This is a genomic window from Burkholderia sp. MSh2, from assembly GCF_000731655.1.
Classification (GTDB): Bacteria; Pseudomonadota; Gammaproteobacteria; order Burkholderiales; family Burkholderiaceae; genus Burkholderia; species Burkholderia paludis.
Genome location: NZ_JPGM01000040.1, coordinates 1 through 57671 on the forward strand (window position 1 = coordinate 1; position 57671 = coordinate 57671).

The following is a 57671-nucleotide window of genomic DNA, read 5'->3' on the forward strand; positions in this document are numbered from 1 at the left end:
ACCTCGACCTCGACCGCGATCAACTCGCTGTCGACGGGCCTGAGTGCGACGAACAGCAACGTCAACTCGCTGTCGACCTCGACCTCGACCGGAATCGGCTCGCTGTCCACCGGCCTGAGCACGACGAACAGCAACGTGGCTTCGCTGTCGACCGGCGTGACCAACATCAACAACACGTTGAACTCGCTGTCGACGACGATCAACAACAATACGACGCGTTCGGCGAACAACAACGGCATCGCCGCCGACATGAACGGCACCGGCAGCGACGTGCCGAAGGTCACCGCCGGCTCGAACTCGGTGGCGATCGGCGCGAACTCCACGGACGGCGGCCGCCAGAACGTGGTGTCGGTCGGCAGCGACACGCAGCAGCGTCAGATCATCAACGTCGCGCCGGGTACGCAAGGCACGGATGCGGTGAACGTGAACCAGCTGACGCAGGTGCAGACGACGCTGTCCACGGCACTGTCGGGCCAGCAGGCGCAGATCAACTCGCTGGGTTCGCAACTGCAGCAGACCAACCAGATGGCGATCGAAGGTATCGCGGCCGTCGGCGCGATGGCATCGATCCCGCAGATGGATCGCGACGCCAACTTCGGGATGGGTGTCGGTACGTCGACCTTCCTCGGCCAGAAGGCGATGGCGGTCAACATGCAGGCGCGCATCACGGAGAACCTGAAGGCGTCGATCAACGGCGGCTTCAGCGGTGGTCAGAAGGTGATCGGCGCCGGCATGCTGTACCAGTGGAAGTAATGCGTCGCGCCGCCAGGCCGTCCGGTTCGCCGGACAGCCCGGCGGCCCCGACGGCAGGACGAGCCCGCCGCGCCGTGCGTGGCGGGCTTCAGTCAACCCAAGTATTGAGGATGTAACCGTGAACAAACTCGCTATTGCGCTCGCGCTTTCCGCAACGGCGCTCGCCGCCTGCTCGAGCGCATCCGGCCCGACCTTCAGCGCATCCGAATTGCAGCCGCGCGACGGCGTGCGCACCTTCCAGGTGGACTGCCACGGCCTGCTGTCCGGCCCGCAGACCTGCATGAAAGCCGCCCGCAAGATTTGCGGCGACCAGCCCGTGCGCACCCTCGATTCGGCCCGCGCGCTGCGCGACAAGTCCGATCCCGCGACGCTCGTGTTCCAGTGCGGCGCCGCGCCGGAAACGCCGGCACCGGCCGCCGAGCCGGCGGCCGCCACCGTCGAGCACGTGAACCTCTCGGGCGACGCGCTGTTCGCGACCGACCGCTCGACGCTCGCCCCGACCGCGCGCGAATCGCTCGACCGGCTGCTGAGCGAGCACGCGGATCACACGTATTCGCTGGTCACGATCACCGGCTTTACGGATTCGGTCGGCAGCGACGACTACAACCTCGCGCTGTCGCAGCGCCGCGCCGAATCGGTCGCCGCCTACCTGAAGACGCACGGCCTGAAGGCGGACTCGATCACGGTCTCGGGCCGCGGCAAGGCCGACCCGGTCGCGACCAACGAGACCCCCGAAGGCCGCGCCAGCAACCGCCGCGTCGAAATCACGCTGCAGCACTGAACGGGCGGCCGCCGCGCCCGCGGCGGCCCGATCCGGCCGGCCTCGCCGGCACCGCGCCGGCATGCCGCCGGCGCGCCGGACGCCGCGCTCCAGGCGCACGGCCGGCGTGATCCGGCCGCTATGTCAAAGTTCGTCACGTCCCGCCAAAACCGGCGGTTTCCGTGCCACAATCGCCGCAGACAGTCGTCGGGGCAGCCCGCCCGAATCGCGTGCCGTGCCAGGCGCGCCCGACGACGCGCCGGATTCCGGCTGCCGCCTTCGCGAACCACGTTGCCCGATTCGCCTGTCGCGGCGCACCGGCGCGAATGCAACCCTGACAATCCACGGCGCGCCCTTCCCGGGCAGGCGCTCGACGCCAGGCCCGGACGCAGGACACCGCAGAGGAAACCAACCGGTGACGGACATCAATCAAGCCGCCTCGGGCGGCACCCGCAGGCAACGGCCGGCCGTCGGCATCTCGCTGTTCGCGCGGGACGGCCAGGCCATCTGGGAAAACGGCATCCACCAGAACATCGCGTTCCTCGCGATGATGCTCAAGCGCTCGGATCGCGTCGGCCCGGTCTATTTCCTGAATGGCGGCGACGCCAGCGCACTGCCGGCCGGCCTCGAACTCGACGGCCTCGACGTCCCGCTCGTGAAACCCTCGGACGTCACGCACGAGCTCGACGTCGTGATCGAAATGGGCGCGCAGTTGCCGGTCGAATGGCTCCGGCACATGAAGGCGCTCGGCAAGAAGATCACCACGTTCTTCTGCGGGCACGTGTATGCCGGCCTGTGCGAAACCCCGATCTTCGGCAAGCCGTCGGGGCACATCTTCAACGGCGCGCCGTTCGACGAAGTGTGGCTGCTGCCGCAATACGACAGAACCGCCGCGCCGATGCTGCAGACCATCCTGCGCGCGCCGGTGCACCTGATGCCGCACATCTGGTCGCCGTACTTCCTCGAGCGCCGCATTGCCACGCTCGCCGCCGAAGGCGTGACGTTCGGCTATCGGCCCGGCCAGCGCCCGTGGCGTCTGGCGATGCTCGAACCGAACATCTCGGTCGCGAAGTCCTGCCATTACCCGATGCTCGCGTGCGACGCGTTCTACCGCGAACGGCCGGACGCGGTGCAGCACATGTTCGTCGTCAACTCGCTGCACATGAAGGAGCATCCGACCTTCGTGCACTTCGCGAACAGCCTCGATCTGGTGCGCCATCACAAGGCGACCTTCGAGCCGCGCCTCGACCTGCCGGGCTTCATGTCCCGCCACGCGGACGCGGTCGTGTCGCACCATTGGGAAAACGGGCAGAACTACCTGTATTACGACGTGCTGTACGGCGGCTATCCGCTGATCCACAACTCGACGCTGATCGGCGACGCCGGCTATTACTACCCGGATTTCGATGCCGCCGCCGGCGGCCGCGCGCTGCTCGACGCGTGGCTGCATCACGACGAACGCCTCGACGACTACCGCGCGAAAGCCGGCCGGCTGCTGCAGTCGGCCTCGATCGACAACCCCGCGAACCTCGACGCGTTCGTCGCGCGTCTGGTCGCCTGAACCGGAGAATACGCATGTCGGACTCCAATGCCCGTCAAGCGCCCGGCGAGGGCAAGCGTCTCGTCGTCGGCGTGTCGCTGTTCGTGCGCGGCGCCGGCCAGTCGCTGTGGGAAAACGGCATCTTCCAGAACTGCCTGCTGCTGATCCTGCTGCTGCGCCAGTCGCCGCTCGTCGCGGAAGCCGTGATGGTGAACGGCGGCGAACAGGTCGCCGATCCGCAGATGATGCTCGGCGAATGGGACGTGCCGCTGCTGTCGATGGACGAAGCGCTGCAGCGCTGCGACGTGCTGATCGAGATGAGCGCACAGTTCGGCGCGGACTACCTGCGCGCGTTCCGCGAACGCGGCGGCAAGGTCGTCACGATGCGGGTCGGCAACGACTACGTGATCGACATCGAACGCGCGATGTTCAACAAGCCGTCGGGCTTCCTGTTCTCGGGCGCACCGTACGACGCCGTGTGGACGATTCCCGAATTCGAGCGCTCGTGCCTGCACTACTACCAGACGGGCCTGCGCGCGCCGGTCACGATCGTCCCGCACATCTGGCATCCGATGCTGTTCGACAAGGCGCGCGCGACGCTCGGCGCCGGCCTGTCGTACGGCTACCAGCCCGGCAAGCCGCGTTGGCGCGTGACGATGTTCGAGCCGAACATCTGCATGGTGAAGACGAGCGTCATCCCGATGCTGGTCACGGAAGAAGCCTACCGCGCCCAGCCGTCGTTCCTGGAATTCGTGCGCGTGTGCAACACGATCCACATCAAGGATCACACGACATTCGTCCACTTCGCGAAAAGCCTCGACATCGTCGAACACGGCATCACGACGTTCGAAAGCCGCTACGCGGTGTACGAGTTCATGGCCGCGTACGGCGATGCGGTGGTGTCGCACACGTGGGAGAACGCGCAGAACTACCTGTACTACGAACTGCTGTACGGCGACTATCCGCTGATCCACAACTCGCCGTTTCTCGGCAAGGCCGGGTATTTCTATCCGGACTTCGACTGCCAGGCCGGCGGCCGCGCGCTGCTGAAGGCGTTCGCCGAGCACGACGCCAACCTGGAAGCGTACCGCGATCATTCGAGGCACGTGCTCAGCTCGGTCAGCATCTACAACCCCGCGAACGTCGCGGCCTATACGGACGCGATCGCCGCCCTCTACCGCGACGCATGACGCGCCGCCCTTTTCCGGACTACGACATGAACGCACGCACGACCTTCAACCGCGCCAGATGGCTGATCGGCTGCGCCGTCGCTTCGATCGCGATCGGCGCGCATGCGCAATCCGACGGCGAATCGGCCGACGCGCTGCTGCGCGACTCGGATGCGGTGTTCAAGCAGCTCGACGCCGGCCAGTACAACGCGGTGTGGCTCGATGCCGCCACGTTCGTGAAGGCGCGCATCAAGCAGGATCAGTTCGCGTCGGACATGCAGCGTGCGCGCCAGACGGTCGGCACGGTGCGTCATCGCGGCTGGGCGCAGATCACCCGCATCCGCTATACGAATGCCTCGGCGACGCCCGACGGGCTGTACGCGAACGTCGACTACGCCACCACGCTCACGACCGGCTCGATCATGTTCGAGAAGCTGAGCTTCCGCCTCGAGGACGACGGCCACTGGCGCCTGACCGGCTATGTCCCGCGCCAGTCGCAGAACTACACGCCCTGAGCCGCGCAACGCCCGCACCACGGAGCCGTCATGAAACTGAATGTCGCGATTACGATGAACGTGCAGCGCGACGCGACGCAGTCGATCTGGTACAACGGCGCGAACCAGCACTGCGTGTACCTGTACATGCTGCTGAAGCAGTCGCCGCTGATCGGCGAGGTCTGGCTCGCGCACGACGACGGCATCACCACGTATCCGCAGGCGCTGATGATGGACGCGTTCGGCGATGCGCTGCGCCCGCTGTCGGCCGTCGTCCACCAGACCGACCTGCTGATCGAGATGAACGCGTTCATCGATCCGTCGCACACGGATGCCGTGCGCCGGCGCGGCGGCAAATGCGTGTCGTACCGCTTCGGCAACGACTACGTGATCGCCGTCGAGACGATCAACTTCGAGAAGAACGACTGGCGGCCGAACCCGCACCGCGTGCAGTTCGACGAGATCTGGACCAACCCGCAGCACATGCACACGTGCGCGGCCTATTTCCAGGCCGTCTACCGCGCGCCGGTGATCGAGCTGCCGCACATCTGGTCGCCGTACTTCATCGAGCGCAGCCTCGACGCCGACCCGGAACTGAAGGCGCGCTTCGGCTACCGCAACCACGGCCCCGCGAAACGCATCGCGTTCTTCGAGCCGAACCTGAACGTCGTGAAAAGCGCGGTCGTGCCGATGCTCGCCGCGAACGCGTGCTATGTCGAGCACCCGGAGCTCGTCGAGCACGTGTACATGACCAACACGTTCGACAAGAAGGAAAACGTCGCCTTCAAGCATCTCGCGCTCGGGCTCGAGATGGTGCGCGACGGCAAGGCGACCGCCGACGTGCGCGCGCCGTTCGTCGTATGGGCCGCGCATCATACCGACATCGTCGTGTCGCACCACTGGGAAAACGGCCTCAACTACCTGCTGTACGACGCGCTGTACGGCAACTATCCGCTCGTGCACAACTCGCCGTTCCTGCGCGACGTCGGCTACTACTACCCTGACTTCGAGATCTTCGAGGCGGCGCGCGCGATCGCGACCGCCGCGCAGACGCACGACGCGCGGCTCGACGACTACGCGGCGGCAGCCCGCCGCGCGCTGCACCAGGTCGACACGCTCGCCGAACACAACGTCCGCGCGTATTCCGCGCAGATCCAGCGGCTGTTCGCCGACCGCGTGCCCGGCTGACCGTATTCGTCCACGCCACCGCCCATGAATCAGACCGTCCGCAATTTCGTCGTGATCGATTCGATTCACGGCCCGTTCGTCATCAACCGGCACTGCACGTATCAGGCCGAGACGCTGTTCAGGACCGGCCGGCCGCACATCCAGGACGAGCTCGACATGCTCCTGAACGTGATCGACCAGTTGCCGGACCATGCGATCGCGGTGGACGGCGGCGCGAACGCGGGGCTCGTGTGCGTGCCGATCGCGCACCGGCTGCGCGCGCGCGGCGGCCGCGTGTACGCGTTCGAGCCGCAGCGCACGCTGTTCCATGCGCTCGGCGGCACCGTCGCGCTCAACCAGCTCGACAACGTCCATCTGCTGAACATGGGGCTCGCGGGCGCCAACGGCACGATGAAAGTGCCCGACATCGATTACGGACAGGACCGGGACTTCGGCCAGGTCTCGCTCGTCGCCCCGAACGCGGAAGGCGGCACGCCGACGCCCGTCGTCCGGCTCGATTCGCTCGGCCTGCCGCGGCTGGATTTCCTGAAGCTCGACATCGAAGGGATGGAGATCGACGCGCTGCGCGGCGCGCGCCGGCTGATCGAGACGCACCTGCCGTGGTGCTGGATCGAATACTGGAAAGTCGGCGAGGCGCCGATCGTCGACGCGTTCGCCGGCCTCGACTACACGTTCTACCGGATCGACCGGCTGAACATGCTGTGCGTGCCGAACCCGCACTGGGACCGGCAACGCCTGTTCATCTCGGGCGAACCGATCGTCGTCGCGCAGCCGGGCGCAAGCGGCGACAGCGGCGCCGGCCCGGCCACTGCGCGCACCGACGCCGACGATGCGCCGGAGACGCACTGGAACCGCGCGCTCGATCACGAATCGCGCTGCGAATGGGGCCAGGCGATCGACCGCTGGCAGCGCGCACGCGGCCGCGGGCTCGACGACGATGCGATCGCGCTGCAGCTCGCGTCCTGCTACGGCTTCGCGGGCGTGCCCGACGCCGGGCTCGCGGCGCTCGAGCGCTTCGGCGCGCCGGACGCACTGCCCGACGCGACGCGCGGGCGCGTCGAACTCTCGCGCGCGGCGCTGCTGCTGCGCGCCGGCCGGCGCGCCGAGGCCGCACGCGCCACCATCGCCAGCGAAAACGTGCTGACGGCCGCGCAGTTCGGACTCCCGACGGAGCGGCTCTACCACGGCCAGCCGCTGGCGGGCAAGCGGTTGCTGGTGCTCAGCTACGGCGGCGTCGGCGACCAGCTTCAGTACGCCCGCTACCTGCCCGCGCTCCGCGCACTCGGGTGCACGAGCGTGACCGTCGTCGTGCCCGATGCGCTGACGGGCCTGCTGCGCCATACGTTCCCGCACATCGACTTCATCGGCGCGCACGGCGCGTGGGTCGACACGTCGCAGATCGTGCACGACTACTGGTGTTCGTTCCTGGTGCTCGCCGCGCAGTTCGGCTACGCGGCAGCGCCCGAAGGCCCCGCGGCCCCGTACCTGTCGTGCCCGCCCGCGCCCGCGGCCGCGTGGCGCGAGCGCGTGTCGCATGACGGCCATCGGCCCGGCACGCGCCGCATCGGCCTCAACTGGCGCGGGCGCGACGAGAGCGACGCACGCTTCCATCGGGCCGCCAGCCTGCGCGACCTCGCGCCGCTGACGCGGCTGCACGGCCACGCCGCGTACTGCATCAACCGCGACCTGTCGGCGCAGTCGGAACAATCGGACCTGCCGGTGACGTTCCCGCATCACGCGATCGGCGATTTCAGCGACCTGGCGGCGCTGATGCTCGCGATGGACGCCGTGGTGACCACCTGCACCGCGCACATCCACCTCGCCGGCGCGCTCGGCGTGCCGGCCGTGCTGCTGCTCAGCCCGAAAGCCGATGCGCGCTGGGAAACCGGCTCGCGCACCGCGCTCTATCCGGGCATCCGGATCGTGCGCGCCGCGCACGTCGGACGATGGGACGATGCGGTCGACCGCGCGATGGCGTTCGTGCTCGGGGGATTCGGGAAGGATTGACCGGCTTGCCGCACGGCGGGGCCGCCGCGCGCCGACGACGTCGCTGCTTGCGCGGGCACGCCAGCACGCCACCGCATCGGCGGCAAGTTCACCCGCCGGGGGCCGGTTTGCGCCGGCCCTAGGCCAGCGCCCGATCGCCGCTTTGCGCGGCGAACGCGCGGCCGTGCCGCCGCCCGATCCGCGCAAGCACCGCGCAGCAACGCGCCGCGAGCCGGCCGATGCTGCCGGACGGCCTGACCAGGCTGTCGGAAACCCCGCGGGCGATCGCGGAATCGTCGCCGCACGCGCCCGCGATGACGCCCGCATAGTAGTGCCGCGCCGCCAGCTCGCGGCCGACGGCGTCGAGCGGCTTCATCCGCTGGATGCGCCGGGCAACGGCTTTCAGGCCGTCGAGGTAAGGCGCGACGTCGAGCGGCACGTCGGTCGCTTCGGCGCCGAGCTGCCACAGCATGTCGGCCAGCTCGGCGATCGCGACGAGGTCGCGCCCGCCGGCCGCCCGCGTGCCCGTTCCGCCTCCCGCCTTCATCCGTGCCATGCCACGCCCCTTTGCGATTCGCTCCGGCCATACGCCGGCCACGCCCGACACCGGCGCGCATCGTACGCGCCGTCCCGCCTGTTCCCGCGCCATCACGCGGCGGCGGGCGACCGCCATGAAAAACGGATGCCCTGCGCCCACATGACGCCGGCATCCATGATGATCTGCCGGTCCATCTCGCTCTCCACGCCTTCGGCGACGACGTGCCGCGCACCTTCATGCGCGAACGCGATCAGCCTGCGGAACTGGTAACGCCCGATCGCGTTGCGCTTGATCATCGACAGGATCGACCGGTCGAGCTTCACGATGTCGGGATTGCCGACCACCAGATTGTTCAGCGCGCTGAAGCCGACGCCGAAATCGTCGATCGCGATGCGGCTCCCGGCCTGCCGGAGGCGGTTCACGAACGAACGCCCCGCGACGGGATTCAGCGGCCCCGTCTCCGTGATCTCGACCACCAGCCGCGCGGCCACTGACGGCTCGAGTTCGAGCCGCCTGAAGATCGCCAGCCACGCGTCGTCGACAACCGCGCTCGCCGCCGCGACGTTGCACCCGAATACGGCGGTCGGATCGGCACGCAGCCGGTCGATCGTCCGGCTGACCACCAGCCGGTCGAACCAGCGCATCAACCCGAGCACCTCCAGGCGCGGCAGGAAGGCCGCCGGCGGGAGCACGTCCCGCTCGCCCCACCGCAACCGCGCCAGGCACTCCTGGTACAGCACGCCGCCCGACAGGTCGGACCGGCACACCGGCTCCTGCGCGAACCCGAGCCGGCTTGCCACGAAACTGCGTACCGACTCGAGGTCGGGATGATTGTCGGGGGCACCGAACACGAGATCGATTTCGTCGCGATTTGCTTCCCGATTCGCCTCCTGGCGAGCTTCGACCGCATTCATCCGGCGCTCCGGCAAATGGCGAGCCGCCGATGACGGCTCGACCTCAAGAAACACGCGGCGCGCGCCAACGCTGACGCGCCCCGCCGCCTACCCGGCCCATCCTGTTGTGTCGATCTTTTCCGGGAGCGTACTTTTCGCTTCGGCGCGCCGTCAAATTCGATATTTTCAACGATATTCGGTTACTGTGAATACACCATGTACACGCGATACCGACTGTGCGACAGGTTACACAACGCAGATTACGGAAACCCGACTCTCGAATCGTTTATCGATGCAGCTTTATCCAAATCAATTTTCCCGCGGTTTTCAGGTCTCGCCAATCAGGGATTTTTTCAATTAGTCAGATAAATAGCGAGCCGCGAAACCTTGCCGTCAGCCGGCGCGGAACCGGCCGGGATGCCCGGATTATCGGGCTGTCGCCCGCCGAAGACCCGCTGCCGCACGCCATTCGATCATTACAGCATTCAATTTTTTCGTTTCAAACGAATTATTTAACTTCAAAACCGAATCAGGCCATTCCGAATCGAAAATTCGAATTTCAAATATCAGACGATTTCGGATTGAAACATATTTAACAATCTTAAAGACTTGTTAACCTATAAAATTATTTTCGACGGACTTCCCTCGGAGCCGTCAATTTCGTGCCTTCAAAAACCGTCGAACCGATCGGGTTCGGCGGTTTCTTTTTTAACGGCATTATTTCGTCAGACATTAGGGCGGGACAATCCCGATGGCGCGAGGCGGCGCAACGGGCCGCGCCCCGGAAAAATCGGGCCTTATGCGGCGGTCGCGCCGACCAGGTTCGCGAGCAGCACATCGTACTCGGCGACGAGCGCGGGATTCGCCGACGTATAACGGCCCAGGATCTCGCGCTGGCGCCGCGTGTACGCCTCCCAGTCGTCATCGTGCGCATGCAGCGCGCGCAGCAGCGCATCGGCGCCCTGCTGCACGTCGTTGTCCGGATAGTAGTAGCCGAGATCGGGCGCGAGGCTCGCGTTGTGCACCAGCGGATAACCCTGCCAGCACACGTCGAAATAGAAGTAGTTAAGCGGGTTCGACCATTGATGCGACACGACGACGTCGGTCAGGTCGGCCAGGAACAGCGGCGTCTCGAAGCGCCCGACGAAGCTCGCCTTGCCCGCCCGCACGATGTCCAGGTAGTTCATCAGCATCACGAACTCGGGGCTGTCGTGCGCGAGGCGATCGGCGTTGGTCACGTGCGCGAAGCAGATCGCGTCGGGATCGCGCCGGTACGCTTCGTCGATGATCAGCATCGGATACACGCAGAACTTCACGACGTCGTGGTTCGGCTCCATCACCGTGATCCGCTTGCCGGGCTCGCTGCGCGGCCGGTATTCGCCACGGTCGGGCAGCGACTGCGCGCGCGCGCTCAGGAACATCGGATCCCACACGAACGGCACGACGCGCCCCGGGCAGCGGCGCAGCGACTGCAGGAACGGCAGCGACGACGGCGCAATCTGCGGAATCGCCCACACCTCGTCGTAGCCGCGGTTGATGAACAGCGACTCCCACATCCGGCGGCCGAACAGGATCGACTCCATCACGTTGACGTACTCGACCCCGCAGCAGTAGCTGACGAGCTTCACGCCGCGCGATTTCAGGTAGGCCGTCTGCGCCGCGTCGATCTGCCCGCCGAGCTCGATCACCACGTCGAGCGCATCCTTCATGTCGGCGAACGCGCGCGTGTCGTACGTGCCGCGATCCCACGGCAGCGCATCGGTGAGCGGCACGTCGGTGGTGTTGATCAGCGTCACGCGGTAGCCGTGCGGCGACGCCATCAGCAGCTTCGCGAGAAACAGCGCGTTCTGCTTGATGCCGTTGATCCACATGCTTTCGTCGGGAGCACGCAGTCCGATCGTGATACCGATGCGCAGGCCGTTCAGGGCAGGAGACGTCATCGTCGGCGGGATGGAAGGTTGGATGGGGGTGGAATGAACGCAGTGTAGCGCGCGAGGCGCCGTCCGCGTCAAGCGCCGGCGCACGCCGGCGGCAACCCGCCATTCTAGCGGAGCGCCGCCCGCACACTGTCAGGGATGGTCAGCCCCCGGCCGGCACGCACGAAACCGCGAGGTGCCTGTGCGATACTCCGGCGACAAGTCGCCGCCGCCGCCGGGTTGCCGGGTGCGGCCGGTAATCGGGACGGACAGGAAACGACCTCGCAGCGACGCTGCTGGAAAAAAGGCTGACAAAATGGAACGCGACGCCGCGCAAGTCTTCCGGGCAATCCATCACGCGCCGCGGCCGCTCGCGCGCCGAAGCGCCCCCGGCTGCGGCACTGCGCCGGCCCGCCGCCGCCTGCCGCCCGGCCCGCGGAGCGCGCGATGATCGTCCTCAGCCACTTCGGTCAGCACGCCCCCGCCAGCCTCGAGAATCACCGGCGCTATGCGCAGGCGCACGGGTATCGCCACGACGTCGTCGACGCGTCCGCGATGCCGCAGGCGCTGCCGTTGCGGCCGCTGCATCGCTACGAGTCGCTGCTCCATGTGCTGCGCGGCGCGCAGCCCGACGAACTCGTGCTGCTGCTCAGCGAGGACGCCGCGATCATCGAACCCGTCGCGCTCGACCGCCTGATGAGCGGGCGCGACATGCTGTTCGTCGACGCACTCGCGCCCCCGCTGCCGCAAGTCGACGTGCAGGTCTGGCGCAACACGGCGGCCGTGCGGGAGATCGTGATGCAGCTCGTGCAGCGCTGCAAGCTCGGCACCGAACCGCGGCTGACGTCGGAGGCCGCGCTGTTCGCGGATCTCGACACGCACTCCTACATGACGACGATCGACGGGCTGTATCCGGTCATGCCGACCAGCCCCGGCCTCGATCCGATGTGGAGCCGCGAACCGACGTTCGCGATCAGCATCGACGACACGCCGCGCGAACCCGAACGGAAAGGCGCAACGCCCCGCTTCCGCGATACGCTCGTCGCATACGTCAATCGCTGCCGCGCCGCCGGCCGGCCGATGTTCTCGTTCGATCACGACGCCGCCCGCACGCCGGACGAAGCCGCCGAGCGCAGCACCTTCAATCCCGGCCGCCCGATTGCGCTGATGACGCTCTACACGCCGAACATCGGCAGCTACGCCCGCGTCGCCGAACGGAATTTCCGGCGCTACTGCGACACGCACGGCTACACGCTCTACGTGCATCGCGACATTCCCGCCGAAATCGGCATGAACGCGACCGGCAACTGGTTCAAGCCGTGGCTGCTGCATGCGTACCTGCAGCACCATGAATGGGTCGTGTGGCTCGACGCCGACGTGCTGATCGCGGACCAGCAGCGCGCGCTGGAGCCGCTGTTGGAAGGGCGCGACTGGCTGCTCGCGCACGACATCGGCCAGTGGGCGTTCAACTCGGGCGTGATGGCGTTCCGGCGCACCGAACGCAACAATGCGATGCTGCGCGACATGATGACGGCGATCGCCGCGCTGCACGACCGATCGAGCGTCTATGCGAGCGACGGCGACCAGCTGCATTTCATCCGCGCGATGGAACGCGACGGGCAGTTGCAGGGCGAAGGCGTGTCCGACCTCGTCAGCTTCAACACGCCCTGGCTGTTTCGCCGTCCGGACAGCTACATCGTGCATTACTACGGGATGTGGTCGGCGATGCGCGCGCTGATGATGGCGCACGACGACGGGCAACTGCCCTGAGGCCAGCGCCGCGACCGCGGCAGCGCCGGCACATGCGGGCCGGAAGCGACCGGCCCGCATGCGGCGCCGAGTTCAGACCGGCGTCGTGGTCGGCGCCACCGCGGCCGGGTCGGTGATGCCGGGCCGGCCGGTTTCGACGTGCCCCGCGATGCGGCGCGTCCAGCCCGCGTTCCCCGCCACCGAGAACTGCAGGTCGTACCAGCTGCTGCTGCACGACAGATCCCAGTGCGCTTCGACGCGCTGCCCCGCCGGAATCGTCAACGTGCGCGGCGCGCCGCCGTACGCGACGTCGGTGGCCGTGACCGTCAGCGCGCCGCTGCCGGCATTCGCGAACGTCACGTATACGTCGCCGTTGGCGGCGTCGTAGCACGCGCTGATCTCCGGCTTCGCGCCCGCATCCGCGGCCGCCGATCCCGCGAAACGCCGGAAATAGCCGTTCGGCCCCCACACGCTCACCCGGTAGTTGCCGCTCGCATCGAGCGCCCACGTATCGGTCAGCTGCTTGCCCGCCTCGACCGTATAGCGGCGCGGCATCGCGGTCGCGTCGCCCGTGTAGGCCCAGAAGTGCGCGCCCTGCGTGCCGGTGTTCGCGAACGTCAGCGCGTAGCCGTTCGCCTGGAGCTGGCCGGTCACGTGCAATTCGTACGGCAGCGCACGCGCCGGCCGCGTGCCGGGCTCCTGCGCCGTCACGACCTGCTGCGCGGTGCTGGCCGGCGCGGTCTGCGACGATGCGCGCGAGCACTGCAGGTCCGCCTGCGCGACGTACGCCTGCGTGCTCGGCAGGGCCGGCAGCGTGGCGTCCGATTTCGAGAAGTCGAGCGCCGACGTCAGGTCGCCGCAGATCGCGCGGCGCCACGGCGAGATGTTGGTCTCCATCACGCCGAAGCGCTTCTCGATGAATTGCAGCACCGACGTGTGATCGAACACCTGCGAGCACACGAAGCCGCCCTTCGACCACGGCGACACGACGAACATCGGGACACGCGGGCCGAGACCGTACGGCAGGTTGTCGGCCGTATAGGTGCCGGCCTGCGTCGAGGTGACGACGTTGTGCCGCTCGAGCGAAATGTCCACGGTGCTCATGCCGGAGCCCGGCAGCGTCGGCGCCGACGGCGGTACGACGTGGTCGAAGAAGCCGTCGTTCTCGTCGTACATGACGAGCAGGACGGTCTTGCTCCAGACGTCCGGATTCGACGTCAGCGCATCGAGGATCGTCGACAGGTAGTACGCGCCGTAGAGCGGCGTGAACTTCGGATGCTCGGAATACGCGGCGGGCGGCAGCAGCCACGACACCTGCGGCAGCGCGTTCGCCTGCACGTCGGCCTTCAGCTGCGTGATCGGGCGCGTGCTCATCCCGCGCGTCTGCAGCGACGAGCCGGCCGGCGCATTCACGAAATTGTTGAAGCACGCGAGCATGTTCGTGCCGTAGTTGCCGGTGAAGTTGTCGAACCCGGTGCCCTGCTGGTAGATCTGCCACGAGATGCCCGCTTTCTCGAGGCGCTCCGGATACGTCGTCCAGCTGAAGGGCGGCAGCTGGATCTTGTCGAACTGGTTGTCGATGTAGTCGGTGTTGTCGAGCAGCGGGCCGCCGCCGGTGCCGAGCGGATCGACCATGCCCGTCATCAGGTACATGCGGTTCGGGTGCGTGTTGCCCGGGATCGAGCAGAAGTAGTTGTCGCACACGGTGAACGCATCCGCGAGCGCGTAATGGAACGGGATGTCGTCGCGGATGTGGTAGCCCATCGTCATGTTGGACTTCTGCACCGCCCATTGGTCCGCGCGGCCGTTGTCGATCGCGCCGTGCGTCGTCGCCCACGTATGCGGCAGGCCGCCGATGCACTGCGCGTTGACGCCCGGATTGGTCGTGTCGTAGCGGAACGGCGCGATCACGCTCGTCTTGTCTTCCTGCCGCGGCTGGAACCACACCGGCTTGCCGTTCGGCAGCGTGACCGGGAACCGGTCGTTGTAGCCGCGCACGCCGCTCAGGTGGCCGAGGTAGTGGTCGAACGAGCGGTTCTCCTGCATGAACACGACGATGTGCTGGACATCCTGGATCGTGCCCGTCACGGTGTTCGGCTCGATCGCCAGCGCCTTGCGGATCGACTCGGGAAGCAGTCCGGAAGCGGCGGTCGCGCCGGCCAGGCCGGCGGAGAACTTCAGAAAATCGCGTCGCGAATGGGTGGCCATGCTGGTTGCTCTTGATTGGAGTTCTGGTGGAAACGGCCGGTATCAGGAAGCGGGCGAGGAAGCAGGCGCCGTGAAACCCGGCGGGCAGCGCATCTGCGCGGTGGCGACGACACCGCCGCCGCACGCGGCCTTCTGCTGCACGACCGGTGCGGGGTCCGCGTTCAGGTCGTCGCCGCATGCGCTGAGGAGTGCGATCAGTGCAAGCAGGCCGGCGACCGCGATGGGCCGTAGGGCCGACTTTCGCATATCGTATCTCCGTGGGGGGGACGACGTGGCTCGAGCGCAGGAACGCGCCGGCCATCTCGACGGCGAGATGCTAATTACGGTGTGTTACACGGCGGTGTCGCACGGAGAGGCTTACAACGGGCTTAACGCGATGCGGCAGGCCATGCCATGCATGACGACAAGAAACGGATTGCAGCGGCGAAAACGCAGCGTCCGGCAGGCCCGTGCGACGCTCGCTCGCGTGGCAATACGATCGAAGCGGCGGCCTCGCCATGGCGAAAACACGGCGCGTCGCCCGGCCGCCTCCGCAAGCCCGCGGCCACCGGCCCGCGTATCGCGTATCGCGCCAGCCCCGCTCAACGCGCGGCGTCGACGCTCAGCTCGCCGAGGCTCGTCGCCAGCTTGAGGCGTCCCGTATGCCATTTCGACACGGCCAGTGCCTGCAGCTTGCGTGCGTCGGCAAGCGCCGACTGTGCGGCCAGCAGCTCGGTCATCGTGCCGACGCCGGCCCGGTAGCGGCCTCGCGCGACGTCGAGCGATTGCCGCGCATCGGCGAGAAGCTGCTCGGTATTGTCGAGATTCGACGTGTCGGCCTGCAAATCATGAAAGCCTTTCCAGACGTCGAGCGAGACCTGCAGCTCGCTGCCGTGCAGATCCGCCTCCGCCGCATTCGCCTGCTCTTGCGCCGCCGCGATCTGGTACCCGGACGAGAACCCGTCGAACAGCGGAATCGACACCTGGATGCCGATCGTGTTGCCGCGGCTGCTCTTCACCGGAATTTGCGAAGGTTGCTGCTGATACGACGGATTGTTGAGTGCCAGGCTGCCCGTCAACGAAACGCTCGGCCGATTCTGCGCGCGCACGACGTCCACGTTTGCGCGCGCGGCATCCAGCTTCGCGCGCGCCTCGAGCAGTTGCGGATTCCGATCCATTGCCACGTCCATCGCCCGTGACACTTCCCGGACCACGTCATCGGGCGCGACGCGCGACGCTTCGGGCGCAAGCTGCAACGGTGCATCGGCCCTCAACCCCATTGCCACCGCGAGCGCTCCCCGCGCCGACTCGATGGCGCCGTCCGCGCTCACCCGGTCGAGCACCATCCGGCGATAGCTGGTTTGCGCCTGCAACTGGTCGCTCAGCGTGCCCGCGCCGGCGTCGTGTCGAGCCCGGGCTTCATCTAGGCTTTCCCTGGCCGCCGCCTCCGACGCCCGCGCCGCGTCGGCCGTCGCCTGCGCATCGCGAAGATCGTAATAAGCCTGCGCGGCATTGAACAGGACGGTCTGCAACGCGGACGCCTCCGCGGCATTGGCGGCCTCCAGCAGATCGCGCGCGTGCCGCACGCTGGCGCTGCGGCGCCCGAAATCGAACAGCAGCCAATTCAACTGGAGCATCAGATACCGGCTCGTGGAATTCTGCGACTGCGTGACCCCGCCATAGCCCGGCTCGGCGTAGGTCGTCGACAGGTTGTCACGCTCGACGCCCGTCGTCGCGTCGAGCCGCGGCAGATACGCGGCTTCCTCGACGCCGACCTGGGCGGCCTGGGCACGCGCGTTCGCCCACGCCTGACGGGCGAGCGGGCTCGCGCACACCGCCTGCAACATCACGTCGTCCAGATCGACCGGGCGATTTTCGATCGTCGGCTCGCATGACGCGTTCCGCAATACCGGGGCCGCGGGCGATGCGCCGGTCATGCTCCGGGTCCCGTACACGTCAAGCAACTGGGCGTCGGCGTATCGCATCGGCATCAGTGCGACGATCAGCGCCACGGCCACCCTGGCGAGGAACTCAGCCGACACGCGCGGCTCCCCCGGCGGTTGCCGCTGCTCCGTCACGTGCGACCTTTCCGGCGTCCATCACGATCACGCGCGACGCGGACGCGATCGTCTCCTGACGATGCGCGACGATCAGGCGGGTCATCCGCAACATGCCGATCGCCGTATTCACCTGCTGCTCCCGATCGACGTCCAGGTGACTCGTCGCTTCGTCCAGCACCAGGATGCGCGGCCGCTTGTAAAGCGCGCGGGCCAGCAGCACACGCTGCCGCTGCCCGCCGGACAGCACCGTTCCCATGTCGCCCACCAGGGTGTTGTAACCCATCGGCATCGCCGCGATGTCGGCGTGGACGGCAGCCATGCGCGCGCACTCGCGAATCCACTCCGGATCGGCGTCCGGTGCGAAGAAACTGATGTTGTCGGCGATCGAGCCGGCGAACAGCACGTCGTCCTGCAACACCGTGCCGACCATCGAGCGCAGTCTTTCCTTGCCCAGATGCGCGATGTCGACGCCGCCGATGCGCACCGAGCCGGCGCTCGGCTCGACAATGCCGAGCAGCAGGTTCACCAGCGTCGTCTTGCCGCAGCCGGACGGGCCGGCGAGCGCGACGGACTCGCCGGCCTCGATCCGGAGCGACAGGCCGTCGAGCACCGCCGGCTCGCCGTCCGCGTATCGGAACACGATATCCCGCGCCTCGATGCTCGCGTCGAGATCGTCGGCTTCACCCGGCACGTATCGCGGAACGCCATCCGATTCCGCTTCGGCGAACACGATATCCGACAGGCGTTCGCCCTGCAGTTGCAGCATCTTCACGTCGAAGAATTTGTCGATCAGGCTGCCGACGCGACCGTCGAACTGCCCCTTGTAAGCATTGAAGGCCATCAGCGTCCCGACCGTGAAATGACCGTCCAGAACCAGCCGCGCACCCAGCCACACGATCAGCACGCCCTCGACGCCGAACAGCAGGCCGTTGGCTTGCTGAAACAGCAATTGCAGCTTCTGCACGTGCAGGCCCGCGTTGACCTGGTCGACCAGCAGCGCGAGCCAGCTCGACCGGCGCTCGTTCTGGCGGTTGAACAGCTTGACGGCCTTCACCCCGCGCACGGTCTCGAGAAAATAGCCCTGCTGTCTGGCCGCATGCGTGATCTGGTCTTCCGCGGCGCGTTTCAGCGGCAGGTACAGGAACCCGCGCAACGCCGCATAGAGCGTCATCACGACCACGGCGATCAGTGCGAGCCGCCAGCTGTAGACGAACATCATCGTCAACGTGACCGCCGTCATGATCCCGTCGAGCACGGCGCTCAGGAACGAGGTCGTCAGCGTCTGCTGGATCGTGTCGATCGATCCGAATCGCGACACGACATCGCCGAGACGGCGGCGCTCGAAATACGCGACCGGGAGATTGAGCAGGTGCGTGAAAACGTTGATACGCCACTGCACATTGAGCGTCGTGCCGAGATACATCATCGCCCACGATCGAAGCGCCTGCGTCGCCTGCTGCATCAGCATCAGCAACCCGAACCCGAGTGCGAGCAACGTGAGCAGATCCCGGTCCGCGCCGACAATCACCTCGTCGATCACCCATTGCAGAAAGAACGGGGACACCAGCGCAAATATCTCGATCGCGGCGGACAGCACCAGCACCTGTCCCAACGAACGGGTCAGGCCCGTGACCGGCCCGAGCAGCGACCGCAGCCTGATGTTCGGCGCCGCCTTGCGCGGCGCGAACGCGCCGGTCGGCCAGACTTCCAGCGCAACGCCGGTGAACGCGCGGGACATCTCGTCGAACGACAGTCGTCGAACTCCCAGGGCCGGGTCGTGAATCGTCACGCTCCGCGCGCCGACCTGCTGGAGCACGACGAAATGGTTGAAGTTCCAGTGGAGCAGGCAGGGCACGCGCAGATTCCCGATCTGATCGAGATCCAGCTTGAGCGCCCGCGTGCCGAGATCGATCTGATGGGCGATCTCGATCACGCGTGCGAGACCGGTTCCCTTGAGCGACACCCGATAGCGGTTTCGCATCTCCGCCAGATCGATGTGGTGGCCGTAATACCCGGCGATCATCGCGAGACATGCCAGCCCGCACTCCGCGGCCTCCGTCTGGAGCACCATCGGCAGCTTGTGTTGATGGCCGAAAGCAAGGCGATCTGGATTGAACATGAACGTTCCGGTCAGAGTTTGCCGGTCAGGCTGTAAAGCGGCGCCAGCACCCATTCGTACAGATGGCGGCGTTCCTGAAGGATGTCGGCCTGCAGCGCCATGCCGGCCTGCAACGGCTGCCGCTTGCCGTACGCGACGACAGATTCGTCCTGCAAGGCAACGGTGACCCGGTAGTAGAGCGCCCCGGCGGCCGCGCCCGCCGGGTATCCGCTGACCGCCAGTTCCGCCGCCGACAACGCGACATGTGCGATCGACAGGACGTGCGCGCGGTACTGGCCGAATTTCTGATACGGGTAGGCCTGGTAGCGAATCAGGACCGGATCGCCGGTCCGGACAAATCCGATGGCGGCGCTCGACACGAACAGTTGCGCCTGCCAGTGCGAGCCGTCGGGCACGATGCTGGCCAGCGGATGCTCCGTATCGACGAACTGGCCGGGTTGCGCGATCATCGCGGTCGCGATGCCCGCCTCGGGTGCGGTCGCAACCAGAGTGCTTTTCGCTGCGCTTTCGATCAGCGACTGATCGACGTCCATCACGCTGCGGTCGATCTGCGCGAGCTGGTTCTGCTGCTTGAGCGGGAGTCCGGCGAGATCGCTCGTCGCGGCCGCGAGTTGCTGCACGATACCGGCGCGATCGCGCTGCAGACTGCGAAGCTTCGATTGCTGATCGAGGCTGTCGGCGTCGCGCTGCTGCGCCTGATCCTTCGACACGTAGTCCTGGGCCAGAAGCCCTGCATAGCGGGTGGCCGCGTCGGCCGCGATCGCCGCGCGCGTGCGCTGAGCCGCGATCTGGTCGTCGATGCCGGCCAGATCGGCCCGCAAGCTGTCGACCTTCGTCTGCGACGTACGTCGCTCGTCGCCCTGCAATTCGCGCGTGGCCGCGATTTCATGCTGCAGCGACGCCTTTCGCTCATGCGCCTGCGTCATGAGCGCCGCCTGCGTCGGTCCGGCGCCCTCGCTGCGCACATCGGTCGAAATCGTGTACAACGCCTGTCCGCGCGCGACCCGCGCGCCTTCGACCGCCGCCTTGCTCAACACGAGACCCGGCTGCTGCGCATAGATCTTCACGAGCCCCGCATCGGGAACGACCAGGCCGTCGACCGTCGTCCTGCGCGTATAGGTGCCGCATGCGAGCAGCACGATCACCGCCACCCCCATGCATGCGGCGACGGCCGTCATCACGGTCAGCGACAACGGTCGGATCAGCAGGATCTCGCCCAGGCTTCGCGCCTCCTGAGCCTGCCTGGCCTCCGAACGAAAGAGCGACGGCGGGGGTGTCACGGCACCGATCTCGATAAAAGGAGTAGAAACGATGCGACGCGGCATGCAGAACCCGCGACACGCAATTCGTCTGAATATTTATAAAACATCACGAACGGGAAAAACCGAAACGCGGCTTCAACCGAAACCCGTCATTTGAAATTTCCGACTCAAGGCCGCGCAATTTATTTCAATCAGCCGCCAATCGATTTATTGTCATCTACCGCACACAAGCGCCGCGATCTTTAAATTACTCTGGAAAGTTTTGGCGATTTTTTCCGGCTTTACCGATATGTCCGGAAATTTCAACGACGTCCGGTCGCGCCGCCGCGCCTCCTTGTGCGCCGCGAGGGCGGCAGCATGTCACTGCCGCCCTCGCGTTCCGCATCAGCTCTGCGTAACCGTGCTGTTACCGGAGTTGCTGCCCGAGCAGCCCGACGACGGTGCGCCCGACCTGCAGCCATGCCGCGAATCGACGACATGGGTCACGCAATGAGCGACTCCGCCCGAAAGGCACGACGTGCCGCCCGAGACTGCCTGGATTTCCTGTTGATTGAGTTCCTGCATGGGTAAGTCTCCAAAAAATTGAACGGACGCCGGCTCGATGCGAAAGACACGACCAACGCTGCAAACGAAGGTCCACACTGTTTCAAGGCGCCTGAATTTCTATTTTTCAGATGACTGGTTGCGTGTAAATCTTCATGGCGAAACATACACCCAACCGAAATTCTTCAAAGTGGTCCGGATAGTTAATTTACATTCAATGAAATTTCTTTGACGAAAATTTTAATTTTTAAAGGGGGGAGAATCATTCATTCCGCCTCGATCATCGGCCTTCGTGGAATTCCCCAAAAAATTACTCATCGAGGAGAATCAATCGGCGTCCTGCGCTTCGCCGCGCACCGGCGATCGAGGCGTGCAGACAAAGAGGGAATGGGAATGGGAGGCCGCCGCAACCCGGCGTGTCCAGGGAATGACCGGACACTTCCGGCGGCAGGCCTGGCATCGCGGGCGCCGGTTCGGCATGCGGGAGGATCGGCGTGACGGGCCGTCCGGGGAACGATATCCGTGCGGAACCACGGGCTCACGCACATGCGCATCGCGGGTCCGGCGCGGCCGTCCGAAACACGTGACGCGGTGAAACAGCCGGCCCCGGATCGTCGCACGTCGGGTCGTGCGGCGATCCGGGGCCGGTCAGGCGCGTTGGCGAACGTCGGTCAGGCGTCGCTCATCATCAGCAACTGCGCACCGTCGGCGACCTGGTCGCCGACGCCGTACAGCACCTCCGCGACGACGCCCGCATTCGGCGCGCCGATCGTGTGCTCCATCTTCATCGCTTCCATCACGATCAGCGGCGTGCCGGCCTCGACCTTCTGGCCGGGCTCGACCAGCACCGCGATCACCTTGCCGGGCATCGGCGCGGTCAGGCGGCCGCCGCCCTGCTCCACGTCACCCGCATGCGCAAGCAGGTTGCGCCATTCGAACGTCTCGGCCGCGCCCTGCGTGAACACATGGAACGTATCGCCGTCCGCGTACACGCGGCCGCTGCTGCGCACGCCGCCGAGCGTCACGTCGAATTCGAGCGGCGTCGCGCCGCGCGTCCATGCAAACGGCTGCGCGGCCGCGTCGCCGATCGCGAGGCGCGCACCGGCGCCGTCGCTTTCATACGCGATCGTCACGTCCGCTTCGCGATCGACCGCATGCCATTCGAGCGTACGACGATAGCCGCCGTTCAGCCGCCAGTCCGGCAGCGCGCCCCACGGCGACGCCCCCTGCGCGGCCGCCCCGCGTTCGCGTGCGAGCAGCGCCGCGCACGCAAGCGCCAGCGTTGCGCGCGGCGGCTGTTGCGGCGCGAACAGCGCCTCGTGGTTGCGCTCGATCAGGCCCGTGTCGAGGTCGGCCGTCGCGAACGGGGCGCACGCGACGATCCGCTGCAGGAACGCGGCGTTCGTATGCAGGCCGACCACCTCGCACGCACGCAGCGCGCGCAGCATCAGGCCCAGCGCTTCCGCCCGATCCGTGCCGTGGACGATCAGTTTCGCGATCATCGGATCGTAGAACGGCGTGATCGCATCGCCTTCGCGCACGCCGCTGTCGACGCGCACCGCCGCGCCGATGGCGAACTCGACGCCGGCCGGCAGCCGCAGGTGCTTCAGCGTGCCCGTCGACGGCAGGAAGCCGCGCGCGGGGTTCTCCGCGTAAAGCCGCGCCTCCAGCGCGTGGCCCTGCACGCGCAGTGCGTCCTGCCGCAGCGGCAGCGGCTCGCCCGACGCGACGCGCAGTTGCCATTCGACCAGATCGAGCCCCGTGACCATTTCGGTGACCGGGTGCTCGACCTGCAGACGCGTGTTCATTTCCATGAAGTAGAACGCGTCGCCGGTCATGATGAATTCGACGGTGCCCGCGCCGACATAGCCGACCGCGCGCGCGGCCGCGACCGCCGCCTCGCCCATCGCGCGGCGCACGTCGCCGGGCAGGCCCGGCGCCGGCGCTTCCTCGAGCACCTTCTGGTGACGGCGCTGCACCGAGCAGTCGCGGTCGAACAGGTACACGGTATTGCCGTGCGTGTCGCCGAACACCTGCACCTCGACGTGGCGCGGCCGCGTCAGGTATTTCTCGATCAGCACGCGGTCGTTGCCGAAGCTGCTCGCGGCCTCGCGCTGGCACGACGCGAGCGCCGCCGGGAAATCGTCGGAGCGCTCGACCACGCGCATCCCCTTGCCGCCGCCACCCGCGCTCGCCTTCAGCAACACCGGGTAGCCGATCGCATCGGCTTCGCGATGCAGGTGGGCCGCGTCCTGGTCGTCGCCGTGGTAGCCGGGCACGAGCGGCACGGCGGCCGCATGCATCAGCGCCTTCGCGGCGGCCTTCGAGCCCATCGCCGCGATCGCGTCGACCGGCGGCCCGATGAAGACGATGCCGGCCGCTTCGCACGCATGCGCGAAATCCTCGTTCTCCGACAGAAAGCCGTAGCCGGGATGGATCGCCTGCGCGCCGGTCGCGCGCGCGGCTTCGATGATGCGCTCGATGCGCAGGTAGCTGTCCGCGGCGGCCGGGCCGCCGATGTGCACGGCTTCGTCGCACGCGGCCACGTGCTTCGCGTTCGCGTCCGCGTCGGAGTAGACGGCGACGCTCGCGATCCCGAGACGTTTGCAGGTCGCGGCGACGCGGCACGCGATTTCGCCGCGGTTGGCGATCAGAATCTTGTCGAACATGGCTTCGATGTCGTCCGGAAAGAGGGGGGCACGCGATCTGCGCGATCAATCACGCCACGACGGCGTGCGCTTTTCGAGGAAGGACGCAATCCCTTCGCGCGCCTCCGCGCCGGCGCGGGTGCGCGCGATCCAGTCGGCGGTCTGCTCGATCAGCGTCGCGTCGAGCGGGCGGCCGGCCACGTCGGCCACGAGCCGCTTGCATGCGCGCACCGCGTCGGGGCCGTTCGCGACGAGCGTCGCGGCCAGTTTCGCCACCGCGTCGTCGAGCGCCTCGGCCGGCACCGCGTCGTGAATGAAGCCGAGCGACGCCGCGCGTGCGCTGTCGAACACCTCGGCCGTCGTGAAGTAGCGGCGCGCCGCGCGCTCGCCCATCGCGCGCACCACGTACGGCGCGATCGTCGCGGGAATCAGCCCGAGCCGCGCTTCCGACAGGCAGAACTTCACGCCGTCGGCGGCAATCGCGATATCGGCCGCAGCCACCAGGCCCACCCCGCCCGCATAGGCATCGCCATGCACGCGCGCGATCACCGGCTTGCCGCAGCGATGGATCGCCTCGAGCATCCGCGCGAGCTTGCGCGCGTCGGCGCGGTTCTCGTCGTCCGAGTAACCGGCCATCTTCTTCATCCAGTTCAGGTCCGCGCCCGCGCAGAACGCGACGCCTTCCGCCGCGAGCACGATCGCGCGCACGCCTGCGTGCGCGTCGAGCCATTCGAACGCGGTGGTCAGCTCCGCGATCGTCGTCTCGTTGAACGCGTTGCGCACGTCGGGACGCGCGAGCGTGACGGTCGCCACGCGGCCGGCTTCGCTTACCTTGATCGTTTCGTATCGCATCGGTCAGTTCTCCCGGCCGTTACATGCGGAACACGCCGAAGCGCGTCTCGTCGATCGGTGCGTTCATCGACGCGGCGAGGCCGAGCCCGAGCACGTCGCGCGTCTGCGCGGGGTCGATCACGCCGTCGTCCCACAGCCGCGCGCTCGCGTAGTACGGATGGCCCTGGCGCTCGTACTGATCGCGGATCGGCTGCTTGAACGCGTCCTCCTCTTCGGGCGACCACGCGCCGCCCTTCGCCTCGATGCCGTCGCGGCGCACCGTCGCGAGCACCGACGCGGCCTGTTCGCCGCCCATCACCGAGATACGTGCGTTCGGCCACATCCACAGGAAGCGCGGGCCGAAGGCACGGCCGCACATCCCGTAGTTGCCGGCGCCGAACGACCCGCCGATGATCACCGTGAACTTCGGCACCTTCGCATTCGACACGGCCGTCACCATCTTCGCGCCGTGCCGCGCGATGCCCTCGTTCTCGTACTTGCGCCCGACCATGAAGCCGGTGATGTTCTGCAGGAACACGAGCGGAATCTTGCGCTGGCAGCACAGCTCGATGAAGTGCGCGCCTTTCACCGCCGATTCGGAGAACAGGATGCCGTTGTTCGCGACGATCCCGACCGGGTGGCCCCAGATGTGCGCGAAGCCCGTGACGAGCGTCGTGCCGTAGCGCGCCTTGAATTCGTCGAACTCGGAATCGTCGACGATCCGCGCGATCACCTCGCGCACGTCGAACGGCTTGCGCGTGTCGACCGGGATCACGCCGTACAGGCTCTTCGCATCGTAGCGCGGCGCCTTCGGCTCGCGCAGCGCCACCGGCGACGCGATCTTCGGCGCGAGGTGATCGACGATGTTGCGCGCGATCGACAGCGCATGCGCGTCGTTTTGCGCGAGATGGTCGGCCACACCCGACAGGCGCGTATGCACGTCGCCGCCGCCGAGATCCTCGGCGCTCACTTCCTCGCCGGTCGCGGCTTTCACGAGCGGCGGACCGCCGAGGAAAATCGTGCCCTGGTCCTTCACGATGATCGACTCGTCGCTCATCGCCGGCACGTATGCGCCGCCCGCCGTGCACGAGCCCATCACGACGGCGATCTGCGCGATCCCCGCCGCCGACATCGTCGCCTGGTTGAAGAAGATGCGGCCGAAGTGATCGCGATCGGGAAACACGTCGTCCTGGTTCGGCAGGTTCGCGCCGCCCGAATCGACGAGGTACACGCACGGCAGCCGGTTTTCGGCGGCGATCTCCTGCGCGCGCACGTGCTTCTTGACCGTTATCGGGTAGTAGGTGCCGCCCTTGACCGTCGCGTCGTTGCACACGATCACGCATTCGCGGCCGGCGATCCGGCCGATCCCGGTAATGACGCCCGCGCCCGGCGCGTCGTCGTTGTACATGCCGTTCGCCGCGAGCTGCGAGAACTCGAGGAACGGCGCGCCCGGATCGAGCAGTTGCGCGATGCGCTCGCGCGGCAGCAGCTTGCCGCGCGACAGATGCTTGTCGCGCGCGGCCTGGCCGCCGCCCTGCGCGAGCTGTTCGATCTTCGCGCGCAGATCGGCGACGACCGCCTCGAGCGCGGCGGCGTTCGCGCGGAAGTCTTCCGAGCGCGGGTTCAGTTTCGATTCGATGATCGGCATCGACGGGGCTCCGTTCGCGTGACGTGGGGCGTTACATCGTTTCCGCGAACAGCTCGCGGCCGATCAGCATCCGGCGGATCTCGCTCGTGCCGGCGCCGATCTCGTACAGCTTCGCGTCGCGCCACAGGCGCCCGACCGGGTATTCGTTGATGTAGCCGTTGCCGCCAAGGATCTGGATCGCCTCGCCGGCCATCCACGTCGCCTTCTCGGCCGTGTAGAGGATCACGCCCGCGCAGTCCTTGCGCACCTGGCGGATGTGGTCGGTGCCGGCCGAATCGAGGTGGCGGCCGACCGCGTACAGGTACGCGCGGCATGCCTGGAACGTGGTGTACATGTCGGCGACCTTGCCCTGGATCAGCTGGAATTCGCCGATCGCCTGGCCGAACTGCTTGCGGTCGTGGATATACGGCACCACCGCGTCGAGGCACGCGGCCATGATGCCCGTCGGGCCGCCCGACAGCACCGCACGCTCGTAGTCGAGCCCGCTCATCAGCACCTTCACCCCGCCGTTGAGCTGACCGAGGATGTTTTCCTCCGGCACTTCGACATCCTGGAACACCAGCTCGCCCGTATGCGAGCCGCGCATGCCGAGCTTGTCGAGCTTCTGCGCGACCGAGAAGCCCTTCATCCCCTTCTCGACGATGAACGCGGTGATGCCGCGCGGGCCGGCTTCGATGTCCGTCTTCGCGTAGACGACAAGCGTGTCGCAATCGGGGCCGTTGGTGATCCACATCTTCGTGCCGTTCAGCACGTAGCGATCGCCGCGCTTGTCGGCGCGCAGCTTCATGCTGACGACGTCGGAACCCGCATTCGGCTCGCTCATCGCGAGCGCGCCGATGTGTTCGCCCGACACGAGCTTCGGCAGGTATTTCTGCTTTTGCGCGTCGGTGCCGTTGCGGTGAATCTGGTTCACGCACAGGTTCGAGTGCGCGCCGTACGACAGGCCGATCGACGCCGACGCGCGCGAGATCTCTTCCATCGCGACCATGTGCGCGGTGTAGCCCAGGTTCGCGCCGCCGTATTCCTCGGCCACCGTCATGCCGAGCACGCCGAGATCGCCGAATTTCTTCCACAGATCCATCGGAAACTGGTCGGTCCGGTCGACCTCCGCCGCGCGCGGCGTGATTTCCTTCGCCGCGAACGTCGCGACGGCGTCGCGCAGCATCTCGATGTCCTCACCGAGCATGAATTGCACACCGGGCAGGTTGATCATGTCTCCTCCGTCTCCAGAAAGTGTGTGGCACTCACCGATTTCTGAGTTTCGCTCAGATCGAATGAATGCGCAGATTCATTGACCAATACAGCGGAAATTTTGCACAGTTTCGCGCCTCCTCGGGTCGGGCGTCAATAGTTTTTTGAGTGTTACTCAGATATCATGCCGAGATGACAGCCGCTACCGCCGACACCATGACCGCCACCGTCAAAGCCGACCGCGCCGACGCGCCGCGCGCGCCCGCCGGGCGCAAATCCCAGCAGCGCGTGCAGGACATCCTGCGCGCCGGTCGTGAAGTGTTTGCCGAAAAAGGTTACGAACATGCGACGGCCGCCGAGATCGCGCAGCGCGTCGGCGTCTCCGAGGCGACGGTCTTCAGCTACTTCCGCGGCAAGCGCGAGCTGTGTGCGCGCGTCATCGCGGACTGGTACGACGAAATCATCGCCGCATTCGAACACGGGATGCCCCAGGATGCGTCGGTGCAGCAGCAGTTCGCGTTCATCGTGCGCACCCACCTGCGGCTGATGCTGGTGAACGGCACGGGGCTGTGCGCGCTGGTGCTGTCGGAAGGCCGCGCGAAGCAGCATGCGCTGAGCGACGAGCTCACCGCGCTGCAGCGCCGCTATACGGCGCCGCTGATGGACGTGCTCGCGCGCGGCCAAGCGGCCGGGCAGGTCCGCGCGGATCTGCCGCTGAGCCTGCTGCGCTCGATGGTGTTCGGGCCGATCGAGCACGTGCTGTGGGACGCGATCCTCGGGCACCGCAAGCTCGATACGGAGGCGACGGCCACGCAGCTCGTCGACATGCTGTGGGCCGCCGTGCAGCCGCCCGCGCCGGAACAGGCGGCGCTCGTGCGGTTCAGGAACGAAGTCGCGGAAGCGATGCGGCGGCTCGAAGGCGACGGCACGCGCGGGTGACGCGCGGCCGCCGGACGGCGGCACTGCGATGCCGCCGCCGTGGCGCGCCGGTCAGTTGGCGAGGCGGCAGTGCGTCAGCTTCAGTCCCGGCAGCACGGGAGCGTCGATATAGCCTTCATTCAGGCAACTGAAGCGAAAGGCCGCCGACGTGACGAACGGCTTGATCTCGCCGCCGGGGAATTTCGGCTTCAGCGCATCCTGGTCGGCCACGTCGAAATGCGTGTCGAACTGCTCGCCGTCCGCCGTCAGCGCGCCGAAATACGTGCCGCCCGGGTCGCCGCCCATCCGGATCACGGCGCCGACGAACACGAGGCGCTTGCCGTCGTACTTCGTCTTCGCGGCGGCCATGTCCTGTGTATAGGCTTCGATCACGGCGCCGTAATGGGCGTCGATCGCGGGTCCGGCGTCCGAAGCCGCGCAAGCGGTCTCGTGAACGCCCGCCAGCAGCGTGCATGCCGCAAGCGCGGCCGCCGCGAACGGCGCGGAAATCTTCTTCATGGGTGGTCTCCCGTCCAGCGTGGTGGTTGAAGTGATTGAAGCCCGGCGCAATGCCGGATGAATTCGCTTCCGTTGCTTTAATCGTTCGAATGGCGGATGACGGCTGCGATCACTTCATCGCCCGCATGGTCGTGCGCGGTGCGTGGCGCCGCGCGGAACGCGACGTGACAGGAAGATGACATGGTGCGGCCCCCGGTTCTCTCATTGAATTTCATTGCGTCTGATTTTGGCCGCTACGGTAGCAGGCAGGTGACTGACGTGCAATATCGGATTGCTACGGCGATCTGAATGCTTACCGTGAACATCTGTTAAACGGTGGGGCCTCCGCCGGAAACGACGAGCGTCGCACCACAGCTTGTGCTGCTGCCGTGGCGGGCAATTCGGCGTCCGCACACCGTCCCGAAACCACCTTCAGTGATGACCCCCGGACCGTGCAACGGACACGATACCGTATCACCGACACACGCGACCGGACGACCATCGACGACGACGCCTGCGTTAGCCGACGTCACCTCCCCTCCATGTGTCGTCGACGTACCAATGGTTGCAATTGGTGCTGGCATTCAGGTATTCCTCAACTTAATTACCCCTCTCTTCCAAAGCATCAATATCTGACTATCGGTTTTTCGCCTTCTATTTTCTATCAGGCTTTCCAAAATAATTCGCCAGCCCGGAACAAACGCAGAGATAACCGACCGCACAGATGAAAAATAGCCAGCCTCCCCCAAGGTGTCTTTTCACCGGCTCATAAAAAAAAGCCAGGGGTGCAAAAAAAATGATGTACAGCCATGTCTTGCTTACTCTTCGCATTTCCTCTCCTCGCCAAGCACACACTTCCCGCCTTGTTTGACGCCCTGCCATGCTCCTTGAACGGCGAGTTCCTTACCGATCGCAGACTTCTTTGCACTCACTCTTGCTTGCAGCTTGGCGGCACGATTTGCTGTCCTTCCGGTCTGCCTGGATAACACCTTTAGTACTGCAGCCGTAGATATAGCAAATCGGGAGGTACGCAGCCGCGTCGTCGGCAATGGCATTGCTGGGCGCGATACTGGTGCCTGCGACGCCATATGGACCACGCCAGCACGTACTTGACCTAGTAAGCCACATCAGCCTGCGTATCTCTTGCACGCTGAGTGGTACCGAACCTTCAGGTGTTTTTTTGCCGCGTACCCTCAGGACCACGAGCACGGCATGGGCCAGCAAGGATAGCGTGATGTGGCGATACCAGCCATGCCATCGGCGCACCTCGTATTGATCAAGCCCGCATTCGCCTTTGGTCGCCTCGAAGCCGGTTTCGATTTCCCATCCGCGACCCGCGACGTTGGCCAAGGTTTGCCGTGTCGCCTTGCTGCGCGGCGCGTACACGACGTAATACGCATGTTCGCGTTTCTCATCAAGGCTGCGCCGCACCAACAGGTAGTGCCTGAAGCGACGCTCTTCGGCGATAATCTGCAAACGCCACAGTGGGGTTAGTGGCCAGTCATACAGGCGCTCCCCCTTGGCACCAGCGCCCGCTGACAGGCGTCGCCACGCCCGTGCCGGCAGGGATTCGGCGATCTGGTCGGCGCGTACGTAGTCGGGACCCTGCCACCACAGTGGTTCGTTCTTCGCGACGGCGAGCACAAACGACTGGTCACGCGATTCGAGCCACAACCTCAGGTGACGATCGCCGCCGTAAACTTCATCACCCGTGACCCAGCCACACGGCACGCCTGCGTCCAGCGCACGTTCAAGCATGCTGCGCGCGAGCTGCGGCTTCGTTGCAAACTCCACCGATTCGGGAATGCCCGCTGCTTCGCAACGCACACGGTCATCGGTCCACGCCTTTGGCACATACAGTTCGCGGTCGACAAACGCACTACCACCACGACCGGCATAGCAAAAAAACACGCCGATCTGGCTGCTCTCGATACGGCCTGCGGTGCCACTGTACTGGCGTTGAACACCAACAGAGTGCTGCCCCTTCTTGACGAACCCGGTCTCATCCACGATCAGCACCGCGTCACGTTCACCCAGTTGCTCAACAACATACTCCCGCAATACATCGCGTGCGGCATGGGCATCCCACTGCGCTCGCTCCAACAGGTGCTGAACACCATCGAGTGTCGATTCACCAATCCATTCGGCGAGTTGCCAGCCGTTTTTACGCTCGACCGCGCCAAGCAGGCCCTTCAAGTAGCGAGCGCCCGTTGTCGGGGTTCGGGGCGCCTGAACAGTTCTCCGAGTCGCCGATGCAGCGACTCCAGCTCGTGCTCCCACGTCTTTGCACGTCGAATACATAGTTCACTTTGGAAGTCATCCTAATTATTTTTAGTACAATATATCTACTAATGAATCGGGTTACCCCGTCATCCCTCAGCCGCTGGCAACGGGTTATTCGCTCGACGTGTACTCAATCGATGCCGTCTACCTGGGCGAACGAATGCCGGCCGAACAGGAGGTAACGACGTCGACGACGGGTCGTATCTCGGATTTTGCCGTAAAGCCGTATTCGGATTTCGGTCATAGCAGCCCTTCCGCACCGTCGGCCGTCTACTGGAAAGTATCTCGAACGCCGTATGCGGAAAATCACGAGACTCGCAGACAGCATCTGTTGTCGTTGATCGACATACACGGAGAAAGTGTCTGCCCCGATCGACCACAAATTGACGTTGACGTCTCTGCGACCAACGGGGATCTGCCGTCCCGTTTGCCCATCGGTGCTCCAGACAGTGATCTACTCCACGAAGGCTCGGCACTCGCCTGCCCGATCGCGCTGCTGACACGGCCAACGCTGCCAAACTCCTTGCCGCGCGGGCAAAATAACTTATGGCGCGTGCTAGCTGCGATGACAGCGCAACCATTCAATCTAACGCAATCGGGTCTGCACGCACTTAAGGAGTTTCTCGGACTACACCTGCCGAGCACGACCGCAATCGCACGACGCAACATAGATACAATTTCACGGCTGGAACACAAACCCGCCGTCAGATGGATGGCCATCGACGGTCACTTTCCGTCGTTCGTGCGCGGCATCGAAATTTTTCTGTTCCTAAACGAAGACACTCTTCGCGATGTAGCGCTTAGTGCGTTTGCACCGGTACTTGACCGGCTTTTCGCGCCTTATGCGCCGGCAAATGGCTTCATCCAATTGATCGTTCGTTCCACACAGACAGGTGAGGATCTCTTTCGCGCCCCGCCGCGCCCAGGGACACGTGCACTGATCTGAACTACGACAGATCCCCGGTAACCGACCGGGATCGTGCCGACGTACTTCCCGCGCAACAGTTACTCAATTGCTCCTCCGGGTTGATCGGCTGCACTCGTCGGCAGCGCATCCGCTATCCCCGCTCCTTCCGCGGTGGATTCAGCATCCGTCGCGAGTACCGATTCTCGCGAAGTGCAGTTCGATCGACCCTCCACGAGACAACGTGCGATCCCTGCCCGCCGATGTACGCCCAGTTCGGCCGGACGCCGATACGCACCACACGGTATTTATTGAAAACGATTCTCATTCGCAATATCATGCCACCTCTAGCTATACCAAGCCGCTCACGCGGCCGAGCAATCCTTAGCACTCCATCGATCATAGATTCATGCATTCACTCCGAACGCCCCGTCGCGGCAGCATGCTCCGTCCGTGGCGCACAAGTCTGCACACCCTAGTCACCTTCTGCATCGCGAGCGGCACCCATGCGTCCGCCGCCGAAAACGCCGCCGCCGAGCCCGCCGAGCCGACCTCTTCCGCCAGGCCATCCGCGCGGCCGGCCGTGCGCCAGCTCCCGGCGATCAGCGTCAACGCGGCCGCGACCGTCGATCCGACAGTCGGCTATCAGCCGCGCACCACGAGCATCGCGGGCGGCAGCGACCGACCGCTAAAGGAGATTCCGCAATCGGTCGCGGTGGTCAGCAGCAGCGTGATGCAGGACCAGCAGGCGCGTTCGCTCGACGACGTGCTCGGCAACATCAGCGGCGTCACCCAGACGAACACGCTCGGCGGCACGCGCGACGCGTTCATCAAGCGCGGCTTCGGGTCGAACAACGACGGCTCGGTGCTCGTCGACGGCGTGCGCACGCCGGTGCTGCACAGCTATCTCGCGACGATCGACCGCGTCGAGGTGCTGAAGGGCCCGGCGTCGCTGCTGTACGGGATGCAGGATCCGGGGGGCGTGATCAACCTCGTCACGCGCAAGCCGGAAGACACGTTCGGCGGCTCGATCTCCGCATCGCGCACGAACCACGGCGGCAGCAGCGCGCAGTTCGATCTCACGGGCCCGCTCGGCAAGCCGGGCCAGGTCGCGGGCGGCACGCTCGCGTTCCGGCTCACCGGCGAATACGACACGAGTCGCTACTGGCGCAGCTTCGGCCGCGAGCGCAACGCGCTGATCGCGCCCGCGCTGTCGTGGCACGACGCGAACACGTCGATCGACGTCAGCTACCAGTACGTCGACTACACGATGCCGTTCGATCGCGGCACCGTGCTCGTGAACGGCCAGCTCGACGACGCGCTGCGCTACCGCCGCTACGAGGAAGCGTGGTCGCAGAGCAGCGGCATCCAGGAAACGCTGCGTACGCGCATCGAGCACCGCTTCTCCGAGGCGTGGCGCGTGCGCGCGACCTACGGCTGGGGCCGCGACCGCTACGACCAGTACATCACCCGCGCGACCGCGTTCAACAGCAGGACCGGTGCGATGACGCGCTCGTCCGATGCGAACCTCGGACGCAACGACTCCGACCAGATCGCGACGCTCGGCCTGCTCGGCAACGTGACGCTCGCCGGGATGAACCACGCGATCTATATCGGCGGCGAATACGAGCGGCAGCGCAGCTTCCGCGGCGACACGATCCGCGGCAAGGTGTCCCCGGGCTTCGACCTCTACGATCCCGTCTACGGCATGCTCGCGCCGGGGGGCACGCCCAACCCGAAGCAAAGCGACTCGCGTTCGGTCGTGCATGCGTATTCGACGATCGTGCAGGACTCGGTGAAACTCACCGACCGCCTCACCGCGGTGGGCGGGCTGCGCTGGGAAAACTGGCAGCAGGAATCGGGGATGGGCCGGCCGTTCGTGTTCGCCGACCGCTCGCACGGCAACGTGTGGCTGCCGCAGTTCGGTCTCGCGTATGCGCTGACGCCTTCGCTGACCGCCTATGCGAACGTGAGCCGCTCGTTCAAGCCGAACGTCGCATCGAACGTCGCCGCGCCGCTTGCGCCGGAGTACGGCCGCGTGCTCGAGGCCGGGCTGAAGTTCAGCCTGAAACCCGCGATCACCGGCACGCTCGCGGTCTACCAGATCGACAAGCGCAACGTCGCGGTCACGGTCGGCGACATCACGTCGACGATCGGCACCGCGCGCTCGCGCGGGATCGAGCTCGACGTCGCCGGGCAGATCACACGTCACCTCAGCGTGATCGGCAGCTATGCCTATACGAATGCGACCGATCGCGACAGCAACACGCCGCTCGCCAACGTCGCGCGCCACACGGGCAGCCTGTTCGCCGTGTACGACACGGCCATCGCGAACCTGCCCGGCCGCTGGCGCTTCGGCGGCGGCGCGCGCCTCGTCGGCGCACGTTCCGGCGACACCGCGAACAGCTTCACGCTGCCCGGCTACGTAACCGTCGATGCGTTCGCGGCCTACGAAACGACGATCGGCAAGTTCCCGACGCGCTTTCAGCTCAACGTGAAGAACCTGCTCGACAAGACCTACTACCCGTCGAGCAACAGCAACCTGATCGTCGCGGTCGGCGAGCCGCGGCTCGTCACGCTGACGACGACGGTGTCGTTCTGATGGCCTGATGTTCCGATGGCCTGATGCGTGCGTGGGTCGGCCCGAACGCGGCAGCCCACGTACAACGCCCGCATCCACAGCCGCTCGCTACGCGTAGCGGCTCGCCCATTCTCCCCGGCACGTCATCCCCGCCGCTTCGCGACCTGTCACGGCGAATCCGCGCGCGTGATGCCGGGCAACAACGAACCACCCGGCAACAAAACATCGCCCCATCACCGGGCGAAACGAAAACGACAGCGACGCGCCCCGTTGCTCGCCGCCGACACCCGCGCCAGATTCCGCTTGACCGGCGTCTCGCGCGACACGTAACGCCATCATCCACGCGCCTCTCCGGCGCCCGCTTCGCCGCCCGCAAAAATGCATCCGGACGATGCAATTCTGCCCGCTCCCGAACCGCATCGCACACCGTATGATCGCCCCGGCCTTGCCTCAGGGCTGCCCTATGCGCGCCGTCATGTCCCTCCGCTCACGCGCTTCGCCCCAACCACCCAGCAAACATGTCCAACTTCTCACTCATCCTCGTCGTCTCCATGTTGAGCACCTTTGGCCTGATCGCGTCCGACGTCTACCTGCCCGCGATGCCGTCGATGGCCCACGAATTCTCGATCAGCGCGTGGCAGATGCCGCAAACGGTATCGGCCTACCTGATCGCGCTCGCCTGTGCGCAGCTGTTCTACGGCCCCCTCTCCGATCGATGGGGACGCAAACCCGTGCTGACGGCCGGGATCCTCCTGTACATCGCCGGCTCGATCGGCTGCGCAAGCTCGGGCGGCTTCGCGAGCCTGCTCGGCTGGCGCATCCTCGAAGCGCTCGGCGCGGCGTCCGGTCTCGTCATCGGGCGCGCGATCATCGCCGACACCTGCGACAGGAACGCATCCGCGAAGGTCTACAGCATCGTGTATCCGCTCGTGTCGCTGTCCCCGGCAATCGCGCCCGCGATCGGCGGATACCTGGCGGCGTGGTTCGGGTGGCGCAGCGATTTCCTGTTCGTCGCCGCGTTCGGCGTCGTCGCACTCGCGCTCGTGCAGTTTCTTCTGAAGGAAACGCGCCCGCCGGTCGCACCGGGGCAACATCGTGCCGCGCCGCTGGCCGGCTTCTCCAACGTGCTCGGGGATCGCGCGTTCATCCGCTACACGCTCGTCGTCTGTGCAATCTATTGCGCGTGGTTCGTCTACCTGACGCAGTCGCCGTTCATCTTCTCGGGCCTCGGCCTGTCGGAACAGCAAAGCGGCTGGCTCTACCTGCCGCTGACCGCCGGCATCGTTTCCGCCAACCTGGTCTCGCGCCGGATGCTCGACCGGCTCGCCTACGACTCGATCGTCATGGCCGGCGTGGGCTGCTTCGTCGCGGGCGGTATCGCGTTCGTCCTGTGCGAATCGTTGCACGTCAGAGGCGTCGTCGCGATCGTGCTGCCGATGTTGCTCGTCAGCCTGTCGAACGGATCGTCGCTGTCGCTCGCGGTTTCGGGCGCCATCGCGAGCGAACACGGGCGCGCCGCCACCGCGTCCGGGCTGGTCGGGTTCTTCCAGATCGGCAGCGCGTCGCTCGCGGCCACCCTGTCGGGCGGACTGCTCGGTACCGGCAGCCACGTGCTCGCCACGGCCATCCCGTTCTTCGCGATCGTCGCCGCCGTCGCGATCGTGCCCCGCTGGCATGCCGCGCGGCGCACGCCGTCGATGCGCAAGACCCAGCCGCGCTGAGCACGCGGCCTCGCGCCCGCGAACGGCCGGCCGCTATCGATAACGGTCGAACGACGCCGCGATCGCGGCGGTCACCGCCCGCACGCGCGCGGTCCGGTTCAGGTCCGTATGCGAGACGAGCCAGACCTGGTACGGTGCGGCTCGCGTCCGGTCGGGCCAGAGCCGCACCAGCGAATCGTCGTCGTGCGCCATGTACGACGGAAGCTCGCCGATGCCGATGCCCGAACGGATCGCGGTCGCCAGCATCAGGCTCGAACTCACTTGCGCGACCACGCGGCCGCCCTCCATCGGCTCGCCGCACAGCGTGTGGCCCTGGTTGGACGTGACGGAAGGCTGATAGACGACCAGGTCGTGCCCCGCGAAAGCCGCCCCGATCTCGGGGGCGCCGCGCGCATCCAGATACTCGCGACTCGCGAACAACCCGACGTCCCATTCGGCCAGTTTGCGGCGAACGAGATCGGGGTTCTCCGGCATCACGGTCCGGATCGCGAGATCCGCATCGCGCCGCGTCAGGTTGAGCACCTGCACGGTGGTCGTCAGGACCACGTGGACCCCGGGGCATGTCTGCCGTAGCTCCCGTATCGCCGGCACGACGAAATCCATCGCCAGCGAATCGGTCGTCGTCACCCGGACCTCGCCTTCGAGCCGGTCGTCCGAACCGTGCGCGCCCCGCTCGAACTCGCACGCCGCCCGCTCCATCGCTTCCGCCGCGCGCAGCGAATGCTCGCCGATCTGCGTCAGCGCATAGCCCGACGACGTCTTCAGAAACAGCTTCGCACCCAGCGCCTTCTCCAGTGCGGTCAGCCGCCGCCCCACCGTCGCCTGATCGACATCGAGAACGACCGCGGCCTCGCGCAGCGTCCCCGCGCGATGAACCGCCAAAAAGACCCGTGCATCGTCCCAATTCATGAATAACGCTCTCTCTCGACAAAGCCCTGTTGCTTCGTCCGGGACCGATTATACAAGCCGGGCATCGACCATTCCGACCATACGATCAGGCATCCGAATCAATTGGATCTCCCGCGACTTCCCGATGCGACTCGTCCGCCGCGTCCCGAGCCAACGCACATCGGCTCGCCACAACGTCGCGACGGTTCGGCGACTGAATGCGTCGCGCACGGCAACCGCCGGGGGAACCCGGCGACGCCAGCCGGAAGCCGTCCGGTCGCCAGCCGACACGACGAAGCAACGAAGCGACGAAGCGACGAAGCGACGAAGCAACAATACACACATCCCTCCCGCGGCCGTCGCCTCAATCATCGGACCCCCGAATACCTCCCATCCGCTATCGCGATTTCCGCTGTCACCGGGATGCCTCTAGACTGGCTACGCCGCACGGCACCGCGGCACGCCCCACAAAAACGATTCCGGGAGATACCCCATGTCCGACCGGCAGGCGCGCCGAGGCGCGCTCAAGACACTCGGCCTCGCGGCCGGCACCGCATTGCTCGCGGCCACGCGCCAGGCTCATGCCGCCGCCCCCGAAACCGGCGCGCTGCTGCCCGGCGGCGCGACCCGCCTCGCCGACCTCACGCGCCGCCTCGCGGCCGCGCCGCGACGGCGCGATTTCAAGACGGTGCCGATGATCCTCGAGCGCCCCGATCAGTGGGATCACGCGGCGCTGGCCGAAGTGATCGGTTATCGCGGCGGGCCGAAGCAGGCGTGGGACAACACCGATCTCGGCGGCCCGTGGCTGAACCTGATGCGCAATTCGCTGAACGCGCAGATCTGGTCGTACGGCCATCCGGATTTCCTCGTCGTGTCGGCGACGCACGGCAGCGCGCACCTCGCGCTGTTCGACCAGGCCGCGTGGGACAAATACGGCCTCGCGAAATTCGCCGGCGCCGCGTTCCCGGCCAACACGCTGCTCGACGCGAAGCCCGCGCAATCGAACGGCGCGCAGGATCACGAGTCGCCCGACGGCGCGTTCTCGCTGCACGACAACAGCATTGCCGCGCTGCAGCAGCGCGGTGTCGTGTTCCTGTCGTGCCACAACGCGATCTGGGAGCTCGCGGACCGGCTCGACGGTGCGAACGCGAACCCCGACAAGCTGCCGCTCGACGCGCTCGCCGCCGACCTGACCAACCACGTGATTCCGTCGGCAATCGTCACGCCGGGTGCGGTCGGTACGCTGCCCGAGCTGCAGCTGGCCGGTTTCACGTACGCCAAATGAGCCCCGCGATGACATCGATCCAGACGCCCCCTTCGACACCGCGCAGCCCGCGCCGCGCGCTGCGCGCCGTGCTGGCCGCGTGGCTGTGCTGCGCATCGGCGCTGCCGCTCGCCGCGCCCGCGGACACCGCCGCAACCGTCTTTCCGCCGTGGCAGGACGGCCGCAACAACGACGCGACACGGCGCGGCCTCGAATTCACGGTGCCGCAGGTCGACGTGCTCGCCGATTTCCACGGCGACCTCACCGCGCCGAAGCTGGTGCTGTTCGTCGGCGGCAACTACTTCTTCGCGATGGCGCCGCTCGTCGCGAAGTTCGAGGAAGATCATCCCGAGTACCGCGGCCGCATCTACTGGGAAACGATTCCGCCCGGCCTGCTCGTGACGCAGATCCACGCGGGCGGCACGATCACCGTCGGCAACATGACGTGGACGGTCAGGCCCGACGCGTATTTCGCGGGGCTCGGCAAGATCGACGGGCTGATCGCGGACGGCACGCTCGAAGGCCCGGCCGTGCCGTACGTGACGAACCAGCTCGCGATCATGGTGCGCGCCGGCAACCCGAAGCACATCGCGTCGCTGAACGATCTCGCGCGGCCCGACGTGAAGCTCGCGATGCCGAATCCGGCCTTCGAAGGCGTCGCGCGGCAGATCCGCGCATCGCTCGTGAAGGCCGGCGGCGACGCGCTCGCGCGCACCGTCTACGACGACAAGGTGCGCGCCGGCACGACCGAGCTCACGCACATCCACCATCGGGAAACCGCGCTGTTCCTGATGCAGGGGCGCGCGGACGCCGGCGTGCTGTGGCAGTCCGAGGCGGCGTTCCAGGAACAGGTCGGGCATCCGCTGATGCACATCGACATTCCGGCCGAGCAGAATACGACGGCGATCTATGCGGGGGCGATGGTGAAGGACGCCCCGCACCCGGAAGCCGCACGCGCGTGGCTCGCGTTCATCCGGTCGCCGGACGCGTTCCGGATCTTCCAGCGCTACGGCTTCGGCCGATACGATGCGGCGGCGCCGCCGTCGCACCTCGCGCCCGGGCAGGACCGGCCCGCCGCGGGCTGACGGCTGACGGCCGCCGCACGCGCGCCAGACGACAAGGAGGGGACACATGAACGATACGGTCGACATACCGCGACGCCGGTTCGCGCCGCTGCTGCTCGCCGCGGCCGCGCTGCTGGCCGGCCGCGCGCACGCGGACGACGCGACGCCCGGCAGGACGATCGCGACGCAGGGCACGGCCACGGGCGTCGCCGCCTGCATCGGCTGCCACGGCAGTCATGGCGAAGGCAACGCGGCGGCCGGCTTCCCGCGCCTCGCGGGCATCCACGCCGCGTATCTGTCCGCGCAGCTCGCCGCGTTCGCGGACGGCAGCCGCCAGAGCCCCGTCATGCAACCGCTCTCGAAACAGCTGTCGCCGCGCGAACGCGACGCGGTATCCGCGTACTTCGCGAGCCTGCCCGCACCGGCCGGCGTCCCGACGCCCGACGGCGCGTCGATCGATCCGGCGAACACCGGCGCGTGGCTCGCGACGCGCGGACGCTGGTCGCAGGGGCTGCCCGCGTGCGCGCAGTGCCATGGCCCAGGCGGCCTCGGCGTGGGCGCCGCGTTTCCGCCGCTCGCGGGGCAGCCGGCCGCGTACCTCGCCGGCCAGTTGCACGGCTGGAAACACGGCCTGCGCCCGCCCGGGCCCATGGCGTTGATGCCGATGATCGCCGGCAAGCTGTCCGACGCCGACATCGACGCGGTGGCGGCCTACTATGCGCGCGGCGGCGCCGCCCAGGGAGACAAGCGATGATCGACCGCACGACGCTGATCCGCACCGCCCGCGCGACGCTGCTCGGCGCGGCCTGGCTACCCGCGCTCGCCTTCGCGGCCGCGCCGCAGGACGCTCCGGCCGCCGCCTCCACGCCCGCCGCGACCACCGCCACGGTGGCGGCGACGAAACCGTTCGCGCCGCCCGCCGAATCCGCGATCCCCGCCGACGCGTTCGGCAAGGCCGTGAAACTCGGCGAGCAGATCTTCCTGCACACGCCCGAGTTCGCGGGCAAGTACGTCGGCAACAAGCTGACCTGCGCGAGCTGCCACCTCGACGCGGGCCGCCGGCCCGACTCGAGCCCGATGTGGGCCGCGTACCTGCTGTATCCGGCGTACCGCAACAAGAACGGCCACGTGAACACGTTCGCGGAGCGCCTGCAGGGGTGCTTCCGCTACAGCATGAACGGCAAGGCGCCGCCGGCCGGCGACCCGATCCTTGTCGCGCTGGAAACCTATTCGTACTGGCTCGCGACAGGCGCGCCGGTCGGCGCGAAGCTGCCGGGGCAGGGTTTCCCGAAACTGCCGCCGCCCGCACGGCAGGCCGACTATGCGCGCGGCGCCGCGGTCTACACGCAGCACTGCGCGCTGTGCCACGGCGCGGACGGCCAGGGGCAGTCGAGCGGCGGCCACGCGGTCTTCCCGGCGCTGTGGGGCGCGCGCTCGTTCAACTGGGGCGCGGGAATGGGCGACATCCGCAACGCGGCCAGCTTCATCAAGGCCAACATGCCGCTCGGGCTCGGCGGCACGCTGACCGATCAGGAGGCGTGGGACGTCGCGACCTTCATGGACAGCCACGAGCGTCCGCAGGACCCGCGCTTCACGGGCTCGGTACAGGACACGCGTGCGAAATTCCACGACGCGCCCGATTCGATGTACGGGCGCAGTGTGAACGGACATGTGCTCGGCGCGCCCTGACGCCGCGTCCGAGCGGCCGGCGCGGCGCGGCCCGGGCGCTCACGGCCGCCAGCGATACACGATCATGCTCGTGCCGTTGTAGTTGTCCTTCGTGATCACGTATTCGCCGGTCGAGCGCAGGTACGCGCGGATCCCGTACATCGAGTCGACGTCGTTGCCGACGTCCATCGCCGACGCGTTCGAGTTGGTCAGCGTCGCGACGAGGGCGCCGGTGTCGAGATCGAACACGTCGACGTTCGGCACGGTGTGCACGTAGCCGACGAACAGGTAGCGGCCGGCCGCCGCGATCGATTTCGGGTTCGCGCTCGTCAGGTCGATCACCGGGTTCGGCGCGCCGGTGTTGCCGCCTTTCCAGCCGTGATAGACCTCAATGTGCCCGTTCATCGCCGTCCAGTCCCAGTTGCCCGCAAGCCCCTGCGCGAGGATCATCGTGTCGCTGTCCGACTGGTAGACGATGCGCGTGACCGGCGCCACGGTGCCCGGCACGGCGGTCGTCGACGGCTTGCCCCATGACGGCCTGCCGGTCGCGTCGAAGCCCGTCATCGGGTAACGGGTAATCGCGTCGGTTCCGTTCAGCCCGGCCCAGACGTCGCCGTTGCCGTCGATCGCGAAGCCCGCGGTGACCTGCAGCGTCGTGTTGAACGGCTTGCCCGGCAGCGAGCCGGCCGGATTCGCGATGTAGCCGCTCGCGGGGGTGAAGTAGTAGAAGTTGAAGTTGCCGGGGTTCTGGCCCGACGCGACGAGAATCCGGTTGCCGCCGATCGTCACGAGCTGGCCGAAGTGCTGGCCGCGCTGGTAGTCGTTCATGTCGAGGCGCGGGTCCTTCGGGTACGTGAACGGATCGATCGTGTTCGCGACGAACGTGCCGCCCGCCGAGCCCGTATACACGTTGTTGCCGCTGTAGAAGAACGCGCCGTCCGTCGACGGGTCGGGCGCGGCGATCGCCTCGAAGTTCAGCGCCTGCAGCTTCCATTGCAGCGCACCCGTCGGGCCGTACGCGTGGAGGTCGGTGCTGCCGTTGCGTCCGAGATCCCAGCCCCCGCCCCACGCGTTGTCGAGCACGTACAGGTTGCCGCCGGAATCCTTGCCGATGCCGACCACGCGCGTGAAGCGCTTGTCGCCGACCTGCCCCTTGATGCCCGTCGTCGTGTCGAGATAGCCGCCCTGCACGCCGAACGTGCCGATCTGCTGCGGCCCCCCGGCGAGACGGTAGATCTTGATGTTCATGTCCGGGCCCTGGTCGCCCACCATCAACTGCCCCATCGACGCATCGAAATACAGCGCCGACGGCCGCGCGCCGGCCGCCACCTGGATCGTGTTCATCAACGTGCCGGTCGGGCTGTACTGCACGACCACGCCCGCGCTCATGCGCGCCACCCACAGGTTGCCCGCCGCATCGAGCGCCAGCGCGCCGGGCCCGGTCACGCCGATGTCGCGCTGCCAGACGCCGTCCGTCGTGTAGACGCGCACGCGGTTGCCGTAGAAATCGCTCGCATACAGCAGGTTGCCGGCCGTCGCGAGGCCGGTGATCACGTCCGGGTTCGGGAGGCCCGTCCACGTGCTGACCGGGATGCGCAGGTCGCGCCGGTTCGTCGTGCGGTCGTAACGGCCGACCGAGCCGCTGCCGAAGGTGCGGTTGTAGCCGAGCGCGACGAAGATCGACGTCGCGTTGCCGGTAATCGCGCCGCCCTGGAATTCGTCGTGAATGCCGATCGTGCCCATCGTCTGGCCGTTCCGGTAAAGCGCGACGCCGCCCGCGTTCTCGTCCCAGCGCGATGCCGTGTAGACCACGCCCTCGGGCGCGACCCACATCGAGCGCGCGGCGTTGCCGACATGCGCGGCCAGCGTGCCGTACGTGTTCGCGAGCCAGTCGGTCGAGTACCCCACCTGCGCGTGGCTCGCAGGCGTCAGCATCGCCATGCACGTTCCGAGCAACACCGCGCGAATCCGTTTCATCGACATGAATAGTGCTCCCGGACGATCGTTTGCCGATACTGTAAATCGCAGCACATTAAATATGGATGATTCAGGCCGATACGCATTGCCCGTTCCCCGAATTGTTCGGCACATTTTTTGTCCGCCGCGCCACTCCGCCAGAGACGGTCAGTCCCGCTCGATGCGCCGCCGCGGCTTGCCGGGCGCACCGTTCCGGTAGGTTTCACCGGCATTTTCTTCCGCACCACACGCACGCAAATGCGTCATTTTTCCTGAAGCGACCGTATTGCCTTTTTCATTCCACAAAAACGGTTCCGATGATTACAAATCGAAATTGAAATGAAAGAGAAAAAATAATGCGCGGCTCAATCGCCATGACGCGATCCGGCGCGGCAGCAGGAATGGGGGAAAGGGAAAGGCGGGAACGCCGCGCGCCGGCCATGCCGGCACGCGGCCGCGGTCATTCGGACAATGACGTCGAACACCGGGCCGCTCCGGTCGTCGACGGATTCCGACGGCGCATCGGCGACGTCGCGGGCGCAAGCGTGCCGCGCAGCCCGTATCGGCTGCCGACACCGTTGCGCCCGCAACGATCGTGCCGCGTCGGGACAGGCGTCAGAACTTCTGGCGCAGGCCGACGCTGACGATCGCCTGCGACCGCGAATCGGACGAGTGACCGTTCGCCTTGTCGGACACCGACGCGGTCGCGGCCACCGGGTGGCCGAGCGCATCGAGCGTCATGCCCGACGCATGCTGGTACGCGCCGAGCAGGTACACGCTGGTGCGCCGCGACAGATCATAGACTGCGCCGAGCGTCACGTTGTGGTATTGCGCGCGGTCGTCGATGCCGTCGACATCGCTGCCGCGCGTGTAGCTGTAGCCCGCGAACAATTGCGTCTGCGGCCGCACGTTCCAGCGCGTGAACACGCCCGCGACGTTGAACGTCGCGCGGCCGGTGAACAGCGACTGGCCGCCGCTGCGGTACTGCACGTTGCTGTAGTTCACGCCGACGACGGCCGCGCCGAAGTCGTACGTCGCGCCGGTCGAGACGATCTGCTGCGACTGCGCACTCGCGTAGCCCTCGTTGATCGACGAGTTGAACAGGCCGTCGTCGGTGCCCTGCCACTTGCCCGTCGTCGGGTCGGTCGCGCCGGTCTTGCTGTTGTCCGCGCGCTCGTAGCCGACGCCGAACCGCAGCGGGCCTGCCGCGTACGCCGCGCCGACGCTCCACGTGTTGCGCTGCTTCATGCTGCCCGGCTGGCTGCCGAAGCCGTACAGCGCACCGAACGTGAAGCCCGAGTAGTTCGCGCTGGTGAACTTGATCGAGCTGTCGACGCGCGCGGTCTGGTCGAGATCGTCGATATCGCCCGGGTGCGCGCCGAACCCGCCGATGAACGACGACGGGCCGACCGGGCTCACGAAGTCGTCGAGCGACGTGTACTGGCGACCGAGCGTGACCGTGCCGTAACGGTCGCTGCCGACGCCGAAGAACGCCTGGCGGCCAAACTGGCGGCCGCCCTGGCCCGACGTGCCGTTCGTGATGTCGAAGCCGTTCTCGAGAACGAACAGCGCGCGCATCCCGCCGCCGAGATCCTCTTTACCCTTGATGCCCCAGCGGCTGCCGGTCAGGTTGCCGGTCGTCAGCGCGACGTCCGAATGGCCGGTGTACGCGCCCGCCGAGCCGACCCGTTCGTTGCTGCGATAGGTCACGCCTGCGTCGACGACGCCGTACAGCGTCACGGAGCTTTGCGCGGACGCGATGCCCGCGAACGAGAGCAGCAGCGGGGCTGCGATCAGTTGCTTGTTCATGATTGTGTGTCTCCGGGCGTCGAACCCGTTGTTCTGGCTGGCTGTTGCGAGTAGTGGTGACGCGCGCGGGCGACGAGATTCGCCGGCGGTGCGAGGCCGGCGCCGGCCGCGCGCGACGACGCGGCGGGCATGCCCGCTGCGGCCGCCATGGTAAATGGAACCGGTTCCATTCGAAAGCGAGACAATGAAAACAGTTTCTTGCCAGAATTGAGATAGTCGAACGGGAGCGCCGTGTACGCGATGCGCCGTGCCTGTATGCCGCGCGTGGCGCTGCGCCCCGCCGATCGTCGAACGCATCCATCGGGAGTGACTTCATGCACGAAACGACCCCGCTGCACTTCGCCGGCATCGCGCCCGCCGGCCCGGCCGGCGGCTCGCGCTGCGGCGTGCGCCGCGCGGCCCGCGGCTTCGCGGGCGCAATGCGGTCCGGCCGCGCGCTGCCCGGCGCACACGCGGCGCAACCGCCGAAGCGCGCCGGCGTGCCGTGCCTCGACCGCACGGACGGCACGCTGCGGCTCGCGCCGACCGGTTCTCCGGCGCCGTACCGGCGTCAAGCCGCGTAGGGGGCCGCGCCGATGAGAATCGCCGCACCGCCCCGCTCCGGCGTACCGGGCCTGACACTCCGCCAGCTCGAACGCGCCGACCTCGACGCGTGGTACGCGTATCTGACGAACCCCGACGTCTTCCGCCACACGAGCTGGAACCTGCGCTCGCCCGACGATCTACTTCCGCTGTTCGACGCCATCGAATCGGTCGCCCCCGATTCGGTCCGTCGTCTCGCCGTGATCGACGACGCATCGGGCGCGCTCGTCGGGACGATCGGCCTGCATACCGTATCCACCGTGAACCGCTCGGCGGAGATCGCGTACGATCTCGCACCGTCGCACTGGGGGCGTGGGATCGCGAGCGCACTGTGCGAGGCCGTCACCGCGTGGGCATTCGCGGACGGCGGCTTCATACGCATGCAGGCCGTCGTGCTGACCGGCAACGCGGGCTCCGCGCGCGTGCTGCAGAAGTGCGGCTACCGCTACGAAGGGTTGTTGCGCGCGTACAAGATGGTGCGCGGCACGCCGGGCGATTTCGCGATGTACGCGCGCCTCGCGACCGACTGACGCGCAGCCTGCGGCCCCGCCCTCGCCCGCCATTGGACGGCCCGCGCCGAATTGGCGACAATCGCCGTTCCCTGGCCCGACGGCCGCCATGAAGATTGCCGCGCGCTCCGACATCCACGGCAAGCTCGACGCGGTGCTCGACGGCGTCCACCGCCGCGTCGCGCGGCCGCGACGGCTGGAGCGTCGCGCTGCGCACCGGCCGGTGCTGACGCCCGCGCATTCTCCCTCCACCCCGCTTCGTTTCCTGGAAAACCGCGCCATGCCTGTACCGTCGCAACTGCTCTTCCTGCCCGGCGCCTCGGGCAGCACCGCCTTCTGGCAACCGCTCGCCAGCCGCCTGACGCATCCGGCCGAACGCCGGATCGTCGGCTACCCGGGCTTCGGCGACACGCCGCGCGATCCGTCCGTCGACGATTTCGACGGCCTCGTGCGTCACGTGCTGGCGACGATCGACCGGCCAACCGCCGTGATCGCGCAATCGATGGGCGGCGTGATCGCGATGCGCGCGGCGCTCGACAAACCCGGCCTGATCACGCACCTCGTGCTGACGGTCACGTCCGGCGGACTCGACATGGAAGGGCTCGGCGCGCAGGACTGGCGCACCGGTTTCGCGGAAGCCAACCCGCAGCTTCCCGACTGGTTCCTGACGTTCCGCGCCGACCTGTCGCGGGACATCGGCCGCCTCGCGCAACCGACCCTGCTGCTGTGGGGCGACGACGACCCGATCAGCCCCGTCGCGGCCGGCCGGCGCCTGCTCGAACGCTTGCCCGACGCGCAGCTGCATGTCGTGCCAGGCGGCCGGCACGATCTCGCGGCCGTGCATGCGCAGACGCTCGCGCCGCTCGTCGATGCGCATCTGCAGCGCGTGTGACGTCGCACGCATCGGTATAGGCTTCGGCTTCGGCTTCGGCTTCGGCTTCGGCTTCGCTTCGACTTCGACGTCAGCTTCGGTTTTGGTTTCGTCGCGCCCCGGACACCGCGCGGCTCACACGCCGTCCCTCGTCACCCCGCATTGCGCAGCGTGAGCCGCGCCTCCAGCCCGCCGCCGTCCGCCCGGTTGCTCAGCACGAGCGTGCCGCCCATCGCAAGCGCGAGTTGCCGCGCGATCGCGAGGCCGAGCCCGGTGCCGCCCGTCTCGCGGTTGCGCGACGTTTCCACGCGCCGGAACGGCTCGAACACCGCGTCGAGCTGATCGTCCGGAATGCCGGGCCCACGGTCGAGCACCGCGATCACCGCGCCGCCGTCCGGCGCGGCCTGCACGTCGATTTCGGCGGCGCCCGCGAACTTCAGCGCGTTGTCGACGAGGTTGCCGACGATGCGGCGCAGCGCCTTCGGCCGCGTGACGAGCGCGAGCGGCGCGCGGCTGTGCAGCGCGACGTCCTGCCCCGCATCCGTGTAGTCGCACACGATGCTGTCGAGCAGCGCATCGAGATCGATGCGGCGCGCGGCCTCCTCGGTGCCGTGCAGCGTCCGCGCGTACGCGACGCCCTCCTTCACCAGATGCTCCATCTCCAGCAGATCCTGGCGCAGCTTCGCGCCTTGCGCGTCGTCGTCCATCACGTCGACGCGCAAGCGCATCCGCGTGATCGGCGTCTGCAGGTCGTGCGAAATCGATGCGAGGATCTGCATGCGTTCGGTCATGTACTGCGCGATGCGGTCCTGCATCGCGTTGAACGCACGCGCGGCGCGCGCGACCTCCGACGGCCCGCCTTCGTTCAGGCGCTCGCCCTTCAGGTCGGGGCCGAGCGCGTCGGCGGCCTGCGCGAGCTGCTTGAGCGGCCGGGTCGCGAGCCGCACCGCGAGCCAGCAGCACGCGGCCAGCACCGCGAGCTGCACCGCGAGCACGACCGGCAGCCAGCCCGACAGCGGCACCGTCGACATCGGATGGATGTCGATCGTCAGCGGCGAGCCGTCGGTCAGGCGCAGATGCACCTGCAGATGCTCGCGGTCGCCGGGGATCGCGTTCGCGGTCAGCGGGTAGTCGCCGCCGATGCCGTCCGAGATCGACCGCTCGACGCGCGCCGACAGCCGCGCTTCCGGCGGCGTGCCGGTCTCGCCGGGCCCGAGGATGAACGCATAGCTGCGCCGCGCGAGGCGCGGCAGCCAGGCCGCCCGCTCGGCGGGCGGCAGATGGTCGAGCAGCGCGACCGAGCTTGCCACCTCGCGCTCGATGTAGCCCATCATCAGGTTGGTGGTCGCCTGGTCGCGCTCGGTCACGGTGAGCCAGAACGACAGCGTCTGCGCGAGCGCGAGGCCCACGCACAGGATCAGCGCGAGCCGCGCGAACAGCGAGCGCGGCCAGCGCCACGGCATACGCGCGCTCATGGCGTACCGTCGACGGCGGTCACGGCCGACGAGAACACGTAGCCCTCGTTGCGCAGCGTCTTGATGTAGCGCGGCTCGCGCGCGCCGTCGCGCAGGCGCTGGCGCAGCCGGCTCACCAGCAGGTCGATCGAGCGGTCGAACGGGTCGGACTGCCGCCCCTGCGTAAGGTTGAGCAACTGGTCGCGGGTCAGCACGCGTTGCGGGTGGTCGAGGAACACGCGCAGCAGCCGGTATTCGGCGCCGCTCAGCGCGACCAGCGTGCCTTCGGCGTCGAGCAGGTGGCGCCCGGTCGTGTCGAGCCGCCATTCGCCGAACGCGAGCATCGCGGCCGTTTCCGTCACCTGCATGCCGGGCGGCAGCATGCGCGCGCGGCGCAGCACCGAGCGGATTCGCGCCAGCAGTTCGCGCACCGCGAACGGCTTGGCCAGGTAGTCGTCCGCGCCCATCTCGAGGCCGATGATGCGGTCGGTTTCCTCGCCGCGCGCGGTCAGCATCAGCACCGGCACCGTGCGGAACCGGCCCGCGCGCAGGTCGCGGCACAGCGCGAGGCCGTCCTCGCCCGGCAGCATCAGGTCGAGCACGATCAGGTCCGGCGCACCGTCGTCCAGCGCGTTGCGCATCTCGCGGCCGTTCGCGGCCAGCGACACGCGCATGCCGTTCTTCTCCAGATAGTCCGCGATCAGTTCGCGGATCGCGCGATCGTCGTCGACGATCAGCACGTGATCGATCTTGTCCATGGGTCGTGTCGGGTTCGAGGTGGCCGGGCAGGCGATGCCCGCTTTTATACCGCACGGCGGGCCCGCGTTTGTATCCCAATGTATCGCGCCGCCATGACGACACACAACGTTGCACACGCGCGGCCGGCCGGACACATCGCAGATACGTCCGCGCCGCCTAATGGGGCCTGTCGAAACCCGTCCGGCCGCCGCCTCCGCGCGGCGGCCTCCCGCTCAGGAGAACGCCATGCCGACCCGCCTCAAGACCGCCGCCCTCGTCATCGCCCTCGCCGCCATGGCCGGGCTCGCCGCCTTCGCCGGCACCCGCGACGACGCCGGCATGCCGGCCTCGCAGGCCGGTACGGCGGCGCCCGATTTCGCGGGCATCGATCGCTGGCACAACAGCGCGCCGCTCACGCTCGGCCAGTTGCGCGGCAAGGTCGTGCTCGTCGATTTCTGGACGTACTCGTGCATCAACTGCATTCATACGATTCCGTACGTGAAGGAATGGGACCGGAAGTATCGCGACCAGGGGCTCGTCGTGGTCGGCGTGCATACGCCCGAATATCCGTTCGAACGCGACGCGGGCAACGTCGCCGACGCGATCCGGCGCTTCGGCATCCGGTATCCGGTCGCGCAGGACAACCGCTACGACACGTGGCGCGCGTACGGCAACCAGTACTGGCCCGCGCTGTACCTGATCGACGCGCACGGCAAGGTCGTCTATACGCGCTACGGCGAAGGCGGGTACGACACGACCGAGGCCGCGATTCGCGAAGCGCTCGCGCAGGCGGGAGACGGTGCGAAGGGCGCACCGCACGCGCAGTGACGCGCCGGCGCGCGGGCCCGCCCGCTCCGGGCGCTCACGTGCGCTTCGCGTCCGCCGCCTCGATCATCGCTTCCCCGATCGCGAGGTTGCCGTTCGCGACCAGCGCGTCGCCCGCGCCGCGGATATCCGCCTCGTCCTTGTTCTGCCCGAGCTTGCGCTTGCCGACGAACCGCGTGATCTCGATCTGCAGCCCGACGATCGACTGCACCATCATGTCGAGATAGTCCTTCGGCGCGTCGCCCATCTTCCACGGCGCCGGCTGCGACGCTTCGTGCGTGCGCGTCAGCCGCGCGACCACGCCGCGCACGAACTTCTCGTCGTCGCGCACCGTGATGCGCCCGTGCGCATGCACGACCACGTAGTTCCACGTCGGCACCTGCCGGTGCGCGACGTGCTTGCTCGGATACCAGGTCGGCGAGATATAGGCGTCGCCCCCACGAAAGATCACGAGTACCTCGTCGCCGTTCGCGACCTCCTGCCAGACCGGATTCGCGCGCGAGACGTGCGCATGCAGTTCGCCGAGCCCGCCGTCGACGCGTACCAGTTCGAACGGGATGTGAATCGCGTCGAGTCCGTTCCTGCCGTGCGTGATCAGGCTGCCGAACGGGTGCTGCACGATCAGGTCGTGCAGCACGTCGGGGTTGGGCTCGTTGAATTCGGCGGGGACGTACATGTCGGCTCCATGGTCGTGCTGGGTTGAACGGGAACGGGCGCCGGCCCGTCATCCGCCGATTGTGACCGCAAACTGGTTTATGCTGTAGAACCGGTTTGGAACAATTTGAGCAGACCAGAATCATGGCAAGAACGGCCCGCAACGTCGACATCCCGTCGCTCGGCGCGCTCGATCGCTCGGCGGGCGACCTGAGCCGCCAGCTCGCGCAGGCGCTGCGCGACGCCGTGCGCCGCGGCGACGTCCGCCCGGGCGACACGCTGCCGTCCACACGGCTGCTGGCGGCGGCGCTGCAGGTGGCGCGCGGCACCGTCGTCGATGCGTACGCGCAACTGATCGCCGAGGGCTTTCTCGAATCGCGCGGCGGCGCGGGCACGCGGGTCGCCCACGCGCTCGCGGAGCCGCCGCCCGCCGACGCGCTCGTGCCACCCGCCCGGCGCCGGCCGGCGCCCTCCGGGCTGCCCGAGCCGGCCGCCACCTTCGCGCGGATCGCCGACGAGTTCCGCCCGCTGCCGGCGATGCCGTTCGCGATCTCGGTGCCGATCGGCCTCACCGCGCCCGACGACATCTGGCGCCGGCTCGGCAACCGCCTGCGCGCGCGCGGCGCGGGCGCGCCGTCCGGCTATGCCGATCCGCAAGGCGCGTTGCCGCTGCGCGAGGCGATCGCCGACTACGTGCGCCGGTCGCGCTCGGTGCGCTGCCATGCCGGCCAGGTCGTGATCACGAGCGGCACGCAGCAGGGGCTGCATCTCGCGAGCCGGATCCTGCTCGGCGAACACGATCGGGCCTGGGTCGAGAATCCGGCCTATCGCGGCATCACCGCGCTGCTCGAAAGCACCGGGCGACCCGATGCGATGGTGCGCGTGCCGGTCGACGCCGACGGTCTCGACGTCGATGCAGGCGTGCGCGTCGCGCCGGATGCGCGCGCCGCGTTCGTCACGCCGTCGCACCAGTACCCGCTCGGCATGCCGCTGAGCATGGCGCGGCGCAACGCGCTGCTCGCGTGGGCGCGCACGCATCGCGCGTGGATCGTCGAGGACGACTACGACAGCGAGCTGCGCTACGAAGGCCATCCGTTCCCGTCGCTGCAAGGCCTCGATCCCGATCGCGTGATCTATCTCGGCACCTTCAGCAAGATCCTGTTTCCGTCGCTGCGGCTCGGCTACGTGATCGCGCCCGACGATCTCGTGCCGGCATTCTGCGGCGCACGCGCGCTGATGGATCGCCATGTACCGACCGCCGATCAGCACGTGCTGGCCGCGTTCATCGCGGAAGGCCATCTCGACCGCCACATCCGCCGCGTGCGCGGCGTGTATGCGGAGCAGCGCGCGCATCTGATCGACACGCTCGGCGCGCGGCTGCCGCGCGAACGCGCGTGGGTGCAACCGGGCGACCAGGGAATGCACGTCGTGCTGTGGCTCGCGGAAGGGATCGACGATCTCGACGTGGTCGCGCGCGCGGCGCAAGCCGGCGTCGCGGTGCGCGCGGTGTCGCCGATGTTCGCGCCGGGCACCGCCCGCCCGGGGCTCGTGCTCGGCTTCGGCGGGTTCGGCCGCGCACAGATGGAAGCGGCCGCGCAGCGGCTCGCGGACGTGGTCGCCACGGCCGCCGGCGTCGCGCCGCGCTGATCGGGCAGCCCTCGCGCGACGCCCGGCCGGCCGCGATTCGCGGCCCCGCGTTGCCGGCGCGCGCGCCGACCGCGCCGGCATGCGGGCCGGTGGCCGGCTTCAGCCGCGCGTCGTCGTCGCGCGCCCGTCCGCGTACAGCCAGACCGACACGCCGTCGTCGCGCATCGCCGCGACCGGTTCGCCGTTGCGCCAGCGTTGCGCGATCGCGGCGCGGCGGACATGCCAGGGCATCAGAAACGTGCGCGCGGCGTTGCCGTCGAACAGCGCGTCGTCGCCGATCCTCGTGTATCGGGCCGGATGCAGCACGGTGCCGTCCGCACGGAACACGCCCGCGCGCATGTCGCCGCCGTCGCACTCCACGCCGGCCAGCCAGCCGTAACCGTTACCGAAGAACAGGCCGGCCACGTCGTCGCATCGCCCCAGCGAAATCGTTGCGCCCGCCTCCAGATCGCAGATCGCGAACCGCACCGGCTCGGCCGACTCGACGCCGACCGCATAGCGCGTGAACAGCTCGCGCGGCACCGCCGCGTCGTCCGGCAACCAGGACAGCGCGCCCATGTTCAGGAAGTCGAACGGCGTCAGCACGCGGTCCAGCCCGTCGACGATCGCGCAGCGCCCGTCGCCGCGCCGCACGATGTGGCGGATCGCGCCGGGTTCGGCCACGTCCTCCGTCCGCCCGCCGTCGATCAGCTTCGCGATTTCCGCGTAACGCGGCGCGACGACCGTCCGGCCCTTCAGATCGACGAGGCCCGTGTGCCCGCCCCGCTCCGCGAGAAACGCACCGCATTCGGACGACCATTCGAGCGACGTCCATTCGGGCCGCGCCAGCCATTGCCCGTCGCGGCCGGCCAGCCCCCAGTGCTCGCCCTCGCGCACCGCCACGGCCTTGCCGTCCACGAACTCGTGCGTATCGTCGAAGCGCGGCGGAATCACCCACGCGCCGTTCGTGTCGACGAAGCCCCAGCGCTCGTCCACGCTCGCGGACACCAGCCCGTCGGAGAACTCGCCGACGTTGTCGAGCACCGGTTCGAGCATCCACGTGCCGTCCGGGCGCACGAACCCGAATCGCTCGCCGACGCGCACGCACGCGATGTCGTCCGTGAAGTCCCACACCTCGTCGAACGCGGGCTCGCGCAAGACCTGCCCCCCGGCAACGCCGGCGGACAGCAAACCGACCCGGCCGTCGCGCGCCGCCCACAGCACGAGATGATCGCGCGCGCCGCTGCGCCACAGGCCCGTCCATTCCGGCGGCACGATCACCTCCCACGCATCGTCGCTTTCGCGCCGCACGCCCCACAGGCCGTTGCGCCCGCGAAAGCTGAACGTGTCGTGGTCGAGCCAGTTGCCCTGCACCTCGGCGGGATCGAACATCCCGGCGAACGTCACGCCGCGCGGCGGCTCCTGGCGCGCGAAATAGTGATGCGACAGGCAACCGAAACCGAACCCCCACGCCCAGTCGCCCCAGTCCGGCCGCGCGTCGATCTCGAGCGCATCGCGCACGCCGCGCACGTCGCGAAAGTCCATGCAGTTGGCGACCCGCCACCACAGGCGCGTGCAGGTCACGCGCTCCCGGTCGATGTAGTCGTCCGGATTGCCGTCGAGCCACGACAATTCGTCGAGATTCGCGGAAATCCGCGGCGCGCCGTGCGCCTCGCCGAGCGCGTCGATCGTTTCGCCGAGATGGCGCACCAGCGCATCGAACTGCCGCGCAAGCGCCGGATCGTCGCCGGGCAGAGGATGCGCGACGACGAACGACGCCAGCCGGTCGATGCGCGCCAGCGCCGCACGCGCATCGCTGGCGAGATTCGGCGTGCCGGCATCGCCGAACACGCGCTGATCCGTGATCGCTTCGCCCGCGCCGCCGTCGGCGAGCAGCAGCCGCCACAGCAGCGGAAAGTGATTGTTGGATTCCGCGAACTCGATCGTCCGCGCGTCGTCGCCGTCACCGGCCTGGAGATAGAGCCATGCTCGATTGCCCATCGGAAGGGTCGCCCTCGTCGTTGTCGTGTCGTCTCGCGCCGATTCGTGCCGATACATGCCGATTCGCGCGCAACCGGGCGCCAATATAGCGAACGCACGCGAACCGTGCCACACGACACCCGACCGGCAGGGCGCCCGCTCGGGCCGCCGGCGGGCCGATCCCCGGCCGGCCGGCACCCGCCCGGCGCTCAGCCCGCCGCGAGCGCGGCGGCCAGCGTGTCGAATTCCGGCGCCCACGCCGCGCGCCACGCGGCCTTCGTCGCGTCGTCCACCCACGCGCCGTCGATCCCGTTCAGCATGAACTGCTTCAGCTCGGCAACGGTGAAGCCGAAATGGCCGAACATCAGCTCCCACGCCTCCGACGGGTTCACCTTGTGCAGCGTCGGATCGTCGGTGTTCGGATGGATCTTCAGGCCGAGGCCCGGCATCTTGCGCATCGGATGCAGTTCCGCCCATTGCTCCGGCGGGAGCGTGCGAAGGTAGTACGAATTCGTCGGCACGACGGTGAAGACGATCCCGCGTTCCGCGTAGCGCGCGCACAGTTCGGGGTTGTCGACGATCGTATAACCGTGGTCGACGCGATCGACCTGAAGCAGATCGACCGCCGTCTCGACGTTGCGCCACGGCATCCCGAACTCGCCCGCGTGCGCGGTCGTGCGAAATCCCGCCGCGCGCGCATTGCGGTACGCCTTCCAGAACAACTCCGGCGGCCGGTCGTTCTCGCGATAGTCAATCCCGAGCCCCGCGACTTCGTCCGCGCGATGCGCCTTCATCCACTCGACGATCGCGACCGCCTCGTCCGGGTCCTGCTCGCGGTCGATGCTCGGGATCAGGCGCGCACCGATCCCGAAGTCGCGCGCGGCGTCGCGGATCGCCGTCACGATCGCGGCCTGCGCGTCCGCATACGCGATGCCCGACACGCGCACCGTGCCCGTCGGGTTCCAGAAGAATTCCGCGTGCCGGACGTGGTGCGCGGCCGCGTCCTCCAGATACTCGTACGCGATCCGCCGCAGGTCGTCGGGCCGCGTGAGCAGATACTTGTCGAGCGCGCGCAGCACGTGCAGCACGCCCACCGGCTTTTCGCCGCGCGCGTAAAACGCGTCGATTTCCGCGCGCTCGATCGGCGCGCCGCTGCGCGCCGCGAGCGCGACGAACGTTTCGTGACGCACCGCGCCGAGCAGGTGGCAATGCAGCTCGACCTTCGGCAGCGCGTGGAAGAAGGCGCGATGCGCGGGCGTGATCTCGATGCCCGTGCGCGCGGTCGGGACGTTCCCTGGTGTTCCGTTCATGTCAGTCTCTTGTTGCGGTGGTGCCGATGCGTCGCGCAAGCCGTCTCTCAGTGCGGCTTCACGACGGTCCAGAAGTAATAGCCGAGCGGCATCGCGAGCACGACGAGCCCCCACGACACGTCCCGCCAGCGGCCGGCGAGCAGCTTGACGAGCACGTAGCACAGCAGCCCGCCCGCGATGCCGGTGCCGAAGCTGTTCGACATCAGCGTGAGCAGCACCATCGACATCACGGGCAGCGCATCGGTGAAATCGTCGAAATGCGTGTGGCGGATCGTCGCGAACATCGACAGCCCGATCAGGATCAGCGCCGGCGCGGTGGCCTCCTTCGGGATCGCGAGCGCGACCGGCACGAACAGCAGCATCGCGGCGAACAGCACGGCCGCGGCCAGCGACGACAGCCCGCTGCGGCCGCCGGCCTCGACGCCCGCCGCCGATTCGATCAGCGCGGTCAGCGCGGGGATGCCGAACACCGGCCCGATCGTGGCGGCGAGCGAATCGACGAGGAACGGCCGGTTGATGTTCGGCAGGTTGCCTTGTTCGTCGAGCAGGTTCGCCTTCGCGCCGACCGCGAGCGCGGTGCCGAGCGTCGAGAAGAATTCCGCCGCGAAGAACGCGAACAGGTACGGAGCAGCCGCGAGGCTCAGCGCGCTGCCGATGTCGAGCTTGAACGCGATCGGCGCGATGCTGTGCGGCAGCGACACGAACGACGCGGGCAGGTGCGTGACGCCGAGCGGCACCCCGGCCGCCGCCGCGGCCAGAATCGCGATCAGGATCGCGCCGGGCACCTTGCGCGCCTGCAGCACGATCGCGACCGCGAGGCCGATCAGCGCGACGAGCGCGCCCGGCCGCGAGAAATCGCCGAGCGCGAATGCGTTGGTCTTCGCGTTCGCGACGACCATCCCCGCGTTACGCAGCCCGAGCATCGTGACGAACAGGCCGATCGACGCGCCGAGCCCGAGCTTGATCTGCACCGGGATCAGCTTCATCACCACGCCGCGCGCGCCGAGGATCGTCAGCAGGAAAAACAGCACGCCCGACACGCACGCGATCCCGAGGCCCGTCTGCCAGCCGACGTGCTCGGTGGTCGCGAGCGTCACGCCGATGATCACCGAGCCGCCGATGCCGGGGCCGACGAGGAACGGCAGGTTCGCGTAGAGCCCCATCAGCGTGGTGAACAGCACGAATACGACGATCGTCGCCGTCGTCGCCGCGCCGCGCTCCATGCCGCCCGTCGCGAGCAGCGACGGGATCACGACGAGCAGGTACGCGGCCGCGAGAAACGACGTGACGCCCGCGATCGTCTCGGTGCGCACGCTCGTGCCGCGCGCCGCGAGCGCGAAGCGGCGTTCGAGCCAGTTGGCCGGCGTGCGCGCCGGCATCGTGTCAGTCGCTGACATGGTGGTTCTCCCGTGATTCCGAATATTGTCCTGTGTCGGTTCGCCCGGCGCGGTCTTATACTGCCGCGTACCGCATCCCGACCGTTATTGCCCGATGTCGTCCGATCGCTCGTCGCTGCTGCCCGCGCTCACGCTGCGGCAGGTGCAGCACTTCGTCGTGCTCGCCCACGCGCGCAGCTTCACGCAGGCCGCGCAGGCGCTGTCGCTCACGCAACCCGCGCTCACCGCGTCGATCCGCCAGATCGAGTTCCTGCTCGGCGGGCGCCTGTTCGCGCGCTCCGCGCACCGGCTCTCGCTGACCTCCGCCGGCGAAGCCGTGCTGCCGCTCGCCGAACGCCTGCTCAACCAGGCGCGCGGCACCTTCGACGACATGACGCGGCTCATCGGCGAACGCATCCAGACGGTGCGGATCGCCTTCATCCCGTCGGTCGCGGGCCGCCTGCTGCCCGCGCTCAACGCACTGCGCGCCGCCCACCCGACGCTGCGCTTCACGCTCACCGACCTGCCGAACAGCGCGCTCGTCGAGGCCGTGCGTGACAGCGTCGCGGATCTCGGCATCGGCGTGCGCGAGCCGGACGGCGACGACGGCACGCTGCGCTACCGGCAACTCTTCGAGGACGAGATCGTGATCGTCGTGCGGCGCGACGATCCGCTCGCCCGCGCGAAAAGCGTCACATGGGCGAAACTCGTCGATCG

General features: G+C 67.6%; 47 protein-coding genes and 1 pseudogene (1 of these 48 running past the window's edge). 22 read left to right on the plus strand and 26 right to left on the minus strand.

Translation table 11 applies throughout. The annotated features are described in order from the left end of the window. From GQ57_RS24375 to GQ57_RS24405, 7 genes are all read left to right on the plus strand, one after another. On the plus strand, positions 1-753 hold a 753-nt coding region (locus GQ57_RS24375), incomplete at its 5' end, for a YadA family autotransporter adhesin (protein WP_034199306.1). A 118-nt stretch (positions 754-871) separates the two neighbouring features. Continuing rightward, positions 872-1534, plus strand: a complete 663-nt coding sequence (locus GQ57_RS24380; RefSeq protein ID WP_031401660.1) for an OmpA family protein — start codon at positions 872-874, stop codon at positions 1532-1534. 394 nt (positions 1535-1928) lie between these two features. Next, on the plus strand, positions 1929-3074 hold the full coding sequence (locus GQ57_RS24385; RefSeq protein WP_031401659.1) for a DUF2827 domain-containing protein: 1146 nt from the start codon (positions 1929-1931) through the stop codon (positions 3072-3074). A 14-nt stretch (positions 3075-3088) separates the two neighbouring features. Further along, positions 3089-4243, plus strand: a complete 1155-nt coding sequence (locus GQ57_RS24390) for a DUF2827 domain-containing protein (protein ID WP_031401658.1) — start codon at positions 3089-3091, stop codon at positions 4241-4243. Between the two features lie 26 nt (positions 4244-4269). Beyond that, a complete protein-coding gene (locus tag GQ57_RS24395) occupies positions 4270-4737 on the plus strand; it encodes a DUF4019 domain-containing protein (RefSeq protein WP_034199307.1) in 468 nt (155 codons plus the stop codon). A 30-nt stretch (positions 4738-4767) separates the two neighbouring features. Further along, positions 4768-5904 (plus strand): DUF2827 family protein, encoded by a 1137-nt coding sequence (locus GQ57_RS24400; protein WP_031401656.1) that lies wholly within the window; start codon positions 4768-4770, stop codon positions 5902-5904. Positions 5905-5928: 24 nt separating this feature from the next. Then, on the plus strand, positions 5929-7911 hold the full coding sequence (locus tag GQ57_RS24405; RefSeq protein ID WP_034199269.1) for an FkbM family methyltransferase: 1983 nt from the start codon (positions 5929-5931) through the stop codon (positions 7909-7911). A gap of 118 nt (positions 7912-8029) precedes the next feature. Here GQ57_RS24405 and GQ57_RS24410 read toward each other — a convergent pair whose 3' ends face one another. The 3 genes from GQ57_RS24410 to GQ57_RS24420 all read right to left on the minus strand — a co-directional run bounded on the left by GQ57_RS24410 (position 8030) and on the right by GQ57_RS24420 (position 11261). Beyond that, a complete protein-coding gene (locus GQ57_RS24410) occupies positions 8030-8446 on the minus strand; it encodes a hypothetical protein (protein WP_031401654.1) in 417 nt (138 codons plus the stop codon). A gap of 92 nt (positions 8447-8538) precedes the next feature. Beyond that, on the minus strand, positions 8539-9342 hold the full coding sequence (locus tag GQ57_RS24415; RefSeq protein WP_034199270.1) for an EAL domain-containing protein: 804 nt from the start codon (positions 9340-9342) through the stop codon (positions 8539-8541). Positions 9343-10118: 776 nt separating this feature from the next. Next, positions 10119-11261 (minus strand): DUF2827 domain-containing protein, encoded by a 1143-nt coding sequence (locus GQ57_RS24420; RefSeq protein ID WP_031401652.1) that lies wholly within the window; start codon positions 11259-11261, stop codon positions 10119-10121. Between the two features lie 423 nt (positions 11262-11684). On the opposite strand from GQ57_RS24420, the gene GQ57_RS24425 reads away from it, so the two are divergent. Further along, positions 11685-13007: a galactosyl transferase GMA12/MNN10 domain protein gene (locus GQ57_RS24425; protein WP_034199271.1), complete on the plus strand. Its 1323-nt coding sequence runs from the start codon at positions 11685-11687 to the stop codon at positions 13005-13007. A 72-nt stretch (positions 13008-13079) separates the two neighbouring features. Here the strand turns inward: GQ57_RS24425 and GQ57_RS24430 are convergent, their stop codons facing one another. From GQ57_RS24430 to GQ57_RS24470, 10 genes are all read right to left on the minus strand, one after another. Beyond that, positions 13080-15194: a phosphocholine-specific phospholipase C gene (locus GQ57_RS24430; protein ID WP_034199272.1), complete on the minus strand. Its 2115-nt coding sequence runs from the start codon at positions 15192-15194 to the stop codon at positions 13080-13082. A gap of 42 nt (positions 15195-15236) precedes the next feature. Beyond that, the gene (locus tag GQ57_RS24435) at positions 15237-15440 is read right to left on the minus strand and encodes a hypothetical protein (protein ID WP_031401649.1); all 204 of its coding nucleotides are present in this window, start codon (positions 15438-15440) and stop codon (positions 15237-15239) included. A gap of 335 nt (positions 15441-15775) precedes the next feature. Beyond that, entirely contained in the window at positions 15776-17164 is a 1389-nt protein-coding gene (locus tag GQ57_RS24440) for a TolC family protein (protein ID WP_052001479.1), read from the minus strand. A gap of 40 nt (positions 17165-17204) precedes the next feature. Then, positions 17205-19352, minus strand: a complete 2148-nt coding sequence (locus tag GQ57_RS24445; protein ID WP_052001476.1) for a peptidase domain-containing ABC transporter — start codon at positions 19350-19352, stop codon at positions 17205-17207. Between the two features lie 11 nt (positions 19353-19363). Continuing rightward, the gene (locus GQ57_RS24450; RefSeq protein ID WP_034199273.1) at positions 19364-20632 is read right to left on the minus strand and encodes an HlyD family secretion protein; all 1269 of its coding nucleotides are present in this window, start codon (positions 20630-20632) and stop codon (positions 19364-19366) included. Positions 20633-20998: 366 nt separating this feature from the next. After that, positions 20999-21178, minus strand: a complete 180-nt coding sequence (locus GQ57_RS42055) for a hypothetical protein (RefSeq protein WP_152603344.1) — start codon at positions 21176-21178, stop codon at positions 20999-21001. Positions 21179-21828: 650 nt separating this feature from the next. Further along, positions 21829-23826 carry an acetyl-CoA carboxylase biotin carboxylase subunit gene (locus GQ57_RS24455; RefSeq protein ID WP_034199274.1) on the minus strand — a complete coding sequence of 666 codons (1998 nt, stop codon included), beginning with the start codon at positions 23824-23826 and terminating at the stop codon, positions 21829-21831. A 45-nt stretch (positions 23827-23871) separates the two neighbouring features. Then, positions 23872-24657 carry an enoyl-CoA hydratase/isomerase family protein gene (locus GQ57_RS24460; RefSeq protein WP_031401644.1) on the minus strand — a complete coding sequence of 262 codons (786 nt, stop codon included), beginning with the start codon at positions 24655-24657 and terminating at the stop codon, positions 23872-23874. A gap of 19 nt (positions 24658-24676) precedes the next feature. Then, positions 24677-26284 carry a carboxyl transferase domain-containing protein gene (locus tag GQ57_RS24465; protein WP_034199275.1) on the minus strand — a complete coding sequence of 536 codons (1608 nt, stop codon included), beginning with the start codon at positions 26282-26284 and terminating at the stop codon, positions 24677-24679. 31 nt (positions 26285-26315) lie between these two features. Further along, complete coding sequence (locus tag GQ57_RS24470) at positions 26316-27497, minus strand: isovaleryl-CoA dehydrogenase (protein ID WP_031401642.1); 1182 nt, start codon at positions 27495-27497, stop codon at positions 26316-26318. 170 nt (positions 27498-27667) lie between these two features. Here GQ57_RS24470 and GQ57_RS24475 point away from each other — a divergent pair, with 170 nt between their 5' ends. Then, the gene (locus GQ57_RS24475) at positions 27668-28414 is read left to right on the plus strand and encodes a TetR/AcrR family transcriptional regulator (RefSeq protein ID WP_031401641.1); all 747 of its coding nucleotides are present in this window, start codon (positions 27668-27670) and stop codon (positions 28412-28414) included. Between the two features lie 51 nt (positions 28415-28465). Here the strand turns inward: GQ57_RS24475 and GQ57_RS24480 are convergent, their stop codons facing one another. The 3 genes and pseudogenes from GQ57_RS24480 to GQ57_RS24485 all read right to left on the minus strand — a co-directional run. Continuing rightward, positions 28466-28912, minus strand: a complete 447-nt coding sequence (locus tag GQ57_RS24480; protein ID WP_034199277.1) for a hypothetical protein — start codon at positions 28910-28912, stop codon at positions 28466-28468. A gap of 308 nt (positions 28913-29220) precedes the next feature. Continuing rightward, a complete protein-coding gene (locus tag GQ57_RS40090; protein WP_081896764.1) occupies positions 29221-29475 on the minus strand; it encodes a PAAR domain-containing protein in 255 nt (84 codons plus the stop codon). Between the two features lie 586 nt (positions 29476-30061). After that, a pseudogene (locus GQ57_RS24485) lies at positions 30062-31188 on the minus strand (IS701 family transposase); the annotation flags it as partial. A 44-nt stretch (positions 31189-31232) separates the two neighbouring features. Between GQ57_RS24485 and GQ57_RS40095 the strand changes: the two are divergent. The 3 genes from GQ57_RS40095 to GQ57_RS24495 all read left to right on the plus strand — a co-directional run bounded on the left by GQ57_RS40095 (position 31233) and on the right by GQ57_RS24495 (position 36380). Continuing rightward, entirely contained in the window at positions 31233-32120 is an 888-nt protein-coding gene (locus GQ57_RS40095) for a type VI secretion system baseplate subunit TssF (protein WP_081896765.1), read from the plus strand. 367 nt (positions 32121-32487) lie between these two features. Continuing rightward, entirely contained in the window at positions 32488-34680 is a 2193-nt protein-coding gene (locus tag GQ57_RS24490; RefSeq protein ID WP_034199278.1) for a TonB-dependent siderophore receptor, read from the plus strand. A gap of 497 nt (positions 34681-35177) precedes the next feature. Continuing rightward, positions 35178-36380, plus strand: coding sequence for a multidrug effflux MFS transporter (locus GQ57_RS24495; protein ID WP_034199279.1), 1203 nt, complete (start codon positions 35178-35180; stop codon positions 36378-36380). Positions 36381-36413: 33 nt separating this feature from the next. Here GQ57_RS24495 and GQ57_RS24500 read toward each other — a convergent pair whose 3' ends face one another. Continuing rightward, positions 36414-37289: a LysR family transcriptional regulator gene (locus tag GQ57_RS24500; protein WP_031401637.1), complete on the minus strand. Its 876-nt coding sequence runs from the start codon at positions 37287-37289 to the stop codon at positions 36414-36416. A gap of 472 nt (positions 37290-37761) precedes the next feature. Between GQ57_RS24500 and tetH the strand changes: the two genes are divergently transcribed. Genes tetH through GQ57_RS24520 form a run of 4 tightly spaced genes read left to right on the plus strand, consistent with a single transcriptional unit; the run spans position 37762 to position 41285 of the window. Continuing rightward, the gene (tetH, locus tag GQ57_RS24505) at positions 37762-38553 is read left to right on the plus strand and encodes a thiosulfate dehydrogenase (protein WP_034199280.1); all 792 of its coding nucleotides are present in this window, start codon (positions 37762-37764) and stop codon (positions 38551-38553) included. An 8-nt stretch (positions 38554-38561) separates the two neighbouring features. Next, entirely contained in the window at positions 38562-39617 is a 1056-nt protein-coding gene (locus GQ57_RS24510) for a molybdate ABC transporter substrate-binding protein (protein WP_034199310.1), read from the plus strand. A 46-nt stretch (positions 39618-39663) separates the two neighbouring features. Further along, complete coding sequence (locus tag GQ57_RS24515) at positions 39664-40350, plus strand: c-type cytochrome (protein ID WP_034199281.1); 687 nt, start codon at positions 39664-39666, stop codon at positions 40348-40350. Next, on the plus strand, positions 40347-41285 hold the full coding sequence (locus GQ57_RS24520) for a c-type cytochrome (RefSeq protein ID WP_034199282.1): 939 nt from the start codon (positions 40347-40349) through the stop codon (positions 41283-41285). The genes GQ57_RS24515 and GQ57_RS24520 overlap by 4 nt, the downstream gene beginning before the upstream one ends. A gap of 39 nt (positions 41286-41324) precedes the next feature. Here GQ57_RS24520 and GQ57_RS24525 read toward each other — a convergent pair whose 3' ends face one another. From GQ57_RS24525 to GQ57_RS24530, 3 genes are all read right to left on the minus strand, one after another. Further along, a complete protein-coding gene (locus GQ57_RS24525; RefSeq protein ID WP_034199283.1) occupies positions 41325-43247 on the minus strand; it encodes an SMP-30/gluconolactonase/LRE family protein in 1923 nt (640 codons plus the stop codon). A 141-nt stretch (positions 43248-43388) separates the two neighbouring features. After that, the gene (locus GQ57_RS43125; protein WP_160257555.1) at positions 43389-43526 is read right to left on the minus strand and encodes a hypothetical protein; all 138 of its coding nucleotides are present in this window, start codon (positions 43524-43526) and stop codon (positions 43389-43391) included. Between the two features lie 309 nt (positions 43527-43835). Then, complete coding sequence (locus GQ57_RS24530) at positions 43836-45029, minus strand: porin (protein ID WP_034199284.1); 1194 nt, start codon at positions 45027-45029, stop codon at positions 43836-43838. Between the two features lie 314 nt (positions 45030-45343). Between GQ57_RS24530 and GQ57_RS24535 the strand changes: the two genes are divergently transcribed. The 3 genes from GQ57_RS24535 to GQ57_RS24545 all read left to right on the plus strand — a co-directional run bounded on the left by GQ57_RS24535 (position 45344) and on the right by GQ57_RS24545 (position 47012). After that, positions 45344-45592, plus strand: coding sequence for a hypothetical protein (locus GQ57_RS24535; RefSeq protein ID WP_031401630.1), 249 nt, complete (start codon positions 45344-45346; stop codon positions 45590-45592). A gap of 12 nt (positions 45593-45604) precedes the next feature. Further along, a complete protein-coding gene (locus GQ57_RS24540; protein ID WP_034199285.1) occupies positions 45605-46141 on the plus strand; it encodes a GNAT family N-acetyltransferase in 537 nt (178 codons plus the stop codon). A 259-nt stretch (positions 46142-46400) separates the two neighbouring features. After that, positions 46401-47012: an alpha/beta fold hydrolase gene (locus GQ57_RS24545; RefSeq protein WP_034199311.1), complete on the plus strand. Its 612-nt coding sequence runs from the start codon at positions 46401-46403 to the stop codon at positions 47010-47012. A gap of 131 nt (positions 47013-47143) precedes the next feature. Here the strand turns inward: GQ57_RS24545 and GQ57_RS24550 are convergent, their stop codons facing one another. Together GQ57_RS24550 and GQ57_RS24555 are read right to left on the minus strand one after the other, a co-directional pair. Then, positions 47144-48466 carry an ATP-binding protein gene (locus GQ57_RS24550; RefSeq protein ID WP_031401627.1) on the minus strand — a complete coding sequence of 441 codons (1323 nt, stop codon included), beginning with the start codon at positions 48464-48466 and terminating at the stop codon, positions 47144-47146. Further along, a complete protein-coding gene (locus GQ57_RS24555) occupies positions 48463-49203 on the minus strand; it encodes a response regulator (protein ID WP_031401626.1) in 741 nt (246 codons plus the stop codon). Before GQ57_RS24555 ends, GQ57_RS24550 begins: the two co-directional genes overlap by 4 nt. 226 nt (positions 49204-49429) lie before the next feature. Here GQ57_RS24555 and GQ57_RS24560 point away from each other — a divergent pair, with 226 nt between their 5' ends. Continuing rightward, complete coding sequence (locus GQ57_RS24560; RefSeq protein WP_031401625.1) at positions 49430-50011, plus strand: thioredoxin family protein; 582 nt, start codon at positions 49430-49432, stop codon at positions 50009-50011. Between the two features lie 34 nt (positions 50012-50045). On the opposite strand, the gene GQ57_RS24565 is transcribed toward GQ57_RS24560, so the two are convergent. Next, the gene (locus GQ57_RS24565) at positions 50046-50684 is read right to left on the minus strand and encodes an FMN-binding negative transcriptional regulator (RefSeq protein WP_031401624.1); all 639 of its coding nucleotides are present in this window, start codon (positions 50682-50684) and stop codon (positions 50046-50048) included. 122 nt (positions 50685-50806) lie between these two features. Between GQ57_RS24565 and pdxR the strand changes: the two genes are divergently transcribed. After that, complete coding sequence (gene pdxR, locus GQ57_RS24570; RefSeq protein WP_034199286.1) at positions 50807-52309, plus strand: MocR-like pyridoxine biosynthesis transcription factor PdxR; 1503 nt, start codon at positions 50807-50809, stop codon at positions 52307-52309. 99 nt (positions 52310-52408) lie between these two features. On the opposite strand, the gene GQ57_RS24575 is transcribed toward pdxR, so the two are convergent. The 3 genes from GQ57_RS24575 to GQ57_RS24585 form a co-directional block, all read right to left on the minus strand. Then, positions 52409-54289 carry a WG repeat-containing protein gene (locus GQ57_RS24575; protein ID WP_034199287.1) on the minus strand — a complete coding sequence of 627 codons (1881 nt, stop codon included), beginning with the start codon at positions 54287-54289 and terminating at the stop codon, positions 52409-52411. 188 nt (positions 54290-54477) lie between these two features. Further along, positions 54478-55578: an adenosine deaminase gene (add, locus tag GQ57_RS24580; protein WP_034199288.1), complete on the minus strand. Its 1101-nt coding sequence runs from the start codon at positions 55576-55578 to the stop codon at positions 54478-54480. 47 nt (positions 55579-55625) lie between these two features. Next, positions 55626-56975: an NCS2 family permease gene (locus GQ57_RS24585; protein WP_034199289.1), complete on the minus strand. Its 1350-nt coding sequence runs from the start codon at positions 56973-56975 to the stop codon at positions 55626-55628. Between the two features lie 94 nt (positions 56976-57069). On the opposite strand from GQ57_RS24585, the gene GQ57_RS24590 reads away from it, so the two are divergent. After that, positions 57070-57671: the 5' portion of a LysR family transcriptional regulator gene (locus tag GQ57_RS24590; RefSeq protein ID WP_031401619.1), read on the plus strand. 310 nt of this gene lie beyond the right edge of the window; 602 of the gene's 912 nt are visible here — the first part of the coding sequence; its start codon is at positions 57070-57072; its stop codon lies beyond the right edge, outside the window.

Bases quoted from the DNA above. Each gene is read 5' to 3' on its own strand.
- GQ57_RS24525 (WP_034199283.1), bottom strand. From the start codon at position 43,247: ATGTCGATGAAACGGATTCGCGCGGTGTTGCTCGGAACGTGCATGGCG.
- GQ57_RS24585 (WP_034199289.1), bottom strand. From the start codon at position 56,975: ATGTCAGCGACTGACACGATGCCGGCGCGCACGCCGGCCAACTGGCTC.
- GQ57_RS24515 (WP_034199281.1), top strand. From the start codon at position 39,664: ATGAACGATACGGTCGACATACCGCGACGCCGGTTCGCGCCGCTGCTG.
- tetH (WP_034199280.1), top strand. From the start codon at position 37,762: ATGTCCGACCGGCAGGCGCGCCGAGGCGCGCTCAAGACACTCGGCCTC.
- GQ57_RS24465 (WP_034199275.1), bottom strand. From the start codon at position 26,284: ATGCCGATCATCGAATCGAAACTGAACCCGCGCTCGGAAGACTTCCGC.
- GQ57_RS24390 (WP_031401658.1), top strand. From the start codon at position 3,089: ATGTCGGACTCCAATGCCCGTCAAGCGCCCGGCGAGGGCAAGCGTCTC.
- GQ57_RS24435 (WP_031401649.1), bottom strand. From the start codon at position 15,440: ATGCGAAAGTCGGCCCTACGGCCCATCGCGGTCGCCGGCCTGCTTGCA.
- GQ57_RS24540 (WP_034199285.1), top strand. From the start codon at position 45,605: ATGAGAATCGCCGCACCGCCCCGCTCCGGCGTACCGGGCCTGACACTC.
- GQ57_RS24510 (WP_034199310.1), top strand. From the start codon at position 38,562: ATGACATCGATCCAGACGCCCCCTTCGACACCGCGCAGCCCGCGCCGC.
- add (WP_034199288.1), bottom strand. From the start codon at position 55,578: ATGAACGGAACACCAGGGAACGTCCCGACCGCGCGCACGGGCATCGAG.
- GQ57_RS24500 (WP_031401637.1), bottom strand. From the start codon at position 37,289: ATGAATTGGGACGATGCACGGGTCTTTTTGGCGGTTCATCGCGCGGGG.
- GQ57_RS24400 (WP_031401656.1), top strand. From the start codon at position 4,768: ATGAAACTGAATGTCGCGATTACGATGAACGTGCAGCGCGACGCGACG.
- GQ57_RS24575 (WP_034199287.1), bottom strand. From the start codon at position 54,289: ATGGGCAATCGAGCATGGCTCTATCTCCAGGCCGGTGACGGCGACGAC.
- GQ57_RS24560 (WP_031401625.1), top strand. From the start codon at position 49,430: ATGCCGACCCGCCTCAAGACCGCCGCCCTCGTCATCGCCCTCGCCGCC.
- GQ57_RS24565 (WP_031401624.1), bottom strand. From the start codon at position 50,684: ATGTACGTCCCCGCCGAATTCAACGAGCCCAACCCCGACGTGCTGCAC.
- GQ57_RS24405 (WP_034199269.1), top strand. From the start codon at position 5,929: ATGAATCAGACCGTCCGCAATTTCGTCGTGATCGATTCGATTCACGGC.
- pdxR (WP_034199286.1), top strand. From the start codon at position 50,807: ATGGCAAGAACGGCCCGCAACGTCGACATCCCGTCGCTCGGCGCGCTC.
- GQ57_RS42055 (WP_152603344.1), bottom strand. From the start codon at position 21,178: ATGCAGGAACTCAATCAACAGGAAATCCAGGCAGTCTCGGGCGGCACG.
- GQ57_RS24480 (WP_034199277.1), bottom strand. From the start codon at position 28,912: ATGAAGAAGATTTCCGCGCCGTTCGCGGCGGCCGCGCTTGCGGCATGC.
- GQ57_RS24445 (WP_052001476.1), bottom strand. From the start codon at position 19,352: ATGTTCAATCCAGATCGCCTTGCTTTCGGCCATCAACACAAGCTGCCG.
- GQ57_RS24490 (WP_034199278.1), top strand. From the start codon at position 32,488: ATGCATTCACTCCGAACGCCCCGTCGCGGCAGCATGCTCCGTCCGTGG.
- GQ57_RS24475 (WP_031401641.1), top strand. From the start codon at position 27,668: ATGACAGCCGCTACCGCCGACACCATGACCGCCACCGTCAAAGCCGAC.
- GQ57_RS24530 (WP_034199284.1), bottom strand. From the start codon at position 45,029: ATGAACAAGCAACTGATCGCAGCCCCGCTGCTGCTCTCGTTCGCGGGC.
- GQ57_RS24495 (WP_034199279.1), top strand. From the start codon at position 35,178: ATGTCCAACTTCTCACTCATCCTCGTCGTCTCCATGTTGAGCACCTTT.
- GQ57_RS24545 (WP_034199311.1), top strand. From the start codon at position 46,401: ATGCCTGTACCGTCGCAACTGCTCTTCCTGCCCGGCGCCTCGGGCAGC.
- GQ57_RS24555 (WP_031401626.1), bottom strand. From the start codon at position 49,203: ATGGACAAGATCGATCACGTGCTGATCGTCGACGACGATCGCGCGATC.
- GQ57_RS24455 (WP_034199274.1), bottom strand. From the start codon at position 23,826: ATGTTCGACAAGATTCTGATCGCCAACCGCGGCGAAATCGCGTGCCGC.
- GQ57_RS24520 (WP_034199282.1), top strand. From the start codon at position 40,347: ATGATCGACCGCACGACGCTGATCCGCACCGCCCGCGCGACGCTGCTC.
- GQ57_RS24550 (WP_031401627.1), bottom strand. From the start codon at position 48,466: ATGAGCGCGCGTATGCCGTGGCGCTGGCCGCGCTCGCTGTTCGCGCGG.
- GQ57_RS40090 (WP_081896764.1), bottom strand. From the start codon at position 29,475: ATGCCAGCACCAATTGCAACCATTGGTACGTCGACGACACATGGAGGG.
- GQ57_RS24420 (WP_031401652.1), bottom strand. From the start codon at position 11,261: ATGACGTCTCCTGCCCTGAACGGCCTGCGCATCGGTATCACGATCGGA.
- GQ57_RS24425 (WP_034199271.1), top strand. From the start codon at position 11,685: ATGATCGTCCTCAGCCACTTCGGTCAGCACGCCCCCGCCAGCCTCGAG.
- GQ57_RS24460 (WP_031401644.1), bottom strand. From the start codon at position 24,657: ATGCGATACGAAACGATCAAGGTAAGCGAAGCCGGCCGCGTGGCGACC.
- GQ57_RS24470 (WP_031401642.1), bottom strand. From the start codon at position 27,497: ATGATCAACCTGCCCGGTGTGCAATTCATGCTCGGTGAGGACATCGAG.
- GQ57_RS24415 (WP_034199270.1), bottom strand. From the start codon at position 9,342: ATGAATGCGGTCGAAGCTCGCCAGGAGGCGAATCGGGAAGCAAATCGC.
- GQ57_RS24440 (WP_052001479.1), bottom strand. From the start codon at position 17,164: ATGCCGATGCGATACGCCGACGCCCAGTTGCTTGACGTGTACGGGACC.
- GQ57_RS24535 (WP_031401630.1), top strand. From the start codon at position 45,344: ATGCACGAAACGACCCCGCTGCACTTCGCCGGCATCGCGCCCGCCGGC.
- GQ57_RS24410 (WP_031401654.1), bottom strand. From the start codon at position 8,446: ATGGCACGGATGAAGGCGGGAGGCGGAACGGGCACGCGGGCGGCCGGC.
- GQ57_RS24430 (WP_034199272.1), bottom strand. From the start codon at position 15,194: ATGGCCACCCATTCGCGACGCGATTTTCTGAAGTTCTCCGCCGGCCTG.
- GQ57_RS24395 (WP_034199307.1), top strand. From the start codon at position 4,270: ATGAACGCACGCACGACCTTCAACCGCGCCAGATGGCTGATCGGCTGC.